Annotated in this window: 44 protein-coding genes (1 of these 44 running past the window's edge); 23 read left to right on the top strand and 21 right to left on the bottom strand. The window is 62.7% G+C overall.

What is annotated here, in order from left to right; genetic code table 11:
• Positions 1-226: 226 nt before the first annotated feature.
• From Pan216_RS26850 to Pan216_RS26840, 3 genes are all read left to right on the top strand, one after another.
• A complete protein-coding gene (locus Pan216_RS26850; RefSeq protein ID WP_145263121.1) occupies positions 227-1,549 on the top strand; it encodes a restriction endonuclease fold toxin-2 domain-containing protein in 1,323 nt (440 codons plus the stop codon).
• Between the two features lie 176 nt (positions 1,550-1,725).
• Complete coding sequence (locus tag Pan216_RS26845; protein ID WP_145263119.1) at positions 1,726-2,145, top strand: hypothetical protein; 420 nt, start codon at positions 1,726-1,728, stop codon at positions 2,143-2,145.
• A 59-nt stretch (positions 2,146-2,204) separates the two neighbouring features.
• Positions 2,205-2,543 (top strand): hypothetical protein, encoded by a 339-nt coding sequence (locus Pan216_RS26840; protein ID WP_145263117.1) that lies wholly within the window; start codon positions 2,205-2,207, stop codon positions 2,541-2,543.
• An 8-nt stretch (positions 2,544-2,551) separates the two neighbouring features.
• Here Pan216_RS26840 and Pan216_RS26835 read toward each other — a convergent pair whose 3' ends face one another.
• The 3 genes from Pan216_RS26835 to ilvE all read right to left on the bottom strand — a co-directional run bounded on the left by Pan216_RS26835 (position 2,552) and on the right by ilvE (position 5,791).
• Positions 2,552-4,147, bottom strand: coding sequence for a sulfatase family protein (locus tag Pan216_RS26835; protein WP_145263115.1), 1,596 nt, complete (start codon positions 4,145-4,147; stop codon positions 2,552-2,554).
• A gap of 193 nt (positions 4,148-4,340) precedes the next feature.
• On the bottom strand, positions 4,341-4,814 hold the full coding sequence (locus Pan216_RS26830) for a universal stress protein (protein WP_145263113.1): 474 nt from the start codon (positions 4,812-4,814) through the stop codon (positions 4,341-4,343).
• Between the two features lie 119 nt (positions 4,815-4,933).
• A complete protein-coding gene (gene ilvE / locus Pan216_RS26825; RefSeq protein ID WP_145263111.1) occupies positions 4,934-5,791 on the bottom strand; it encodes a branched-chain-amino-acid transaminase in 858 nt (285 codons plus the stop codon).
• A gap of 569 nt (positions 5,792-6,360) precedes the next feature.
• Between ilvE and Pan216_RS26820 the strand changes: the two genes are divergently transcribed.
• From Pan216_RS26820 to Pan216_RS26810, 3 genes are all read left to right on the top strand, one after another.
• The gene (locus Pan216_RS26820) at positions 6,361-7,794 is read left to right on the top strand and encodes a hypothetical protein (protein ID WP_145263109.1); all 1,434 of its coding nucleotides are present in this window, start codon (positions 6,361-6,363) and stop codon (positions 7,792-7,794) included.
• 82 nt (positions 7,795-7,876) lie between these two features.
• Complete coding sequence (locus Pan216_RS26815) at positions 7,877-9,220, top strand: hypothetical protein (RefSeq protein ID WP_145263107.1); 1,344 nt, start codon at positions 7,877-7,879, stop codon at positions 9,218-9,220.
• 497 nt (positions 9,221-9,717) lie between these two features.
• Positions 9,718-10,323, top strand: a complete 606-nt coding sequence (locus tag Pan216_RS26810; RefSeq protein WP_145263105.1) for a hypothetical protein — start codon at positions 9,718-9,720, stop codon at positions 10,321-10,323.
• Here the strand turns inward: Pan216_RS26810 and Pan216_RS26805 are convergent.
• Positions 10,268-11,947 (bottom strand): ArnT family glycosyltransferase, encoded by a 1,680-nt coding sequence (locus Pan216_RS26805; RefSeq protein WP_145263103.1) that lies wholly within the window; start codon positions 11,945-11,947, stop codon positions 10,268-10,270. The two genes, Pan216_RS26810 and Pan216_RS26805, sit on opposite strands and share 56 nt — an antisense overlap.
• Before the next feature lie 475 nt (positions 11,948-12,422).
• Between Pan216_RS26805 and Pan216_RS26800 the strand changes: the two genes are divergently transcribed.
• From Pan216_RS26800 to Pan216_RS26790, 3 genes are all read left to right on the top strand, one after another.
• A complete protein-coding gene (locus tag Pan216_RS26800) occupies positions 12,423-13,244 on the top strand; it encodes an SDR family oxidoreductase (RefSeq protein ID WP_145263101.1) in 822 nt (273 codons plus the stop codon).
• Positions 13,245-13,517: 273 nt separating this feature from the next.
• Positions 13,518-13,862, top strand: a complete 345-nt coding sequence (locus Pan216_RS26795; protein ID WP_145263099.1) for a hypothetical protein — start codon at positions 13,518-13,520, stop codon at positions 13,860-13,862.
• 177 nt (positions 13,863-14,039) lie between these two features.
• A complete protein-coding gene (locus Pan216_RS26790) occupies positions 14,040-15,923 on the top strand; it encodes a hypothetical protein (protein ID WP_145263097.1) in 1,884 nt (627 codons plus the stop codon).
• A 436-nt stretch (positions 15,924-16,359) separates the two neighbouring features.
• On the opposite strand, the gene Pan216_RS26785 is transcribed toward Pan216_RS26790, so the two are convergent.
• The 3 genes from Pan216_RS26785 to Pan216_RS26775 all read right to left on the bottom strand — a co-directional run bounded on the left by Pan216_RS26785 (position 16,360) and on the right by Pan216_RS26775 (position 18,462).
• Complete coding sequence (locus Pan216_RS26785; RefSeq protein ID WP_145263095.1) at positions 16,360-16,857, bottom strand: gamma-glutamylcyclotransferase family protein; 498 nt, start codon at positions 16,855-16,857, stop codon at positions 16,360-16,362.
• Positions 16,858-17,204: 347 nt separating this feature from the next.
• Complete coding sequence (locus Pan216_RS26780) at positions 17,205-17,627, bottom strand: DUF1634 domain-containing protein (RefSeq protein ID WP_419193043.1); 423 nt, start codon at positions 17,625-17,627, stop codon at positions 17,205-17,207.
• Positions 17,620-18,462: a sulfite exporter TauE/SafE family protein gene (locus tag Pan216_RS26775; protein ID WP_145263093.1), complete on the bottom strand. Its 843-nt coding sequence runs from the start codon at positions 18,460-18,462 to the stop codon at positions 17,620-17,622. Before Pan216_RS26775 ends, Pan216_RS26780 begins: the two co-directional genes overlap by 8 nt.
• 217 nt (positions 18,463-18,679) lie before the next feature.
• On the opposite strand from Pan216_RS26775, the gene Pan216_RS26770 reads away from it, so the two are divergent.
• Genes Pan216_RS26770 through Pan216_RS26760 form a run of 3 tightly spaced genes read left to right on the top strand, consistent with a single transcriptional unit; the run spans position 18,680 to position 22,033 of the window.
• Complete coding sequence (locus Pan216_RS26770; RefSeq protein WP_145263091.1) at positions 18,680-19,306, top strand: superoxide dismutase family protein; 627 nt, start codon at positions 18,680-18,682, stop codon at positions 19,304-19,306.
• Positions 19,307-19,321: 15 nt separating this feature from the next.
• The gene (locus tag Pan216_RS26765; protein ID WP_145263089.1) at positions 19,322-21,562 is read left to right on the top strand and encodes an ATP-binding protein; all 2,241 of its coding nucleotides are present in this window, start codon (positions 19,322-19,324) and stop codon (positions 21,560-21,562) included.
• 9 nt (positions 21,563-21,571) lie between these two features.
• The gene (locus Pan216_RS26760; protein ID WP_145263087.1) at positions 21,572-22,033 is read left to right on the top strand and encodes a response regulator; all 462 of its coding nucleotides are present in this window, start codon (positions 21,572-21,574) and stop codon (positions 22,031-22,033) included.
• A 126-nt stretch (positions 22,034-22,159) separates the two neighbouring features.
• Here Pan216_RS26760 and Pan216_RS26755 read toward each other — a convergent pair whose 3' ends face one another.
• On the bottom strand, positions 22,160-23,290 hold the full coding sequence (locus Pan216_RS26755; protein ID WP_419193042.1) for a glycosyltransferase: 1,131 nt from the start codon (positions 23,288-23,290) through the stop codon (positions 22,160-22,162).
• 119 nt (positions 23,291-23,409) lie between these two features.
• On the opposite strand from Pan216_RS26755, the gene Pan216_RS26750 reads away from it, so the two are divergent.
• Positions 23,410-23,703: a Dabb family protein gene (locus Pan216_RS26750; protein ID WP_145263082.1), complete on the top strand. Its 294-nt coding sequence runs from the start codon at positions 23,410-23,412 to the stop codon at positions 23,701-23,703.
• 28 nt (positions 23,704-23,731) lie between these two features.
• Here Pan216_RS26750 and Pan216_RS26745 read toward each other — a convergent pair whose 3' ends face one another.
• Complete coding sequence (locus Pan216_RS26745) at positions 23,732-24,331, bottom strand: discoidin domain-containing protein (RefSeq protein ID WP_145263080.1); 600 nt, start codon at positions 24,329-24,331, stop codon at positions 23,732-23,734.
• A gap of 1,414 nt (positions 24,332-25,745) precedes the next feature.
• On the opposite strand from Pan216_RS26745, the gene Pan216_RS26740 reads away from it, so the two are divergent.
• Entirely contained in the window at positions 25,746-29,072 is a 3,327-nt protein-coding gene (locus Pan216_RS26740) for an LPS-assembly protein LptD (RefSeq protein WP_145263078.1), read from the top strand.
• A gap of 161 nt (positions 29,073-29,233) precedes the next feature.
• On the opposite strand, the gene Pan216_RS26735 is transcribed toward Pan216_RS26740, so the two are convergent.
• From Pan216_RS26735 to Pan216_RS26720, 4 genes are all read right to left on the bottom strand, one after another.
• Positions 29,234-29,533, bottom strand: a complete 300-nt coding sequence (locus Pan216_RS26735; RefSeq protein WP_145263076.1) for a hypothetical protein — start codon at positions 29,531-29,533, stop codon at positions 29,234-29,236.
• Positions 29,534-29,551: 18 nt separating this feature from the next.
• Positions 29,552-30,304 carry a TlpA disulfide reductase family protein gene (locus tag Pan216_RS26730; protein ID WP_145263075.1) on the bottom strand — a complete coding sequence of 251 codons (753 nt, stop codon included), beginning with the start codon at positions 30,302-30,304 and terminating at the stop codon, positions 29,552-29,554.
• A 53-nt stretch (positions 30,305-30,357) separates the two neighbouring features.
• Positions 30,358-31,383 carry a class 1 fructose-bisphosphatase gene (fbp, locus tag Pan216_RS26725; protein ID WP_145263073.1) on the bottom strand — a complete coding sequence of 342 codons (1,026 nt, stop codon included), beginning with the start codon at positions 31,381-31,383 and terminating at the stop codon, positions 30,358-30,360.
• Between the two features lie 142 nt (positions 31,384-31,525).
• Complete coding sequence (locus Pan216_RS26720; protein ID WP_145263071.1) at positions 31,526-35,233, bottom strand: WD40 repeat domain-containing serine/threonine protein kinase; 3,708 nt, start codon at positions 35,231-35,233, stop codon at positions 31,526-31,528.
• Between the two features lie 357 nt (positions 35,234-35,590).
• Here Pan216_RS26720 and Pan216_RS26715 point away from each other — a divergent pair, with 357 nt between their 5' ends.
• Positions 35,591-36,610, top strand: a complete 1,020-nt coding sequence (locus Pan216_RS26715) for a hypothetical protein (protein WP_145263069.1) — start codon at positions 35,591-35,593, stop codon at positions 36,608-36,610.
• 83 nt (positions 36,611-36,693) lie between these two features.
• Here the strand turns inward: Pan216_RS26715 and ppdK are convergent, their stop codons facing one another.
• The 4 genes from ppdK to Pan216_RS26695 all read right to left on the bottom strand — a co-directional run bounded on the left by ppdK (position 36,694) and on the right by Pan216_RS26695 (position 42,990).
• Positions 36,694-39,414 carry a pyruvate, phosphate dikinase gene (gene ppdK, locus Pan216_RS26710; RefSeq protein WP_145263067.1) on the bottom strand — a complete coding sequence of 907 codons (2,721 nt, stop codon included), beginning with the start codon at positions 39,412-39,414 and terminating at the stop codon, positions 36,694-36,696.
• Between the two features lie 341 nt (positions 39,415-39,755).
• Positions 39,756-40,328, bottom strand: a complete 573-nt coding sequence (gene thpR, locus Pan216_RS26705) for an RNA 2',3'-cyclic phosphodiesterase (protein WP_419193041.1) — start codon at positions 40,326-40,328, stop codon at positions 39,756-39,758.
• Positions 40,329-40,366: 38 nt separating this feature from the next.
• A complete protein-coding gene (locus Pan216_RS26700; RefSeq protein ID WP_145263063.1) occupies positions 40,367-41,983 on the bottom strand; it encodes an ABC transporter permease in 1,617 nt (538 codons plus the stop codon).
• On the bottom strand, positions 41,980-42,990 hold the full coding sequence (locus Pan216_RS26695) for an ABC transporter substrate-binding protein (RefSeq protein WP_145263061.1): 1,011 nt from the start codon (positions 42,988-42,990) through the stop codon (positions 41,980-41,982). The genes Pan216_RS26700 and Pan216_RS26695 overlap by 4 nt, the downstream gene beginning before the upstream one ends.
• Before the next feature lie 203 nt (positions 42,991-43,193).
• Here Pan216_RS26695 and Pan216_RS26690 point away from each other — a divergent pair, with 203 nt between their 5' ends.
• On the top strand, positions 43,194-43,448 hold the full coding sequence (locus Pan216_RS26690; RefSeq protein WP_145263059.1) for a hypothetical protein: 255 nt from the start codon (positions 43,194-43,196) through the stop codon (positions 43,446-43,448).
• 402 nt (positions 43,449-43,850) lie between these two features.
• Here Pan216_RS26690 and Pan216_RS26685 read toward each other — a convergent pair whose 3' ends face one another.
• Both Pan216_RS26685 and Pan216_RS26680 read right to left on the bottom strand, forming a co-directional pair.
• Positions 43,851-45,221 carry a permuted SH3 domain-containing protein gene (locus Pan216_RS26685; protein WP_145263057.1) on the bottom strand — a complete coding sequence of 457 codons (1,371 nt, stop codon included), beginning with the start codon at positions 45,219-45,221 and terminating at the stop codon, positions 43,851-43,853.
• A gap of 129 nt (positions 45,222-45,350) precedes the next feature.
• A complete protein-coding gene (locus Pan216_RS26680) occupies positions 45,351-46,571 on the bottom strand; it encodes a glycosyltransferase family protein (protein ID WP_145263055.1) in 1,221 nt (406 codons plus the stop codon).
• Between the two features lie 313 nt (positions 46,572-46,884).
• Here Pan216_RS26680 and Pan216_RS26675 point away from each other — a divergent pair, with 313 nt between their 5' ends.
• The 7 genes from Pan216_RS26675 to iscX all read left to right on the top strand — a co-directional run bounded on the left by Pan216_RS26675 (position 46,885) and on the right by iscX (position 56,197).
• Complete coding sequence (locus Pan216_RS26675; protein WP_145263053.1) at positions 46,885-48,447, top strand: glycosyltransferase; 1,563 nt, start codon at positions 46,885-46,887, stop codon at positions 48,445-48,447.
• A gap of 16 nt (positions 48,448-48,463) precedes the next feature.
• Positions 48,464-49,363 carry an HAD family hydrolase gene (locus Pan216_RS26670; RefSeq protein WP_145263051.1) on the top strand — a complete coding sequence of 300 codons (900 nt, stop codon included), beginning with the start codon at positions 48,464-48,466 and terminating at the stop codon, positions 49,361-49,363.
• 16 nt (positions 49,364-49,379) lie between these two features.
• Positions 49,380-50,645 carry a glycosyltransferase family 4 protein gene (locus Pan216_RS26665; protein ID WP_145263049.1) on the top strand — a complete coding sequence of 422 codons (1,266 nt, stop codon included), beginning with the start codon at positions 49,380-49,382 and terminating at the stop codon, positions 50,643-50,645.
• Positions 50,646-50,669: 24 nt separating this feature from the next.
• The gene (locus Pan216_RS26660; RefSeq protein WP_145263047.1) at positions 50,670-52,391 is read left to right on the top strand and encodes an alpha-amylase family glycosyl hydrolase; all 1,722 of its coding nucleotides are present in this window, start codon (positions 50,670-50,672) and stop codon (positions 52,389-52,391) included.
• A 178-nt stretch (positions 52,392-52,569) separates the two neighbouring features.
• Positions 52,570-53,844, top strand: coding sequence for a phenylacetate--CoA ligase family protein (locus Pan216_RS26655; RefSeq protein ID WP_419193040.1), 1,275 nt, complete (start codon positions 52,570-52,572; stop codon positions 53,842-53,844).
• A gap of 223 nt (positions 53,845-54,067) precedes the next feature.
• Positions 54,068-55,786, top strand: coding sequence for a hypothetical protein (locus Pan216_RS26650; protein ID WP_145263043.1), 1,719 nt, complete (start codon positions 54,068-54,070; stop codon positions 55,784-55,786).
• 198 nt (positions 55,787-55,984) lie between these two features.
• A complete protein-coding gene (gene iscX / locus Pan216_RS26645; protein WP_145263041.1) occupies positions 55,985-56,197 on the top strand; it encodes a Fe-S cluster assembly protein IscX in 213 nt (70 codons plus the stop codon).
• Between the two features lie 51 nt (positions 56,198-56,248).
• Here the strand turns inward: iscX and Pan216_RS26640 are convergent, their stop codons facing one another.
• Positions 56,249-56,725: an HD domain-containing protein gene (locus Pan216_RS26640; protein ID WP_145263039.1), complete on the bottom strand. Its 477-nt coding sequence runs from the start codon at positions 56,723-56,725 to the stop codon at positions 56,249-56,251.
• A 36-nt stretch (positions 56,726-56,761) separates the two neighbouring features.
• On the bottom strand, positions 56,762-57,671 hold the 3' portion of the coding sequence (gene epmA, locus Pan216_RS26635; RefSeq protein ID WP_419193039.1) for an EF-P lysine aminoacylase EpmA. 134 nt of this gene lie beyond the right edge of the window; only the last 910 of its 1,044 coding nucleotides appear in the window; the start codon falls outside the window, past its right edge; it ends in the stop codon at positions 56,762-56,764.

The following is a 57,671-nucleotide window of genomic DNA, read 5'->3' as shown; positions in this document are numbered from 1 at the left end:
AGACTCTCTGGTCGAATCGGATCGATCTTCCGTCGACATGCCGGATCGGTCCGAAGCATCGGCACGCGTTGTCGTTGAGCGTGTCGATCCCGGCAAGCTTGAACACATCGATCTTCAGAAGATTCCAAACAAGCAGATCACGAAGCTGCTCTCGCTCGGGCACGTGCTCTATGTGTCTCGCCGAGGTGAGCCCGACGTCTATGTCTGGCCGCTCGGGAACCAGTCGTTGGTTGTCGCTCCTTACAGAGTGCGCGAAGGCCCTGGCGCGATCACAGAACCCTATCGGACTTACGCCTCTCCCTATATCGAGCGCGGTGTCACCTACACGACATACTGCCGTGTCGTTGGATCAGGTCCGTCCACGATCACTCCGCGAGTTCTCGCAGAGAGCCACTACTTCGTTCCGCGACTGCAAGGCTACCTGAACGACCGAGTCGACACGATCCGTTTCGGGGTGTCTCTCGTTCCCTTCGGTGCCGCGGCGATTGCCTTCGAGGAGGAAGGAATCACTTCGGTCGAAGGGTGGATCTCCGTTGGCGCGGATGTCGCCGGCTCGCTGACCTTCGGGGCGAGCAAGGCGCTCGTCCGCCTAAGCAGACTTCGAGCCATCAGCGCTCGGATGCGAGCCGCGGGACGATCCGAGAAAGCCATCGAGTCCGTGCTGAAAGGAGAACACTTAGTTCCAGCCGCTGGGCTAGGGCGAGCTCTCCACGCCCTCAAGACGGCCGGGTCGAGCAACATCCTCAATCTGGTCTTCTCCAGCAACATCGCTCTCAAGCAGGTCCAGATCACCGGCTTGGCTCTCCACGGCACCGAACTCGTCTTCGTGGGTAAGCAGTTTGCTGACGATATTGCCGAAGGTGATCGACAAAGCGCGATCGTCAATAGCGGCCAGCTCATCTTTCGCATCGTCGCGGGCGCGGGACTTCTCCGGCATGCCGCAAGCGCGAATCCTGACGTCGCGAAGGCGGGACAGAGAGTTGCCAACGAGGCGAAGGAGCTCACGAGAGACCTCATCAGGGATGAGGCGGGCTCGGTGCCGAACCCAAAGGGTAGAAGGGGCAGAGGCAACAAGAAGGTCGAGGCCAAGGGAAAGGCTTCGACAGGCAATGTTGGCAGAACCTGGACCCAGCAAAAGTATGATGAGTGGTATGAGGGACTGGAAACAAGGGATGCGATGGGACAGAAACAACCAGTGTCGAGAGCCTATCAGATCCGGAAGGCCGGGCCGAAGGAGCGACTCGTGAGGGGAGGTGGCACAAAGGTTTGGGTCGACGGCTTGGATGGAACGACGATCATCGAGGCGAAACACGTGAACAAGCCGAAAATCAGTCCATACATTCCGTATTCAGAGGCGTTTGAAATGGTGCGCGGCAAAGTGCTGGGGGGCACCGAGTCGGAACTGGTCCGCATGAAAGCCGCGATTCTCGACGAGTCGACGCCGCTCGTGAGGGTTGTCCTTAAAACCAACATCAACGAGGCGAAACCTGTGTTCGATCGTCTTTTTTCCGAGTTGGCAATCCCTGGGGAAGTCGTGGTAGAGCCTTAGCAGTCCGTCGATTTAAGCGGGCCAAGGCGCGAACGAGCCACATGGGTCAAGATCAAGGAGGAGAATCGCAGGCGAATCCGTAGATTCGTCGAGGTTTTCCAACGCCGAGTTTGGTCAAGAGAGCCGTTCGCAGCCGGCAGCGAATAGATCAACGGGCTGTTAGAAAGGATGAAGCGATGGGTAACAGTCTACTCGTCATGGCTAGTAACGGAGCTACATTTGATAGGCAGATTGTCTGGGATGTGCTTGCTCAGGATGCTTCGACGATTGCGATAGATCGGTCGGGGGAATTCGGAAGTATCACATGGACAACGAATGTAAGGGGGTGGAGTGAGTTCGGGCATCTCGACAAGAGCGAAGACTGCATCGGATTCGATACTCTTTTTGAGGAAAACATTGAACTAGCGGCGAAGATCCAGAAGGCCCATGGTGGCCTGCAACTCGAAGTGTTTGATCAAGCGATGTCGTTCTATGTGAAGTTCGAAGGGGAACTCACCGTCGCGGAGTGGGTGAAACAAATCCATCAGCAATGGGAGGAACTAGAGAAGGGTGTTCCAGAGGAAGACTCAAAGCGAGACCTGTCAGAAGAAGAGTGAGTTTGCGAGAGGCAGCCACGTCGTTCAACAAGTTCACCCCATTTGCAGGAATCCCAGCCATGCCTGATGCCGTCTTGGAAGTTCATTTCATCGATGAGGTCGAGTCACAACAGAGCGATGGGAACGTTCTCGAAGATCCCAGCCAAGCGTTGCTCGGGCAGGCCGTGAGCCTTGAGGAACTGGTTGGTTCTCTCGAGGGGAGAATGACGTCGCTCGAACAACTCGTGGAGTCCAACGAACGCCGCGCGGCCGCCTTCGAAGGTAGGGTCGCGGCCACGCTCAAGGACATCTACGCGAACCTGCAACATTTGAATACCAACGTTCAGTTGCTACGCGATGCGGTCTTGCAGCCGGTCAATCAGCGGCAACGCCGCGTCCGGGCGAGCATGGGCCCGTGAGGAGTCATCTAACGATCGTTGCGCGGATCATGGAGAATCTGGTCGAGGCGTGATGCCATGCGCTTGGCAACGTCGGGATTGTCGCGAATGACGTTGGTCGATTGCCGGGGATCCTTGGCGAGGTTGTAGAGCTGCTCCGCGGGGGCATCGGGTTTGATGCGACCGTCGGCGATGTCGCTGTTGACTTGACCGGTGAATGTGGTCGCGGCGGGGCCGCCCAGCGAGTGCTCTCCCACCCTCTTGGCTCGGAAGCCTCCTCCGCCCTGGGCGCCGATGTACATCCAGTCGCCTTGGCGCAGCGAGAGGTGAGTTGGCTCGGCGGGAGCGATGAGCAATTCGTCGCGGACCTTCGTCGTCGGATCTCCCTCGAGGACCGGTAGCAAGATGACGCTGTCGGGACCGTCGTCCTCGCCGAGTTTCTGCCCCGTCACCGCCGCGACCGTCGCCAGGAGGTCGACATTGCTGATCAGGGCGTTGGACTTGCTGTCCGGCTCGATGTGCCCCGGCCAGCGAGCGATGAAGGGCACTCGGTGCCCACCCTCCCATGCATCGAATTTGAACCCGAACAGGTCGGCGTTTAGCCGGTGACCACGTCGATAGGCCTCTTGGCCGCCGCGGTTGAGCATGCCGCCGTTGTCGCTGGTGAAGATGACGAATGTATTGTTGGCGACTCCATTCTCCTTGAGCGACGTCATGACCTGTCCGACGATCCAGTCGAGTTCGTGGATGAAGTCGCCGTAGGGGCCGGCGGAACTCGTTCCCTGGAATCGTTTGGCCGGCGTGAAGGGGTGGTGAATGTTCGTCGTTGCCAAGTAGAGGAAGAAGGGGGACTTCTTCATCGACTGTTCGCTGATCCATTCGGTCGCCTTGTTGGCGAGGATCGTACCGATCTTCTCGTCGTCGTAGGCGGCATGAGCCTTTTGGGCTCCTCCGATGGCGTTGAGGTGGAACTTCTCGTCGAAGGTCCTTGTCTCCGCTTTCTTCCCGTAGACGAAGGGATCGTCCGGGTTCCAGCCGACGACGCGGTCGTTGTCGATCAGCACGAACGGAGGATGGCTGTTGACGACGGGGACGCCGAAGTAGGTGTCGAAGCCGAGTTCGCGGGGGCCGGGTTGTAGCGGCGCGTTCCAGTCGGTGGGTGTCTTGTTTCCCCAGCCGAGATGCCACTTGCCGATGCACGCGGTCGCATAGCCGGCGTGCTTCGCGACGTCGGCGATCGTTGTTCGGTCGGTGTCGACGATCAGAGGCGATTTGATGAAGATCGCATTGGTTAGATTGTGTCGTCGGATGGGGTAGCGTCCCGTGAGCAGCGCGTAGCGGGAGGGAGTGCAGACGGCGGATGCGGAATGGGCGTCGGTGAAGAGTCGTCCTTGGCGGGCGAGCCGGTCGATGTTCGGCGTCTCGACATGCGTCGCGCCGTAGCAGCCTACATCCCCGTAGCCCACATCGTCGGCAAAGATGATGACGATGTTTGGTGGAGCTTTCGCTGGGGAAGCCAAAGCGTCGCTTGGTAGGCCGACATGCCATACGAACAAAGCGAATAGCAGCGCGAACGTCGGCGAAGGGTGAACGGTGAAGGATGATTGGTGGACTGATCGTGGCATGGTGGCTCTCGGGGGGGGAGTCGAGAAGCGATGCGTGACCGGAGTATGATGCCAATCATAGTCGAAAGGCGGCTGCAAACAAAGCTCAACCCCGCCTCAGGGCTTCGAAAGGCATATGGGAGACGGGATCGCCGAGAAACGATCCCGTCTCGTCGAGCGGTTGGCGTCGCCGAGGAGTGGGACCCGCGACGGGCTAGTCGGGGAGGATGAACTCGTGCTCGGGGTTGCGCACCGTCAGAACAGGACACGGGGCGGCGCGGACGACTCGCTCGGCGACCGAGCCCATCAGGAAATGCGCCAGCCCGCTGCGTCCGTGGGTGCCCAGGATGATCAAGTCGACCTCTTCCTGTTTGGCGTAGCGACAGATTTCGTGGAACGGCAATCCCTGGCGAACGACGTGCAGCAGATCGACGCTGTGTTCCCAGTCCTCGGGAATCGCCTTCTCCAGCCCCTCCTTCGCTCCCGCTTCGAGATTGCGAATCAGCTCGTCGGAGGGGAGGATCGCCATCCCCGGCTCGGCGACGGTCGGCATGATGTCCTGGACGACGTGAAGCAAGTGAAGCTGGGCGCCGAACTGCTGCGCCAACGTCAGTCCGTAGCGAAGCGAGTGCGTGGCGGCGTCACTGAAGTCGATGGGACAACAGATTCGCTTGAGTTCGATATGCATCGATCGGCCCCCCAATGTGGACGACTGGACGTTTCCGGAAAACACCTGGCGGGGTCTCCCCCCAATGTCGTCATAGGGAGCTGATCGAGTTCGGCGACCGCCGCGCGGGCGGGGGGATGTTATTTTCCCGTGATCGAGTGGAAACGCTCCAGCAGGTCGCGGAAGACGGGGCCCGGCTTGCCGTTGCCGATCGTGCGCCCATCGAGGCGGACGACCGGGATGACTTCCGCGGCGGTTCCGGTCAGGAAGCACTCGTCGGCGGTCAGCAAGTCGTGACGGGTCATCGCGCGGACGTCGACCGGGTAGCCGGCCTCGACCGCCAAGTCGAGCACCGCGTTGCGGGTGATGCCTTCGAGTATCCCCGCGTCGAGCGGCGGGGTGAGAATTGTTCGGTCGTGTACCGCGAAGATGTTGTCCCCGGTACACTCGGCGACCTCGCCCTTGTGGTTGAGCATCAGCGCCTCGACGCAGCCGGCCCGCGCTCCCTCGATCTTCGCGAGGATGTTGTTGAGGTAGTTGAGCGACTTGATGCGTGGGTCGATCGCGTTGGGATGGTTGCGGATCGTCGCGGCGGTGACGATGTCGAGGCCCGAGTCGTACAGCTCCTTCGGATAGAGCTGAATGTGATCGGTGATGATGATCACTTGCGGGTGGGAGGTCCGGTTGATGTCGAGTCCGAGCGACCCGGCTCCGCGGGTGATGATGACGCGGATGTACGCGTCGCTGAGCTTGTTCGCGGCAAGCGTTTCGTGGATGGCGTCGGCCATCTCGGCCTGATTGATCGGGATCTCAAGGTGGATCGCCCGGGCCGACTGGTAGAGACGCTCGATGTGCTGTTGTAGTTGGAAAACCTTGCCCGCGTAGCTCCGGATACCCTCGAAAACGCCGTCACCATAGAGCAACCCATGGTCGAAAACGCTGATCTTGGCGTCTTCCTTGGCACATAGTTTTCCGGAGATGTAAACGAACTCGGACATGGAGGCTTCTCACTTCGCGTCGGGTCGTCCATCCCATTGACGGAACCTACCCATGGAAAATATCTTGCGGGGCGAGCGCACGGGAGTCAAGGTGCGCCTCGGCAGTGGGTCATATGCGGTGCGTTCGGATCTCTGTCGGTCACCGCCTCAGGAGGCTCCTTCTCGTCCAAGACTCGAGCGGTCGCCGGGGCTCGTTCACGATAGAGGGCATCAAGTCGCGAGGGGCGAAGTCCCGATCCTCTTAGGGGACAATTGTCCAACGCGGTGGGTTCGTTTTCTTCCGGTGTTAGCGGATGAAGGCCCGCGACGCGTATCAGTTTTATGGGTCGCCGCTGTCGCAGGGGCTATCCGCCCCCCCGAGGCGAATCGCAATGGGGGCGATCTTCTGGCGTCCCGCCATAAGTGCGGTAAGATAGAATACTTGCAGTCTCCGGGGGATCACCCCGCAACACCTCGCGAGTGGAGGCGAAGTCGCCCCGCGCGGGCTTGGGCACATCGCGGAACAAGGAACGCGTCGCCTCTCGAGGCCGACTCGAGCTCGACGGGTTCCGATCAACAAGGGTAGGGATATGCCGAGAAAACGGGGCAGAGGAAGTAGTCAGAGCCCATGGCCACTGATCACCTTTAGCGTCCTGACCTGTCTAACGGCGATTTTCGCGGTCTTCGCGTACACCAGCTACGAAGCCGTCGACCGTTACACGCAAACCGCGGAAGCGGCCAACAAACGCAAGAGCCAACTCGACAACGAGAAGCGTCAGTTCGAGCAGAGCTACCGCGAATTGGCCGAGCGATCCTTCGGCAGTTCCGCCGCGGATGACCACTCGAAGCTGATCACACAAGTCGACGCCTCTTTGCGGTCGAAGCTGGCCGAGCCGCGACTTTCCCGGATGAAGAACTACGCGAACTTCTCCAGCGGGCATGAGTTCCTGCACGACGAGCTCCGCGACGCCGACCGACGGTCGATGACGCTCGAGTCCCAAGTCGCGAGCCTCAACAGCGAGCTCGACACCGCGCGGCGTCAGTACGAGAACGATCTCACCACAGTCACTGACGCGGTCAACGAGAAGCAGCAGGAGCTCGAACAGCAAGTCGCCGGCCTCGACGAGATCATCAAACGCAAAGAGCAGAAGATCGGCGAGGTCACCCAAGAGTACGGACGTCGCGACGACGAGAACCGTCAGGAGAAGCGCGACCGGGCCAGCTATCGGCGCAACCAGGAAAACGAGATCAAGGAAACGATCAGCCAGATCGACTCGCTGCAACGCGACGCGGTGCGCTTGGCGGCGAAGAAGTTCGAGATCGAAGATGGCGAGATTGTCGAACTCGTCGACGGCGGCGAAGGCGCCCTGATCAACATCGGCCGCCAGGACGGGTTGCGGGAAGGGGTGACCTTCAGCATCTACGACTCTTTGACGGGGGCCGACTACGACAAACTGCCCAAGGGCTACTTCGAGGTCGTTCGCATCGACGGCGCTCGCAAGGCCTACGGCCGGCTCTCCAAGACGTCGATCGGCGATCCGGTTGTGCCGGGCGATCTGCTCTTCAACCCGATTTGGTCGCCGGGCGGTTCCCAGAGCGTCGCATATGTCGGCGAGATTCTCTTGGACAAGGACAGCCAGCACGACAACGAGGCCTTCGAGCGACTCATCAAACTCAATGGCGGCGAGATCGCCTCGAAAGTCGACATGCTCTCGGGCGCCGTCGAGGGAGAGATCGGTCCGACCACCGGTTGGTTGGTGCTCGGCTCAATCCCCGAGGCCAACACCTCCGAACACGTCTCCGACAAGGATCAGAAGCGGGCGGTGCTGATTTCGGCCAAGAGCAAGATGCAAGCGGAGGCCCGGGCGGCGGGCGTTCGCGAGATCGACTATCGCAACTTCCTCACGTACATGGGCTTCGACTCCCCGCCGCTGCGGGTGAAGTCGGGCGACGAGAACCTGCAGTTCTTCGGCAAGCCCCGCGAGCGGCTGGCTCCCAAGGGGGCGAGCACGACCGACTACTAACGGTCTGTCGGTGCAAGCGGGCGGCGAGAGAAACACAACGTCGAGAGGCGACGGGAAGAGTCTTCCCCGGAAGGAGAGTTTCATGGCGGGACGGAACGAAACGGTGCCGACGTGGATCAACGTGGTCATGGCGTTGTTCATGATCGCCTTGGGCGCCGTCGGATACTCCTATTTCGCCGAGGTCAAGCCGAAGTATCAACAGGCCGAGGATGCCAAATCGAAGGCCGACCAGGCCGACGAGGAAATGGCTCAAGCCAAGCAGCGCTACCTCGAACTCCGTGGCAAGGTCGTCGGCGTCGACAGCGCCGCCACCCACGACGTGGTCCGCGACATGGTCGACGCCCGACTCGACGCCAGTGGTGGCTTGCTCAACGCTCGGGCCAGTGGCAATCCCTCCGCGACCAGCCCTCCGGCCGACAAGACCTTCAAGCGGTTTATCGACTACCTCCACTCGGAACTTGCCGCCGCCGACGCCAAGATCAAGCAACTCGAAGAGGATAAACTCAAGCTCGAGAACGATCTCAAGGGGATCAAGGGGCAGTATCAACAGAAGATCACCGCCGCCCGGTCCAAGCAGTCGCAACTCGATCAACAGCTCGCCGCGAAGACCAAGGAACTGCAAGACGCCCTTCGCAACAAGGACGGCGAACTGGTCGACATCACGCAGCGGCTCACCGACATCCGCCGCGAGCTGACCAAGAGTAAGCGTATGCGGAGCGACGAGAAGTACGAACTCGACAGTCGGCTTCAGTCACTCGTCGAGAACCACGACAACATCAAGGCCCTCAAGGAACAAGCCGGCGAGATCGAATTCGTCAACAAGCTTGGCGAGGTCGTCTCCGTCAGCGACGGTGGTCGGATCGCCTTTATCGACTTGGGAAGCGACGACAGCGTTCGCACCGGCGACGTCTTCGGTGTCTACGGCATCGAGAACGGCAATCGCCAGCACCTGCCCAAGACGCTCCTGGAGGTCGTTCGCCTCGAGGGCTCCCACCTCGCCCGCGCGATCATCTCGGAGAATCCCGTCGGATCGCCCGTCCTGCCCGGCGACGCTCTCTATCGTCCGGCTTGGAAGCCGGGACAGAAGGAGGGGATCGCGCTGGTCGGCATCGTCTCGCTCGATGGCGACGCGAAGCCCGACAACGACGCGTTCCGTCAACTGGTCGAAAGCCACAACGGACGCATCGACGCCGAGTTCGACTTGGTCAAGGGACGGACGATTGGTCGACTCACGACCGGCACCAAGTGGCTCGTGATCGGCGACGAACCGACCGAGGCTCAAGCCAAGGCCGCCGGGCTGCGTCCCGAAGTGGTCGACGCGATGAACAAGGCATTCACCACGCTTCGCGACGACGCTCGCGACCACGGCGTTCGGCTCATCAACGCCCGCAACTACGTCGCGTACCTCAAGAGCGACGATCGCTAATGTAGTCCCTTCTCTCGGTTCGGGTGCCACTGGCTGCTTGTCAGCCAGTGGTGATGGTTGAGAGCATCGCCAGCGCTCGGATCAAGCCGAGTCCAGACGCCAATGGACAACTCGACGCGACGTATCGGGCATCAACACTCCCCTCTCCCCGTAGGGGAGTTAGCCTCTTGTTCCCCTCTCCCCGTGGGAGAGTTAGCCTCTTGTTCCCCTCTCCCCGTGGGAGAGCGAGCCTCTTGTTCCCCTCTCCCCTTGGGAGAGGAAGCCTCTTGTTCCCCTCTCCCCGTGGGAGAGGAAGCCTCTTGTTCCCCTCTCCCCGTGGGAGAGGGGTTAGGGGTGAGGGGGTTCTTCCGAGTGAGGTGGTTCTCCCTCACCGAATCGCTCGAACCGTCGATGTCGCGCTTCCCCTCGCCCGGCTCACTCCGCTCGCCGACTTCTCCCCGAGGAGAGGTTGCAACAACGTGACGTCTCGCCGTGTTATGAGCACGAAGCCCTGCCCCGTGGCCGATCCGCTTCACCTCGTCAACGTCGGAGGGAGTCTCTTTAAGACTCCCTCGTTCCCCAGACTCATCATCGAATGGCTAAGCCGACGGCGCGACGAGCGATTGCTCCTCGTGCCCGGCGGTGGTGAACTCGCCAATCACCTTCGTAACCTTTCCCAGTCCTGGTCGACGAAACAGTCCTCGGCCCATTGGGCCGCGATCGATGTCATGAGCGCCCACACTCGCATGCTCGCCGATCTACTCGACCGTCATCGAGACACGATCGGTCGCGCGCATCGTGTGTTGGATCCCGGCCCCCTCCTCCGCATCGATGCGGGCCGGACCCTTCCGATGAACTGGGAGGTCACCAGCGACAGCATCGCGGCTTGGCTCGCCCTCCAGATGAACGCCGTCGAACTGCTGCTGCTCAAATCGGTCGGTGGGAGCGAACCGCTGAAGATCGCGGACGCGGTGTCGCGCGGCTGGGTCGATCCGGTCTTCCCGGCGGTGGCCTCTCGGCTGACGGTGAGCTGGGTCAATCTCCTCGAGGGGCGGACCGCGCCGCTCCTCATGGAGCACGCCGCCCCGGAAGGGGCTCCGGAGGCAAACGGTAGAGTCGACTGAGCCAAACGCCGTCGAGGGACGACTCCGCCTCAAGCGTCCCGTGTTCCATGACCCAATGCGGGATCGGATCGATGAGATAGCCGTCGCGACGAAAGAGGATCGCCCAGCCGCAGCCGTTGGCGGCGCCGAGATGAGCGGGGACGACGTTCTGCTTGCTTTGCCGCATCGCATGGTTGGGCAGCGCCACGGCATGGCCATCGTGCAGCGTCGGCACGAGGATCGCGCATGCCTCCTCGGGCATCGTCGCGGCCACCTTGTTCAAAAACGCGGGCGTCAACGAGTCGCCCCAATAGGTCGTCTCGAGACCGAGCCGTTCCGCTCCCCGAAGTCCGCCCACCGCCAAGTTGTAGTAGCTCAGCCAATAGGGGCGGTCGTGAACGATCCCGTAGGCCTGGGAAAGCGCGAGCAGCACCATCAGACTCGCGGCCCACTTGAGGCCCAAGCGCGGCCGCAGCCAAGCGACGAGATCGGCCGCTCCCAAACCGATGATGATTCCCCACAGCGGGAAGATGAAGAGAAAGAGTCGCTCCCCGTCATAGCGTTCGATCGGCAGCGTGAAGACGAGCAAGGGGAGTAGCCAAGCACTAAGGACGAGGGCGGCGCCGAGTCGTTCCCCATTCGCGCTTGCTGCCGGAGTTCGCCCCATCATGCGGATCGCTCGCGGTAGACCCAGCCCAAGACCGAGCAGTTGCAGGCCGATGGGGACCGTCACCAGGAAGTAGGTCCAGACGAAGTGCCACGGCACCGCGGACTTCGGGTGCGGAAACTGACGCCCGCCATACCAAACGTACACCGTCGCTCGATCGAACGCGACCCGCAGAAACTCGACCACGCGGGCCAGCGAGCCTGCCAGGCCGGAGGGATACCCCGGGAAGTTGAAGGGCCACAACCAGGGCCAAGCGACGAAGACGACCAGCAGGCCGGTCGCTCCCCAGATCACGAGCGGCAAGAGTGCTCGCCAGCGAAGGACCGCCAGAGCCGCGATGCCGACCGACGCGGGGAGAAGAATGCACGTCAGTTTGGTCAGTAGCGCGAGGCCGAGCACGCCGCCCGCCAAGACGCAACGCCACCAACAGCGCTTGGTCCCTGCCTGTTCCTCGACCGCCAAGGGGCCGATCGCCCAGCCGATCGAGACGAGAGCCGCCAAGTAGAACGCGGCGCTGATCACTTCCGGGCTGGCGAAATGGGCTTGCCCGAAGAGACGCGGCATCAAGAGCGTCGCGATTCCCGCCGACCAGCCCGCGGCCGGACCACGCAGCGACCAGGCGAACCGAGTGACCAGGAATAGGAGCAGGCCATACATCAGCGCCGAGGCCCAACGCGACTGAAACGGGTCGACGAAGCGCGTGTCTCGGGGCGAGGGATCGGTCAGCCCGTTGGCCAGGCCCAGGGCGAGTCGAGTCAGCGGCGGGTGATCGTGGGCCGATTTCCAAATGAACCAAACCCGCTCCGCGAGCGTGCCGCCGGGAGCGGTGAGGGTGCTGACGATGAGTTTGCCGTGATGGGCGTTGATCGGTTCGTCGATCGTCAGCCCCGGCTCGCCGAGTGTCGCGATCACCAGCAGGAAGCCGACAAATCCCACGAGCCCGGCCGCGGCGAACGATTGGTGACGCAGAATCGACAAGAGATCACTTTCCCCAGCGGACACAGGTCATGTCGAGCCTTCCATCATCGTATCCGACTTCGCGCCCGAGGGCAGAACGCGACGACGAACAACCAGTGTCTTGATTGGTTGGTTCATTGCCCAAGAAACTCTCGGGTGCCATGCCCACGCTTGCCGTGGGCATGCGGGAGACGCTTGCCGTGGGCATGCGGGAGACGCTTGTCGTGGGCATGCGGGAGACGCCCGTGATTGGGCAATCTTCCGCACGGTATGAGGGCCGAGACTTCATGAAACGAACCTGCCAGTCAGGCCACTGGGCCAACGTCTCGGGTCGTGCCGGATGTGTTGGCTGTAGAAGCGCGTCGTCGGAATACCCGCCGAAAGAGAAAGATGCCCATGTTGCCTATTCGCCCTGTTTTGTGGGATGATGAGAACTCAAGTCAAGGGATGGCGACGAACCGCGCCGCAACCAAAATCCATGCTCGGATGAGACACGATGCGAAGAGAACTATCAGGAAAGCGAGTCTTGATCACGGGGGCGTCGAGCGGCATCGGACGCGGATTGACGCTTGAAGCCGCCGCCCGCGGGGCCCAAGTCCTGGCGACGGCCCGCAATGAGGAACGTCTCCACGAAGTCGTCGAGGAAGCCCGCGCCGCCGGCGGAACGATCGAATCGGTGCTCGGCGATGTGACCGAAGCGATCGACCGGGATCGAATCGTACAATTCGCCGAACAAAACTTCGGTGGCCTGGATCTGCTGGTCAACAATGCGGGGATCGGCGCGACCGGGCACTTCCAATACGCGGGCCCGGAGCGGCTTCGCAAAATCATGGAAGTCAACTTCTTCGGTCCGTGCGAACTGACCCGCTTGGCGATTCCGCTACTCAAGGAAGGCAACGACCCGGCGATCGTCATGATCAACTCGGTGGCCGGCCGTCGGGCGATTCCGTCTCGATCGGAATACTCGGCGAGCAAGTTCGCCCTGATGGGCTTCACCGAGGCCCTGCGTGCGGAAATGGCGAAGGACGATGTCGAGGTGCTGGCGGTGTCGCCGGGCCTGACCGAGAGCAACTTCGAGCAAAACATGCTGGAAAACTCGGCCCGTCACTCGCTGCACGCCCAGCGGTCGATGAGTTCCGGCGAGGCCGCCAAGCTGATCTGGAACGCGATCGAGAACCGTCGCAAGGAATCGACGTTGACGCTTCGCGGCAAGATGCTGGTGACCGTTAGCCGCTTCCTTCCACGCTTCGTCGATCGGAAAATGGCGCAGTTTGTTCGAAAACTGTATCAGAACGAAGGCGTTGCGAAGCAATCGTGACGAGAAACGGTCCATTTTGGATCGAAATCGAGACAAATTCGGCGGACTTCGGCGCCTCCTCGCCCAGCGGGGAGGCGTTGAGTCTTTTCTTGACCCCGAAGCGAGCGGCCTCAGTTCTCCCTACTAACCATGGAAAGCGTCGACGGGCCCGACTACCATGGGAACGGGTCGAGATTCATCCCCGCGAGTCGGTTCTCGCCCGCGATGGCCGCCCGGCCGTCGACTCCCCGATGCAAGGCCGAGCACAACCCACAGCCCAGGGAGACGCTTCGTATGTTGAACGTCGAGGACCCGATGAAGACGCCCCACGAGGCGGCGAGCCGCTTCATGAGAGCCGTCTTGATCGGATCGGTCGGGTTGGGGGCGATCGCCGTCTGGGCCATCAACTTCGAACCGGTCGTCAACGGGGACATCGTGCGGGCGCCCTTTCTGACGATCTTCCGCATCGTCATTTGCGACGCAATTCCGCTCGCGGCCCTCGTCTACATCTACCGGTCGATCGGCAAGAACGAGGGCATTGAGGACACGCTTCGCGGCATGCTCGCCTCAATGATGCGCCCCATCATGGGACAAGCGGCCAATCGCCTGATCCGCGAGGAACCGACCGAGCTGATCTAGCAGTCCGTTGACTTAAGCGGGCAGCGAATAGACCAACGGGCTGACCTAGGCTCCTGCTTCCTCTAGGCCGACTTTGGCGCCGCGAGACCCAATCTCCCGCGAGGATCGGCGAATAAGCTCCTTGAGCACGCCCCACGGGCGGCGACCGGAACCGACGGGGATCAGGGGGCCCGAGCCATGCAGCACGACATCGAGCAACTTCGCAACACCTCCACACCCGAGGAAGACGCCTCCGCGCGAGCCAAACGTCGTCGGCGCCGGCAACGTCGGGTGGTCGGCATCATCCTGGGCGGGACGTTTCTCGGATTCCTGGCGATCTGGTTCGGGTCCAAACCCGCCGTCCCCACGGGGCCAATTCGGCTCGAACGCGGCGCCGACGGCGAACTCGTCGCCAACGAGGGGATGCCCAAAGCCTCCGGGCTCGCGGTCCACGCCGGCAAGCTCCAAGCGAACAACACCTTCTCGTCGACCTCGTCGGAGTCACGAAGTAGCCCCAGTTTCTTCACCAGTCGCCGGCTCATGTTCTTGAATCTGTCCGGACATCCTCTTTCCGAACGAGTCGGCGCGGAACTCCTCGAGCAGATCCAGTCCTGGAAGGACGTCGATCAAGTCGACTATCTCCCCAAGGGCTTCGCCCCCGATTCAGGAATGCTTGCTCCCGACTACATCATCGCACTCGACCTGCGGAGTGTCGACGAGTCGGGTACTCCCCTGGCCCGCTCGCTCGAGGCAACCATCCGCATCGAGGCCGGCAACACCCTCTCGCGGTCACGCTCGACGATGATCGACCACCTGACACCGCCAATTGTCCAATCGCGTTTCGAAGGGGAGATTCGCCACCGATCGACTCTCCAGGGGATCGAGTCCCCCGCCTCGCGCTACAAGCTGGCTAGCGAGAACATCGCCGAGCAGATCGCCGAGCGCCTGCGAAAGAAGATCGACGACTTGCGCGAGAAGAACGGACCGCTGCCGGAGTTGCCCGACGACTTTCGCCCACCCTATGGAAAGGTGCCGGAGTTCGCGTTTCTCGATCGGCTCGGGGCGAGGGAAGTCGTTTCGTTCCACGGATTCATGAACCACAACGAGACGCTCTGGAGCTTCAAGACCGACCTGCCGCCGGACGAAATCCTGCCGCCGATCGCCGAGGAACTCCAGGCGTTGGGCTGGCGAAAACCGAACATGTCGACGAAACCCGAGAACATCATTCAACTGCGGACGACCAAGGGGCCGACGGTGATTCAGGTCTACCGTCACGATGATCGTCATTTCGGCAACGTTGAGCGTTCCGGCAAATCCAGGCCCGACGACAAGCCGACCCCATCGCTCTACCACGTTCACTACGTCGATCGCATGAGTGGCGAGGAGATCAAGGCGGCCGTCGCCAATCTTCTCGAGGAAGGGGGAAGTCTCGAGAGCATCCTCGCGTTCCACCGGCACCTTGAGAAAGAGACCGCCCGCAAGGTTCGTGACATGCTGATGGCGGCGGAAGGGAAGTCGGCGGCGCGGTGGCTACAGCTCGCGAAACTCGAGGACCGCTTCGGGACCAAGGAGGCTTCACTCGAGGCCCTGCGTACCGCGAACCTCTTGCGGCAGGTCGATCCCGACGCCAGCGACCTCAAGTCCTCGATCAAGAGTCTCGCGAAGAGGCTGGGCCACGAAAAGCTCATCGACGAACGTCCTACCTCCGAGGAGGTGGCCAAACTAGGACTGATCGAACTCGACCCCGAGCGGACGTACGGCCCCATCCCCTTCCCCGAGGGAGAAACGCTTCGCTTCTTTGGCGTCGACACGAACGGGGAACTCACGATTGTCAGTTGGGACATCGCCCCCGACGGCCGCATTCGTGTTGTCGAAAGTCGAGACGGCGGCCGGAGCCGCTCCTGGGCAACCGGGGTTGGATCGCACATGACCCGGCTCAAGGGTCGTGCCCGCGTTACCTTCAACGTTGAGGACCGTGACAAGGATCGTCCCGCGAATCTCCGTGTCGAGCTCAAACCGACGGTCGCGCAGAAGAAAGTGCCGAAGAGCGTAGAGGCCGCGTCGACCGCGGAAGTCCCGTAGGCTGGGCCTCCACCCACCATGGAGTGATCAACGGCAACGCGATGACCAATTGCCTTCAACGGCAACGCCGCAATTCGATCGACTTCAACATCGAGGCCGTAGTCCGACCGCATTCAACGGCACCACCGTCGTCCCACGCTCTTCAACGGCAACGCCGTTGTACAGCACAGCCCAGCGTCGCGCAGCGCACGCTGGGTAGGGGAATCCGCGCTCCCACAAACCCCGAAGCGGGTTTGACAAATGGTGGTGTTGCCGGTCGACCTTTCGCCGACGGTGCCGCCACCGGAAGACACGTCGACCGTTGTCGAACGCTTTCAGCGTTCCGAACAACATCGTTCGCTAACCCAGCGTGCGCTGCGCGACGCTGGGCTTTGCTGTCCGATGCCTTCAGCATCGCCGGAAGGACGGAATCCGGACTCTGACTGCTGACTCGGTGCTACTCGCCCAAGATCGCGAGCGCCTTCGAACGCCTTTCGTGGTGCGGATCCTTGCGCGTGGGGATGGCGGAGAGCGCCTTGCGGTAGCCGGGGGGAAGGTCGTGCTCGTGGGCGCCGGCGAGGACGAAATCGCGATACCAGCCGAAGGGGATCAGCTCGTCGTCGATGACGTCGGGTTCGGCGAAGTAGCAGGTGGCACGCTCCTCGACTCCCGACGCGTGGTGCTCGATGACGACATGGCGGCGCTCGTAGCCGCGTTCGATCTCGTCGAGATCGTGGATCGTCTCGGGGTCGCCGATCAGGTAGAGGACGCCGTGGACGTGGTCGTCGGGATGGGCCGAGGGAACGACGTTGCACTTTCCCGACCCGTCGCGGCCACGTTTGTGAAACGTGAGCCGGTGCCGTCGCAGGATGGCGGTTCCGATGACGATAACCGAGTCGAGTCGCTTGCGGAGACGGCGCGAGAACATGTTCGAGCCGTAGGCGAAATACTTCATGTCTTCATGATAGCGATGAGGTCGTGCGGGTGAAACCGGACCGGCGACGCCTCGCACTGGCTGGCAAGCGGCCAGCGGCACCCGGCCCTGAATGAGAAGGCGGATCGTTGAAGAATAGCCCCCTCACCCCTAACCCCTCTCCCACGGGGAGAGGGGAACAAGAGGCTCGCTCTCCCACGGGGAGAGGGGAACAAGAGGCTCGCTCTCCCACGGGGAGAGGGGAACAAGAGGCTTGCTCTCCCACGGGGAGAGGGGAACAAGAGGCTTGCTCTCCCACGGGGAGAGGGGGACAAGAGGCTTGCTCTCCCACGGGGAGAGGGGAACAAGAGGCTCGCTCTCACGACGTGTCAGGCACTCTTGGTGAGGGAGCTCAAGTAGTCGGCGCCGAAGAGACTGAAGGCGAGGCCGGCGAGGACGATCGACGTGACGACGACATAGGTCCAGTCGCGCTCGATCAGGAAGAGCACGAGCGAGAAGAGGACGCGGGCGACTGGGGTCGCGAGCAGGATGAGGATGCCGAATTGCATGATGATGAGGCTGTCGCCGGTGCGGAGGCCCTCGACGACGCCGCTGACGCTTCGCAGGGTGCCGGGCTCGACGCGGAACTTGCTGTAGTCGACGGTGGTGTCGCCGTGTTGGGAGAAGTAGAAGCACCCGCCGACGATGAGGACGATGGCCGAGGCGACAACGCCGATGCGTAGGAGGGCGCCCATGAGTCTTTGGGCGCGAACGGTCCGTTCGCTGTCGGTGGTGATGACCGGTTCAGACACTGTCAAAACCTCCGCTGAAGCCGTGGTAGAGCATTTGGACGCCGAGTAGGACGATGACGACCGCGAAGATGTAGCGCAGCGCCTTGGGTTTGGCGCCTTTGAGGACGCGGGCGCCGAGGGTCGCGCCGACGAGGATGCCGAGGATGACCGGCATCGCGATGATCGGGTCGATGTAGCCGCGATGCAGGTAGATCCCGGCGCTGGCGGCGGCGGTGACGCCGGTCATGAAGTTGCTGGTGGTGGTGGAGACCTTGAAGGGGAGCTTCATCGCGTGGTCCATCGCGAGGACCTTGAGGGCTCCCGAGCCGATGCCGAGCAGTCCGGAGAGGGCTCCGGCGATCGCCATGACGATGAACCCTCCCGGCACGCCGGTGACGTGGTAGGACTTGGGGCCCTCGGGGGTCGGGTAGCTCGAGTGGAGCCGGAGGCGGTTCGCGAGGCGGCTCGGCTGGGGATCGGCTTGTTCATCCTTCTTGCGCACGGAGAGATAAGCCGAGAGAATCAGGACGATCCCCATCACGATCGAGAGGGTGGCGATCGGGAGGAAGACGGCGAGGAAGGCGCCGCCGATGGCCCCGGCGGTGGTGGCGACCTCGAGGAACATGCCGACGCGGATGTTGGAGTAGCCGTCGCGGACGTAGGTGGCGCCGGTCGCCGAGGAGGTTCCAATGACCGAGACGAGCGAGGCGCCGATCGCGTAGCGGATGTCGACCCCCATGAAGAGAGTGAGCATGGGGACGATGACGACGCCGCCGCCGAGGCCGGTGAGGGCTCCGAGAAAGCCGGCGCCGAAGGAGCCGATGGCGATCAATAGCGAGATCAGTCCGACCGACATCGGGCGGTAGTTCCTTGCTGAGGGAGAACCGGCAACGTTTCGCGGGCAGTATACGGCCCAGGGGCCGAAGGACGAGTCCTCGCTCGCCCGTCCTGGGGGCGCGGAGGGTGATTCCACGTCGTCGGGAGGAGGAAAGCTCTGACATCGGGGTGGCTGCTCGCTATTATCCCCGGAGTCGGTGAAAGACGATTCAAGAACGCCGGAACGAGGAGTTCAGATGATGCTCAACATGGGACGACGCCACGCGTTGATGGGTTTGGTGATGATGTCGTTGGTGGCTTGCGGAGGTCCGCCGGCCCCGGGGAAAGCGGCTAAGGATAAGGCCCCTCCGAAGAAGCACGCGAAGGGCGAGCACGGGCATCCGATGCCGAAGGTGACCGAGGCGGTTTGCTACCTCAAGCCGACCGAAGGAAGCAAGGTGAGCGGTGTTGTGCGCTTTACGCAGGAAGGGCACGACGTTAAGGTGATGGCGCATGTGGAAGGTTTGAAACCCGACTCGAAGCACGGTTTTCACATCCACGAGTTCGGGGATTGCTCGGCTCCCGACGGCACCAGCGCCGGGGGGCACTACAATCCCGAGGGGCATCCTCACGGCTTGCCTCCCAGTCCGATGCGTCACGCGGGCAGCTTCGGCAACCTCGTGGCCAACGCGAAGGGAGTCGCCGACTTCGAGATGGTCGATACCACCATCTCGATCGCCGGGATGAAGAACCCGATTCTCGGACGGAGCGTGATCGTGCATCGCGATGCCGATGACGGGGGCCAACCGACGGGCAACGCCGGTCCTCGCGTCGCGTGTGGTCTGATCGGGGCCGCGAAGTCCGTGGCCAAACCCAAGGAATGATTGGATAGGTCGTCGATGAGCATGGAGGAGGGACGTCGGCTCGAAGGGGAGATGGATCTCTCGCCGTGCGACCGCGAGCCGGTTCGCTACCTGGAGACGATCCAGCCCCAAGGCTATCTATTGGCACTCGAGCCAAAGACCTATCGCGTGGTCCGGGCGAGTGCCAACTGCGAGTCCCTTCTCCCTGGGCCGGCGACCAGTCTCTTCGGGCGCCCGATCGCCGAATGTGTCGGCGCGGGAACGTTCGCACATCTGACCGAACAACTCGCGGAGAGTTCGCCTGGGTTGGTCGTGCCCTTGCCGGTCGCTTGGTGCGTCGAGGGGCACGAAGAGCAGTTCGACGGCCACGCCCAGTCTGTCGAGGGAGCGATCCTTCTGGAACTGGAGAAGCTCGACGGCGGCCCGGAGCTCTCGGCGAACCAGATGCGGGATCTCGTCGGGCAAGGGGTCGCGCGTCTCGGAGCGACCAAGGGAATCGACGAACTTCTGCAAGCCGCGGTGGCCGAGATTCGCAAGCTCACCGGCTTCGATCGGGCAATGCTCTACCGTTTCGACGCCGATTGGAGCGGTACCGTCGTGGCGGAGGAGGCGGCCGAGTCGCTCGAGCCGTACTTGGACCTTCGTTTTCCGGCCAGCGACATCCCTCAGCCGGCGCGCGAGCTCTTCGCGTTGGGGCGGCCCCGCGTGATTGTCGATTCCCAAGCCGAACAGGTGCCGATCCTCGCCGACGCTTCGGCCGAATCGCACCAACCGCTCGATCTCGCGCATGTCCGGCTCCGGGGGCTCTCCCCGATCCACGCGGAATACCTGCGGAACATGGGCGTCGGGGCTTCGAGTTCCTTTCCCCTCGTCGTCGAGGGGGAACTGTGGGGGCTCCTGTCGTGCCATCATGGGACGCCGCGCCGGCTCTCGATGAATCATCAGTTCGCGTGCGAGATGATCATCGAGAACTTGGTGTCAAAGCTGACGGCGCGGCACGCCTTCGCGATGTTGGAGATGCAGCGGCAAAGCGCGTCGACCGCTCAGCAGATCCTCGCGAGCATCGCGGAAGCGAAGAGTCTTTCCGAAGGGCTGACGTTGGCGCGCCCGGCGCTGTTTAAGCTGGTCGAGGCCGATGGGGTGGCGTACTACTCGCACGATGGCTTCCAAACCATGGGACGCACGCCGCCGCGCGAGATTCTCACGCTGTTGGTGCAGTGGCTTCGGGTGACGTCGAAACCACTCGTCTTCGAGTCGCGTTGTCTTTCCGAGCTACTAGGTGTCCATCCCAATGATGTCCGCGATGCGTGTGGGGTGCTCGCGGTCGCGTTGGGGTCGAGTTTCGACAACTGCCTGTTGTGGTTTCGTCCGGAGGTGGTTGAAACCGTTCGCTGGGGAGGAGATCCGAGCGAGAAGTTGGTGAGCGAGGCTGGCCGATTGCATCCGCGGGAGTCCTTCGCCGAATGGACCGAGACGGTACGAGGGCACAGCGCGGCGTGGAGTAAGGTGCATCTCGACGCGGCGTCGGAGTTTCGTGGGAATGTCGTCGATATCGTCGCGAGTCAGACCGCCGAGATGGCGCGTCTCTTCGGCGAGCTGAAAGACATCAACTACATGATTTCCCACGACCTGAAGGCCCCGCTTCGGGCGATCAGTTCATTGGCGACGTGGCTCCTGGAGGACCACGCCGACGCGCTCGAGGAGAGTGGGAAGGAACTGGTCGAACTGATCATCAAACGGGCGCTGCGCATGGCGGGGATGCTCGAGGGGATGCTCCGCTACGCTCGACTGGGGCGTTCGGCACCCAATATCGAGGCGGTCGACACGCGGGAAGTGGTCGACTTCGTTCTTGAGACGCTCGCGCTGGGGCCGGACATCCAGGTAAGTCTCCCGGGGCAATTACCGGAAGTTCCCTATGACAGAACCCAGCTTGAACAGGTATTCCAGAATCTCCTCGAAAACGCTGGAAAGCACCTTGGCAAGCCCGAGGGATCGGTAAGAATTAGGTGCATCGACCGTCAAGGCCATTGGGAATTCATCGTTGAAGACAATGGTGTCGGTATTGAAGAGCGACACTTGACTCGGATATTTCTTCCTCTTCAGACCATCAAGCCCCGCGACAGAGTCGAGTCGACGGGAATTGGACTGAGTCTCGTGGCCCGCATTGTCGACATGCACGGCGGGCGTGTCTGGGCGACCTCGGACGTCGGCCAGGGGAGTCAATTCCACTTCACCGTCAGCAAGGATCCCGCGAACCAGAGCGTGGACCTGACATAGGATCGTGGGATGAGCACACGGAGCATCACCGTGGACAGTCGCGTGCCGATTCTGCTTGTCGAAGACGATGACGTCGATGTGGCATCCGTCCGCCGAGCCTTTCGTAAGAACGACTTCAAGAACCCGATCTTCGTGGTTCACGACGGGAGCGAGGCGCTCGACTACTTGCGCAATGCCGGCGACTATGTCGATCCCTCCTCCTACCCCGCGCCCGGTCTGATTCTGCTCGATCTTCGCATGCCGGGGATGAACGGTCTCGAGTTCCTGCAAGCCGTCAAGAGGGATGAGGAACTGCGGATGTGTCCGGTTGTCGTCCTCTCGACCTCGCGCGAGGAAAGTGATGTCAGCGAGTCCTACCGACTCGGCGTTGCCGGCTACATCACCAAACCGGTCGACTTCGGCGAGTTCGTCGAAGCGATGGGGCGTGTCGTTTCCTATTGGAAGGTTTGCGAGCTACCGATCGCGTTCTAGCAGGTGAGTCGGCAAGCGTCGTCGCATGAGTCTCGATCCCGCGACGGTAGACGATTGTCGAATAAGGCGCGTTGTGATCATGCCCACGCAAGCGTGGGCATGGCGCCCGACATTCTAGGCTCCGTGTCATTCTCGCTCCCCCGCTCTTCTCTTGATGAAGCTCTCGACGTGCCGGGCCGCGGTTCGTTCGATGCCGAACGCGCGCGTGACCGCGTCGCGGTTCTCGGCGAGTCGCTCGCGATCGACGTGGGCGAGGCTCACGGTCATCGCTTCCGCGAGGCCTCGTGGATGATGCGTCGCCACCAGCGGGAGGGGAAGACTCGCGGCGAGCTCTCGGTTGCCGTCGATGTCGCTGGCGATCGCGGGCATTCCCAACGCGAGGGCTTCCAACAGCGATCCACTCAATCCCTCGTGATAGCTGGGAAGGACGAACAGGTTGCTCGCCCGCAAGTAGTCGGTAACGTCGTCGACCCTTCCGACGAACTCGACGCGTGACTCCAATCGCAGATCCTGGCTCTGCCGACGCAACCGGGTCTCTTCAGGCCCCTCGCCCACCAGCAGCAGTCGCGTCCGCCGATCGGACAGCAGCGCCATCGCTTCCATCAAGTCGGCCAGCCCCTTGGCTTCGTGCAAACGCCCGGTGTAGCAGATGGTCGGTGCGTCGGGGAGTCGCAGCTTCTTCCTCACGGCGGAGGTCTCCGCGGCGTTCCACGCGGCGGTGGGGATGGGGACGCCATTGGGAACGACGTCGATCCGATCGGGTTCGTAGCCGTGCGCGATCATTTCTCCCGCAATCGCGGCGCTGGGCGCGATGATCCCGTTGGCACGGCGACAGGTCCGCGTGATCCAGGAGCCGAAGCGGGCCGATCGCTGCCACGCGACATCGCCGCCGGCGCCGCCCCCCTCGGCTCGGAGAAAGACGGGGAGCCCCTTGGGAGCCGCGAGCAGGGTGGCGAAGGCGAGGTGTTTAAGCATCGAGACCAAGACGACGTCGAACTCGGGGGCGTGGCGCCGAAGCCAACCGGCGAGCGATGCCACCCGCCAACCCGTTCCGAGAAAGCGGCGGTCGCGGTGGGCGAGGTAGACGACGCGGCGCCCGCGTGGGGAAGCCTCGGGCGGGAGTCGTTCTCGCCAGGGAAAGGTCAGCAAGGTGACGTCGTGGCCGGCGCGGGCCCACTCGCGGGTGAGCCGATCGAGAAGGACCTCGGCCCCGCCAAGTTCGGGGAGAAAGTGTTCGGTAACGGTGAGGATCTTCAAGCGGGCCTCGTCGCCGAGGGAAAAGGAGTCGTGCCCAACGGTCGTCGCCGACTGTATCATGGAATACGAGGAGGGGCCACGTCGTCGAAAGGGCTCCGTTGCGGACAAGGGAGGCGGGGATGGTCGAGCACATCGTTCTCTTCGAGATCAAGGAAGACGCATCGAACGAGAGCGTCATGTCGATGCTGGAGGGCCTGCGGCGGCTGAAGGGGGAGATCCCCGAGATCGTCGAACTGGCGGTCGGCCGCAATTTCAGCGATCGGGGCAAGAGCTTCGAGTATGGGCTGCTCGTTCGCTTTGAATCGCCTGAGGCTCTGGAGGCCTACCGAAAGCACCCCGCTCACCAAGACGTACTGGACCGCCTGATCAAGCCCGTCGTCTCGGATGTCCTCGCCGTCGATTTCGAGTGGTAGTGGCCTGTCTTTCGTCCGCGGCAGTTTGTCAGCGGATGGTAAGTTCGCGGATCGTCCAGGCTTCGCGCGTCGGTTCGAGCAGGGTGATGCGGACGAAGCGACACTCCTCGACATGGTCGAAGTGGGCCTGGGAGGCGGTCGACTCACCTTCCCCGACATGGACGAGCCGGTAGGGGAAGTTGTGGTCGCCGGCGATATCGATGCGGTAACGGCCGGGCGCTCCCTTGGGGCCGTGTAGCTGCACCACTTCCCGCACCCTTCGCATTTCCCCCAGATCGATGAGAAGAAACTGAATCTTGGCCTCGGACCTTGGGGCGATGGCGGCGGTGACGTTCTGGCCATCGAAGGCGTTGCTCGGCTCATCGAGCGAGCTGTACGCGAGCCAGTCCCGTGAAAGCTCCTGCTTGTCGACGGAATCAGATTCCGAGAACTTCGCCGAGACGTAACGCAGCGGCCCGCTGGGGTCGCCTTTCTCCGTCGCGTGATCGCGCGGCTGCTTGGCGGCGATGGCCGTGGAGGATGATCGTTTGGGATTCACGGCGACCGACAAGAGGTCGGGCGCGTGCGTCCGCGCCAGGTCGGCGCATCCGGCAACCACCACGATCCAGATTGGGATCGACCATTTCATGGCCGCGCGTACTCCTGGAGAAGATGAGGGTCGCTTCCATACGCGGCGAACCCGATTTCGTCAATGGGGACCGTCGGGCCAGCGTGCGGGGGATGCTTCTTCCATTTCGAAACCCGCACGATGGTCGAGCGTGAGCCTCTTGATCCCCTCTCCCTATGGGAGAGTGAGTTACTTGTTCCCCACTCCCTGTTCTTGTTCCCCTCTCCCCGTGGGAGAGGGGCTAGGGGTGAGGGGGCTTTCCTCGCGCATCATCGCCATTTCGCCAAATCGAGAACTCCCTCACCCGGCTCACTGCGTTCGCCGACCTCTCCCCAAGGAGAGGTGAGGAGAGCTCCACCTCGCGCGTTCCCTCTTCTCCCTATGGGAGAGTGAGTTACTTGTTCCCCACTCCCTGTTCTTGTTCCCCTCTCCCCGTGGGAGAGGGGCTAGGGGTGAGGGGGCTTTCCTCGCGCATCATCGCCATTTCGCCAAATCGAGAACTCCCTCACCCGGCTCACTGCGTTCGCCGACCTCTCCCCAAGGAGAGGTGAGGAGAGCTCCACCTCGCGCGTTCCCTCTTCTCCCTATGGGAGAGTGAGTTACTTGTTCCCCACTCCCTGTTCTTGTTCCCCTCTCCCTGTGGGAGAGGGGCTAGGGGTGAGGGGGCTTTCCTCGCGCATCATCGCCATTTCGCCAAATCGAGAACTCCCTCACCCGGCTCACTGCGTTCGCCGACCTCTCCCCAAGGAGAGGTGAGGAGAGCTCCACCTCGCGCGTTCCCTCTTCTCCCTATGGGAGAGTGAGTTACTTGTTCCCCACTCCCTGTTCTTGTTCCCCTCTCCCCGTGGGAGAGGGGCTAGGGGTGAGGGGGCTTTCCTCGCGCATCATCGCCATTTCGCCAAATCGAGAACTCCCTCACCCGGCTCACTGCGTTCGCCGACCTCTCCCCAAGGAGAGGTGAGGAGAGCTCCACCTCGCGCGTTCCCTCTTCTCCCTATGGGAGCGTGAGTTACTTGTTCCCCTCTCCCTGTTCTTGTTCCCCCCTCCCTGTGGGAGAGCGACTAGGGGTGAGGGGGCTTTCCTCGCGCATCAGCCTACTTCCGCCAACTCAACAAGGACAACTCTCTGCGAATCCCCGGCCGCACACCACGTGATTCAGACTCGATCGGTTCTCTCTTGACAGGCCTTGGGCCCAAGCTATAGTCCGCCGCACTTGTAACTGCATCGCGGAAACATTCACGACGGAACCGTCCCAGGGGGGACGTGTCGAGTGGTTGAGGGTTCGGAGCGGCTCTCGTCAGAGAGTGGCCTCCCTCCCGAGGTGACCAGTCCGCCCGTCGAGGATTCTTGAACCGCGAGTGACGACACCCTGGCCACCCTCTTGGCGTTCCTTCTCGGGAGGAATGCCCGACGGTCGGCACGGAGACGGGTTTTGGTGATCCGCGAGTCTGTCAACAGGCGTTGTCTCGCCGTGCTAGCCACGGTCCTTGGGCTGCTTCTAGGCGGTGGTCCGTGGGCGTCGCGTGCGATGGCGCAGCGCTTCGCCCTGCTTCGTCTAGACATCACCCTTGTCGGCGACAAGCTCACCACGTGGAACGAGGGCCGCATCCGCTACTTCCTGATGGAGGGGAACTGTCACCTCGAACAGGGAATCACGCGGATCAAATGCGATCGCTACATCGCGTGGCTCGACGAGGGCGCCGATCCGAAGCAGCCGACGACCATCGAGGCGCTCGCGGTGGGCAACGGCGTCGAAGAGGGACGCCAAGGCAGTCAACGCTTCGACAAGAAGACGTTCGAGCTGCGAACCAAAGCCAGGCTCCGAATTCAGTCGACCACAAGGAGCGAGGTCGCGGCGACCAGCGATCCGCTCTACCTCGAGGCGCGCCAGGAGTTCGCCTCGACCAACCCGCCCGAGGAGAAGCCGACCTTCGCGACCGAGCCGTCGCTGTTCGACCTGAAGCCGGCCGGGGAGATTCCCGACGACTCGAAGGTCAGTGTCCGGACCTCGGCGCTCGCGAAACCGACCTCGGTCAGTTTGTCGCCCGTGAAGCCGGCGACGGCGATCGGCGTCGACAACGGCGCCGGTGCGATCCATCAGACCCAAGCCCAAGAGCCCTTCAATCCCAACGACTTGATCGATGCGCCGCGACCGCGGTCGTCGATGGAACAGCGCAATCCCGTCGAGACGGGGGGCATCAACAACGAGATGCGGCCCCCGCTTCCCGGTGGCGGCTTGATGCCTCAAATCGGCCTCGGCGCCGGGACACGCCGCATCCGGGCGTTTCCCCGGAGCAGTCAGCCCTTTCACTCCGATAGCTTTCGCGATGCCAACGGCCAGCAGACGATCGTCTTCACTGGCGGCATCAACCTGATCATCGACGAACTCGACACCGGTAAGATCATCGACGTCGTCGCCGATCGCGCGGTCGTCTGGACGCAGGGCGACCTCGCCGGTCAAGTCTCGGGAACCGGGGCCCAGGCCGATCGTCGTCAGCCGATGGAGGTCTATCTCGAAGGCAACGTCTACGTTCGGCAGGGGTCGCTCGAGGGACAGACCAAGTCGACGACGACCGTGCTGCAGGGCAAGCAGGTCTACCTCAACGTGAACACCAACCAGTCGCTGCTTCTCGAGGGCGACATCGAGTCGTTCGACGAACTCTACCAGATTCCCGTCTTCATGAAGTCGAGCAAGATCTTTCAACTGACCGAGGACAAGTTCTACGCTGAGGAGGCGTCCTTCACGACCAGCCCCTACCGCGGAACGCCGGGCTATGCCATCACCTCCAGCGGGTTGGTCTTCGAGCAGATCAAGGAACGGATCAAGAACCCCTTCACGCGCGCCGAGGTCCTCGACCCCGACACGGGCCAGCCGCTGACCCGGACGCGCAACTTCGCCACCGGCTACAACAACTTCATCCGCGTCGGCAACATCCCGATCTTCTACGTTCCCTACATCCGGGCCGATGTCGAGGACCCGCTCGGGCCGATCGAGAACATCCAGTGGGGTCAGACCAGAAACCTCGGCTGGTACGGGACGCTCAACCTCGACGCCTGGCAGCTCTTCGGACTCGACTACCTGCCGATCACCGACCAGACCGACTGGATCCTCGATGTCGGCTACTACGGGGAGCGTGGGGTCGCCGGTGGTACGCGATTCAATTACTTCGGCGACGAGCTCTTCAACTTTGACGGCAACTACTACGGCAACATCTTGACGTGGTGGATCAACGACCACGGCGAGGACTATCTCGGTCCTGGCCAGAACGGGATCGCGCCGCCGTTTGAGAACCGCGGTCGTTTTCGGTGGCAGCAGCGTTTCGACTTTAAGAATCGATTCACGCTCATCACCGAGGCGTCGTATCTTTCCGACGCGAACTTCCTGAACTCCTTCTACCAGGCCGAATACGACACGGGCAAGAATCAGGACACGCTCGTCTACATGAAGCACCAATTCAGCGATTCCTCGGCGTGGACCGCTCTGGTGCGACCTCGGATCAACGACTTTCTGCCGCAGAACGCCTGGTTGCCGGGCGTCGATCTCTACAACCTGGGCATTCCGCTCCTCGGCGATCGCTTGACCTACTTCGGTCACTCGTCGATCGCGTATGCCGAGCTTCTGCCGCCGACGGTCAACGCGCTGCCCACCGATGTCACGGTTCGTACCGGACGGCTCGACACCCGTCACGAGATCGACATGCCGTTGACGTTTCATCCGCTGCAGATCACGCCCTACGTGGTCGGCGAGTTCACCGGCTATACCGAAACGATCAACAGCAATGGTTTGGGGCGAGCCTATGGGGCGACGGGGGTTCGCGCGAGCGTTCCCTTCTGGCGGGTCTATCCGGGGGCCCAGAGTCACCTGCTCAACATCGATGGCCTGGCTCATAAGGTCTCGTTCGAGGTCGACTACTTCCTGGCCGGGTCGAATCGCGACTCCCAAGAGCTACCGCAGCTCAACCAGGTCTTCGACAACACGTCGCAACTGGTCTACAACCAGAACGTCCTGCGCGAGTTCGGGGGCTTTCCGTCGCTCGACTTCGATCCGAACTATTACGCGCTGCAGCACAACGTCCTTGGTTTTCCCGATCTGCTCGACGACATGCAGAACGTCAAGGTCTCGCTCAATCAGACGTTGCAGACCAAGCGGGGGCCGATCGGCAAGCAGCGCATTTCCGAGTGGATGGTCGCGAACGTCTCGACGACGATGTTTCCCGCCGCCAATCGCGACAACTTCGGCGAACTGGTCGGTTTCGTCGATGCCGACTATCGCTGGAACCTCGGCGACCGGACGGCGTTCGGGTCGTCGTTCGAGTATCGTCCGCACAACGACACGTTCATCGGGTCCGGGTCGATCACCTGGATGCGGCCGCCGCGAAGCCTGTTGAGTCTCTTCTTCAGTCACTTCGATTCGGGACCGTTCGTCTCGGACTACATCGGTGCCGCGACCTCGTATCGGTTTAGCCGCAAGTACGCCGGCTCGTTCGTCACGGGCTACGACTTTCAGTCGAGCGAGAACGTCAACTTCAACGTGGGGATCACGCGGATCGGGCTCGATTTCGTGACGAGTGTCTCGATTGTGCTGAACTCGGCTCGCGACGACATCGGCTTTCAGGTCGAGATCCTTCCCCGCGTTCAAGCCCGTACGCGTGTCGGCCAAGTCGGACCGCAGACCCTTCCCTACGGCCTGAACCCGACCGAGAACGTCGCTCCCCTCGCCGAAGACCGTTTGCGGATCCTCAACACGACAGCGACCAACTGACCTCCCTCAACGAGGGCGTTCATCTGAGACTTACTGCCGATGTGAGATCGCTCGCCCTTGGCGGGCCACAGGCCCACCCGTCGGAACCTTCCATGTCCAACGGTCAACCGGGTGCCACTGGCTGCCGGCCAGCCAGTGTCGAGGGTGGTGTCGACAGGCGACTACGAGGACTCGTTCGACGATTCGTCCGAAGAGGAAGGCTTGTCGATCTCGGAGCGGAGCTTGTCGCGAAGGTGGCCTTTGATGAGCTTGAACTCTTCGTCGGAGAGTCCCCCTTGCTCCTTCATGTCGCGAAAGCCGGTCATCATGTCGCTCGCGGAGACGCCGTCATCGTCGAGGCCGTGATACCAACGCCGGATGAGGAGGATGACGACGACCAGTACGAGGATCACCCCCGCGGCGATGAGAAAGGTCAGGATTGCTGGCCAGAGTTCATCCAGGGTGACCGCTTGCGCGAACATGCTCGATCGCTCCGGTGACTAGGACGGGTCGTCCGTGGGACTCTCTTCATCCGACTTGCCCTGCTCGTCGAGGCTGCTGGTCGCCGCCTCGTTCTGCTCGTCAGGACTTTTTGTTGCTGTCTCGCTCTGCTCGTCAGCGAGCCCCCCGATCAGTTCGATCACTTCGGGATGATCCCACCAAGGGACCGAGCCGATCTGTCGCGAGCGAAGCATCAGCCCCTTCCCAAGAATATACGTTGCCGGGATGCCTGAACTGGTCAGCAGTGGTGGCGGCAAATCGAGCGGAGCGTACACCGGCAGAGTGTATTCGTTCTCGGCGATGAAGTAGGTCGCTTGCGACGGATCCTGGTCCTGGGTGACGAAGAGGAAGATGACGCGGTCGTCGTCCCGGAAGTGATTGTAGAGTCGCTGCAAAGCGGGCATCTCCGCCACGCAGGGGCCACACCACGTCGCCCACATGTTGATGAAGACGACCTTGTCGCTGAGCGAGTCCAAGTCGACGATCGACTCGTCCTCGAGAGAGTGCAGTCGCCAATTCTCCCGGAGAGGAATCCCCTCCCCCGTCGCGGGTAATCGGCCACCGCCGCCAGTGACATTGATGATCAGAAAGAGCGCGCACGCCGCGACGATCAGTAGGCTCGGCCAAGGGTTTCGCGCTCGGCCCTCGCCTGGAGACATCCAGAGATAGACCGCGGCGATGCCGGCGACCACGACGATCAGCACCGTGGTCGTCAGAGGTACCAGCGCGGCGAACAGGGGGAGATTCAACATGACGAGAACAATTCCTCTCGGTGAATCGGGTGGCTCTGGTCCAATGGCGGTGGTTAGCCCTTGGTGTTGGCGAATGCCTCGGCCTCGACCTTGCTGCCCACGACCAACGGCGTTCGTTGGTGGAAACTGGTCGGCTGCACGTCGAGGATGCGCTCCTTTCCGTCGGTGGCGACGCCGCCAGCCTGTTCAACGAGGAACGCGATCGGAATCGCCTCGTAGAGCAAGCGTAGCTTTCCTTCGGGATGGCTCTCGGTGGGCGGGTAGAGAAAGATACCACCCTTGAGCAGCGTTCGGTGAAAGTCCGCCACCAACGAGCCGATGTAGCGCGACGAGTAGCTCGTTCCCAGGTCGCCGTCGCGAAGACGGTTGATGAACTGTTGGTAGTTGGGCGGGAAGGATGCGAAGTTGGCCTCGTTGGCCGAGTAGTACTTGCCTTGGTCGGGCAACCGCATGTTCTCGTGACTGAGGACGTAGGCACCGATGGCCGGTTCGAGCGTGAAGCCGTGAACGCCCTGTCCGGTCGAGTAGACCAGGACCGTCGAGGATCCGTAGACGACATAGCCCGCCGCGACGATGTTGCGCCCGGGCTGAAGCACGTCGCTGTCCTGATTGGTGTTCCAGGACTCGTCGGGCAAGCGGAAGATCGCGAAGATCGTCCCGACCGAGACGTTGACGTCGATGTTGGAAGAACCGTCGAGCGGATCGAAGACGATCGCGTACTTGGCGTGCGGATCGTCGCCGCGCAGGACGATCGGCTCGGCGTTCTCCTCCGAGACCAGGACCCCGACACTTCGGCGAATGCCCAGGCAGTGGATGAGGACTTTGTTCGCGAAGACGTCGAGTTTTTGCTGCTGCTCGCCCTGAACGTTGGTCTCTCCGACCGATCCCAGGACATCGGAGAGTCCGGCGCGACGCACTTTCGCGGCGATCATCTTCGTGGCGAGCGTGATGCCCGAGAGCAGCCAGGAGAATTCGCCCGAGGCATTCGGGTAGTGAAGTCGTTGTTGGCGGAGAATGTGTTGCTGTACCGTGACGACGGAATGTTCGCCGGCCACCTCGGTCAGCGCTTGACGATCCATGTTCTGTTCCCTCGAAATTGTCGACATCGCCTCCTGCGGCCCGGGCGCGAGTTCCCGTGAGCGTTTGATGGCGCCGGGGCTGGAGAGGAGTAGCTTAGCGAATAGCGGGACGGGACAGAAGACCCGAGATGTTCATCCCGGCTCAACGCGTTGGGTTCGACGGGTCCTCCGGCGGCAAGAGGGGGGAATTGCCATCTGGGGGCGAAGCGACTTCGTGGGACGCCTGGTCGAGCACTTGGGACGCGATTTCCGCGAGTTTCAGGACATAGATCGTTCCCTCGCCGCACGCCGTCAGCAGATGCCTGCCGGAGGGGCTGAATCCGACCGAGACGACAAGACTGTCCGGCGCCCCGACTTGAATCGACCGGGTCAGGGTGCCGTCCGCGTTCCAGGTCCTCACCGCGCCGTCGGTTCCCGCCGCCGCCAGCAGGGAGGAGTCGGGGCTGAACGCCAAACAAAGGGTGTGGTAGTTGCCTTCCGAAGCGACCTCGAGCGTTTGCAGGCGTCGGCCGGTCTCGATGTCCCAAAGATGAAGGTGATTGGCCCAGTCGGCGGAGGCGACCATCTTCCCGTTGGGACTCACCGCGAGATCGGCGAACCCGAGGTCGGCTTGCTCGGTGCTGTACCAAAGGCGGCCGCTGAGGGCCTCCCAGACGGAGAGCACGCCGGAAACCTTCTCGTCGGGATCCCCGATGATCGACGCGAAGAGGACCTGGCTGTTGGGACTGAAGCCGAGCCCGCTGACCGGGGTGGATCCCTTGTGGAGCGTGTAGCGGGGCGATCGGGTCTCCGCGGTCCAAAGGAGGACCTTGCCGTCGCGTCGGCCGGCCGAAATCATCGCGTTGTCGGGCGCGATCGCCACCCGAGTGATCGGCACATCTTCTCCCTCGGAGCTTCGGGGCGTGTCGAGGATCTGCCGCAGCTTCCCATCCTTCGAGTTCCAACGACGGATGCTCCCATCGCGTGATCCGGTGATCAGCGAATCGCTATCGGGCGTGAACGTGAGGGCCATCGGATCGAACGCCTCGTTCCCGAGGCGGAACCGCTCGCGAGCTTGAATCGCGTCCCAAACGAGGACCTTGCCGTCGGTGTAGTTGGCCGCGAGATGGGTTCGCGGTGAATCCCACGCGGCCCCCATGATCGAAGCGCTCGTCGCGACCATCTCGATGTGATTGGCGTCGGCCCGCCACAGGGAGATCGTTCCCGGGAGGTAGCCGGCGAACGGATCATCGAAGCACGCGAGCTGCGTTCCCTTGGCGTCGGCGAGAAGTAGTTCGGGTCGACGCCGATGGTGGCGGACCTCGACTTGGAGTTCTCCCGTCTCGACATTCCAGATGTCCAAGCTTCGATCGGTTCCCACCAACAGTTGGCCGGCGGTTGGCCCGAACGCGAGTGTGCGCACTCGGCCACTCACGGCGATCAGCGGGTGATCCTCGCCGGTGGTGGCATCCCAGAAACGCACCGCTCGGTCAGTCGTCGCCGCCGCGATGAGCTGGCCGTCGGGACTCCACGCGACCGCTTCCCGGGAGGAGAGGGGGGAGTCCCACGACCAGCCGATCGGCTCACTCGTCGCGCCATCCCAGATGCCCGCCCCCCGCTTGCCCGCGACAAGAAGACGACTGCCCGCCGGCGCGAAGCGCAACGCCTCGATCGTTCCAAGATCGGGGCTCGCGGAACGAATGAGACGGGGCTCGCCCTTCTCGATCCGCGCGATCTTGAGATCGCCTTGCTCCGTCCCGATCGCGACGAGCTTGCCGCTGGTATCGAACGCGATCGCCGTGATCTCGGCGCCGGCACGGATCTCCTCGGGATCGTCGCCCTCGCGCTCGAGGAGCCGAACCGTCTTGTCCTCGCAGGCGGCGGCGACAAAGCGGCCGTGCGGCTCGATCGCGACCAGACTCACGGGACTCGGCAAGGGCCCGAGTTCCTCGATCGGTCGACCGGTCGCTCCATCCCGCACGCGCACCATCGGTCCCGACCCGGTGATGAGCAAGTCACCCGTCGGCGTGTAGGCGGCATGGACGATCGGCCCCCAGACCGCGAAGGGATTCTCTTCGCGTTGATAGAGTCGCGTGACGGCGACGTCCTCGTCGAGCGTGGGAACTTCCGCGCTGTCGACCGAAAGCGTTCCCTCGTCGAAGGGGCTCGGGAGGTTCGCGAGCAAGGCGCTCGCTTCGAGAGCGAACAGCGTCCCGGCCTCGCGTTTGACGAAGTCGAGGCAACGAGCGCGGATCGCTTCCATCTGCTCGCGATCGCCTTGAACGATCGCGTCGTGTGCTTCCTTGGTGAGGCTCTCAAGTTCCAACTCCCGGAGTCGCTTCGGGGTCGCCCTCCATTCCAGGGGAATCGCTCGCGACTCGCCGCGAGCGAGGTTCACGTCGATCGATTGTGGATGATAGCCCGGTCGCATCAAGTGAAGGTGTCGCTTTCCCCAAGGGCCCGCCAACTGGATGGGGCCCGATGTGGCGAGCGGGACGAGGACGCCATCGACGCGCAGCGAGGCGCCCGCTCGTTGATCGGGGGGCCACTGTAACGTCATCCGCGTCTGGCCCAGCCGATGCCACGTCGAGTAGGACACCGCGCCGATCACAAGCAACAGGCCGACCGCCAAGATGACCGACGCGAGCATGCGCGGCGACCAGCCCCCTTCCTGTTCCAAACGCTTCAGACGGCGCTGTCCCGACGCGGCCGATCGATCGAGCCAATCGGGGATATCCCGATCGTCGGGGAAGACCGAAAGGCTCTCGTGGCCACTCTCGCCCGAGAGCGCCTTGCCGACCGGTTCGAAGACTTCCCGATCCTCAATCGTCTCCGCGGGACCGTCGACGGTGTCCTCGTCGGAGACGACGAGTTGCCAACGCCTCAACTCCGCCGAGAGCGCCGCCATGCTCTGGTAACGGTCGTCGGGTGACTTCGCCATCATCCGATCGTGAATCGCCCGCAGGGTGGCGTCGATTCCGGGGACCTCGGGAATCGGATCCCTGACATGGCGCACGAGGGTCGCGGTCGAGTTCTCGATCCCGTAGGGAGCCTGGCCGGTGAGCAGATGATGGAACGTGCAGCCGAGGCTGTAGATGTCGCTGCGGTCGTCGGCGGCGTGCGTGTCCTCCGCCTGTTCGGGCGCCATGTAGCCAACGGTGCCGACCAGGGCTCCGATGAGGGTGACGTCGGAGGGTTGCTCGTCTCCCTCGACGTTGATCAGCGCCAAGCCCATGTCGAGGATCTTCAGTCGTCCATCGCGCGTCGCCATCAGGTTGGAGGGCTTCAGGTCGCGGTGAATGATCCCTTGTTCGTGAGCGTACTGAAGCGCTTTGGCGGCCTGAAGGATGTAGTTGACCGCGATGTCGGGTGGCAATCCTCCGGCTCGGCGGGCCAGCGACGCGAGATCCTCGCCGTCAACGTACTCCATCACGATGTAGTGCAGGTCGCCATCGGAACCGACATCGATGGCGCGGACGATGTTCGGGTGCTCCAGTCGGCCGTTGGCGACGATCTCTCGTTGAAAGCGAGCGAAGTAGCGTTTCTTTCGCAGGATCTTTGGACGGGGGATCTTGATCGCGACCTGCCGTTGCAGGCGCGTGTCGCGGGCGCGGAAGACGGCGCCCATTCCCCCTTCGCCGAGCTTGCTGAGCAGGCGGTAGCGTTGGTCGACGATGAGAAGCTTGGCGCGATTGGCCGCGATCTGCTTGGCTTGCCAAAGGGTCAGCAGGCCCCGACGGACCATCGCCATCGCGAGACCTTCGGCCGTCCGGCGATTCTCGGGGAGCTTCTGGATGATCGCGCGGACTTGATCGCGATCGACGAGTTCGCTTTGCCACGCGCGCCGAGCGAACTCCGAGATCGAGATCATCTGTCGTCCCTGCCGTCACGTGGTCGCGAAGACGTGCTCACGGCACCTGGATCACTCCATTCCGCGAAGGGAATCGCTCGTGAGTGCCCGATTCGATCCGCCCGCCGTCGGCATCCGGGCGATCATCACCGGGGCGGCGTTTCCCTCCCTCGGTTGCGAATACGACCCCTCGTGACATTCTCGCCGATCGACGAGGGTCATTGTAGCCTTTCCGGGCTGAGATATCGGATCGGGTCGCGCGGCCCCTTCGCCTTTTGCACCACGGTGGCCGATTTCCTTCGCAATGAGTCCTTTTCCGTGAGGTTGACGGTGTAGAATTCGATCGTCACGACACGGACAAGGGAGAGACGACGTCCCATGAAGACATTCGCGATGATCGTGGGAGGGGCGTTGGCCTCGTCACTTCTTGTGATGCTGCTGCTTTTGTCGAGCGACGATGAGGGCCCGGAGCCGCCGCCCAAGGTTGCCTCGTCGAAGGTTCCATTCGACGATCGAGGCGCGAAGGTTCCATTCGACGATCGAGGCGCGAAGGTCGAACCCACCCCCGACCTCGACCTGCCTCGGCCCAAGCCGAGGCCCCCGCGCGAAACTCCTCGCCCGGCGCCGGACCGCTCGTCAATGCCACCGCGTGTGGCCTCTCCCCTGAAACCTTTTCCGATCGACCCGGCGAAGCTCTACGAACTGCCCATTGACCGCAAGGCGATCGTGGTCGCGGCCTACCAACTTGCCGGCACGGCGAACTCCTTGCGGCGACTGGTCGAGCGAGATCTTGGGGGGCCCTCCTCGGGAAGTCGTCTGCTGGGGGATCTCGAGCGACTCGATCGCGAGGCAGCCACGTACTACGAGCAACTTCAACGGGAGATCACGTATCGGCGCGCCGTCGCGGGGTTGGTGGCGCTTCGGTCGACGTGGGGGATGGCGAGCGAAGAGTTGGCCCGCGCGAACTTGGCCGATCGACGGGTGTCACGCGATCGCGACCAGATCGAATCGCTCGTCGAGACGCTGCGGACACTGCTGAAGATTCCGATGAGCGAGCGCGAGTATCTCGACAACCTCGCCGAGCAGTTGGTCGAAGATTCGTCGTGGTTCGTGCGTCATCTGAGGGGCCAGGCTCCGCTGCCGGCACGAATTCTACCCACGATCAAGCAAGCGGAAGATGTCGTCGAGGTGGCCCGCGAACTCAAGCGAGGGATCGCTGCGGGGGATTCGCCCGCCGCGATCGACAACGACATGACGGTTCTCGAGCAGACCTGGGGACGGTTTGTCTCGTCGCTGAACACGGCGGAGGCCCCGAGGGACAGCGCGTTGGTCGAGCGTCGCGACCGCACGGTTTCGCTGATCACCCACCTGCGCCAGCGGCTTCAGGCGACCCGGTGAGGGGCAAGAAATGAACGATCGGGAGCCGCCCCATTGGAACGACTCCCGACGCCGCTGTTTTCAAGTTCACCGAAGCGAAGCGACTACTTCTTCTCTTCGAGCACCGCCTGGGCGGCGGCGAGACGAGCCACCGGCACGCGGAAGGGGGAGCAGCTCACGTAATTCAGTCCCGCACCGTGGCAGAACTTGACGCTGGCGGGATCGCCGCCGTGCTCGCCGCAGATGCCGATCTTCAGTCCCGAACGCTCCTTGCGACCCAACTCGACGCCCATCTTCACCAGCTTGCCGACGCCGTTTTGATCGATCGTTTGGAAGGGATCGTTCGGAACGATGTCGTGCTCGCGGTAGTAGTTGATGAACGGACCGTAGTCGTCACGGCTCATGCCGAGCGTGGTTTGCGTCAGATCGTTGGTGCCGAAGCTGAAGAACTCAGCGTGCTTGGCGATCTCGTCCGCGACCAGCGCCGCGCGAGGAATTTCGATCATCGTGCCGACCATGTATTCGACCGACATCCCCTTCTCCTCGAAGACCGCCTGAGCGACGTCGCGGATGAGCTTCGTTTGGTTGGCGAGTTCGGTCTCGAAGCCGACCAGCGGAACCATGATCTCGGGATGAACTTCGATGCCCGCGGCCTTGACCGCACACGCCGCCTCGAAGATCGCCCGCGCTTGCATCGCGGTGATCTCGGGGTAGACGATGCCGAGACGGCAACCGCGATGACCGAGCATCGGGTTGAACTCGTGCAGCTCATTGACGCGCTTGACGATGACGTCGAGCTCGACGTCCATCTTCTTGGCGATCTCTTTCTGGCCTTCCTCGTCGTGCGGGAGGAACTCGTGCAGCGGCGGATCGAGCAAGCGGACGGTGACCGGCTTGCCGTTCATGGCCTTGAAGAGTCCTTCGAAGTCGCCACGCTGGAACGGGAGCAGCTTCGCCAGCGCCGCCTCGCGAGCCATCTTCGCGTTCGAGAGAATCATCTCGCGAATCTCGTCGATGTGATCGAAGAACATGTGCTCGGTACGGCAGAGTCCGATGCCCTCGGCGCCGAAGGCGACGGCTTGAGACGCCTGGCCCGGCTGGTCGGCGTTGGTGCGAACGCCGAGCTTGCGGAACTCGTCGGCCCACTCCATGACCTGGGCGAAACGTTGGTAAACCTCGGACTTCTCCGGAGCGAGGTTCTTCTCGACGAGCACCTGGAGCACTTCGCTCGGACGGGTCTCGACCTCGCCGGCGAAGACCTCCCCGGTGAAGCCGTCAATGCTGATGTCATCCCCTTGCTTGAGGACGGTGTCGCCAACGGTGAGGGTGCCGGCCTTGTAGTCGATCTCGAGATTGGAGGCACCGCAGACGCAGACCTTACCCATTTGACGGCTAACGAGAGCCGCGTGGGAACTGGTTCCGCCGAGCGCGGTCAGGATGCCCTGGGCCGCCGCCATGCCGCGGATGTCTTCCGGACTCGTCTCGCGACGAACCAGGATGAGCTTGGTGCCGGGGGTCTTCTGAACGATCGCCTCAGCGTCGACGGCGTGGAAACAGATCTTGCCGCTGGCCGCACCCGGACCGGCGTTGATCGCCGTCGTTAAGAGCCGGCCGTCGCTGACCGCTTTCTTCTTCGACTCGGGATCGAAGAGCGGCTGAAGCAGTTGGTTGAGGTCGTCCGGCGGGATCCGCTTGACGGTGATTGCCTCTTCCTTGGTGATGATCCCTTCCTGAACCAGATCGCACGCGATGCGAACGGCGGCGAAGCCGGTCCGCTTGGCGTTACGCGTCTGCAGGAGCCAGAGCTTCTCACGCTGGATGGTGAACTCGATGTCCTGGACGTCGCGGTAGTGCTTTTCGAGGTTCTGGCAGGTCTCGACCAGTTCCTTGTGGGCCGCGGGCATGTCCTTCTCGAGCTCGACCTCGATCCGCTTGGGAGCGCGGATACCGGCGACGACATCTTCGCCCTGGGCGTTGATGAGGTAGTCGCCGTTGACGCCGGGGGTGCCGAGCGAGCCGTCACGCGTCAGGGCGACACCCGTGGCACAATCGTCGCCGAGGTTGCCGAAGACCATCGCCATGACGTTGACGGCGGTGCCCCACGAGTGGGGGATGCCGTACTGGCGGCGGTAAACGAAGGCCCGGTCGTTGTTCCAACTGGAGAAGACGGCCCGGATGGCGCCCCAAACCTGCTCATTGGGATCGTCGGGGAAGTCGTTGCCGGTCTTGGTCTTGATGGCGTTCTTGAAGTCGCTGACCAACTTTTTGAGGTCGTCGGTGGTCAAGTCGTTGTCGAACTTGACACCCTTTTCCTTCTTCGTGTGATCGAGGATTTCCTCGAAGGGATCCTCTTCTTCCTTCGAGGTCGGCTTCAGTCCGAGGACGACGTCGCCGTACATCTGGACGAAGCGACGGTAGGAGTCCCACGCGAAACGCTCGTTGCCAGACGACTTGGCCAGCGCCTCGACGGTGGTGTCGTTCAGGCCGATGTTCAGGACCGTGTCCATCATGCCCGGCATGCTTTCGCGGGCACCACTGCGGCAGGAAAGAAGCAGCGGGTTGTCCTTGTCGCCGAATTTGCAGCCCATTTTCTCTTCGATGAAGGCCATGGCGGCGTCGACTTCCGCCTTCAGCTCCGGCGGGTACTCGCCGTTGTGCTCGTTGAAGTAGGTGCAAACGTCGGTGGTGATCGTGAACCCGGCGGGAACGGGGAGACCGATCTTGCACATTTCCGCCAGGTTGGCGCCTTTGCCACCGAGCAGCTCACGCAGTTTCGCGTCGCCGTCCGCCGTGCCGTCGCCAAAGAGATAGACGTTCTTGGCCATGCTCTATTTCTCCGTCTCGATTCCGTGATATCGGCTCGCCCGCTTTGCCTTGCCCGCGCAATGACATGAACAGCGCCGGGCCCGTGAGCGACAAAACCGGTCCCCGGGGGGCCGACATGCTGACTCAGAACCGTTTGGCAGGGGCTTGTTCCATCTCGCGAAAGTCCTGTCGTCGTTGGCGACATTCCTTCCTGAGGACCAGTAAATCACAGCCCGTTGTACCGAAACCCGCTCGGTTGCCAAGGGATCGGCCGCCGGTTCCAGGCGTGAACGTTCCGAGCGTGGCGGAGGGTGTGGGGCTCTCAGGCCCTTCCCAATAAATGAGGAATCGAGGATGCGGCTTAGTCGTCCTGTCCAAGCGGACAGCGGGCCAGGACCGAGTAGGTCGGCCCGTGGCGACCGAGTTGACTGCCCATGGTGCAGATTTCCGTGATCTCCGTCGGGCCGCCGTGCCAGCTTGCCCATTTTCGCACCCCGTGGTCGAAGGCAAGGGGGTGTCGTCCCTTGGCTCGGCCGATCGTGACGTGGGGGCGGTAGGGTCGATTCTCCCGGCGATAACCAAAGGGCTCGAGCTGGGTGGCGATCAGATCTTGCAGGGTGGTCGTCTCGTCACTCCCCTCGTCACATCCGACCCAGACGATCCGCGCTCGCGCCGGTTTGGGGAAACAGCCGATCGCCCGAAGCGACAGCCAGTACGGATCGAACTCGCGACCGACTTCGGCCAGCGCCTCGGTGATGCCGTTCAGGTCGTTGACGTGGACGTCGCCAAGGAAGACGAGGGTGAGATGGAGGTTCTCGGCCGGGGCCCATTTCACGTCGGGGTAGGAGCGGCGAAGTTCGCCGATGAAACGCTCGAGTTCGGCGTTCGTTTGCTCGTCGAAGCGAAGGGCCACGAACGTGCGGATCGTCTCCACGTTGATCTTCCTTGAAGACTCGGTCTGTCTTCAAGTTATCACGCGTCGTGGGATGTTGTCGAGCGGAAGCGGTCGCCCAGGAGCACGACGGCCGTCGCGAAGAGGGTCGCGCATCCGATCAGGAGCAGGGCGAGCGCCGCTTGCTCGCTGCCGGTGCCGACGTGTAGGAGCGAGAAGACACGCAGGGAAAGGATGTCCAACCCGGGAGGAGCCACGATTTTCGTCGCCGAAAGCTCCGCGAGCGAGGTCGCCCAACTGACGAGCACCGCCAGCCCGACCGCGTGCCGCGCGGGCCAAAGGGCCACCTTCGTCAGCAGGTTCCAAGCATCGGCTCCCTCGACGATCGCCGCGTCGAAGAGGTGCCGGTCCATCCGATCGAAGACGCTGCTCGTGATCAGGAACGCCAACGGCAACGCACGCAGCAGTTGGGCCAGGAAGACGATGGCGGGACTGTCGTAGATCAGCCCCGGGATGCCGAGATAGCCCGGACGATTGAAGAGCGCGATCAGGCCGACGCCGAGCACAGGTCCAGGAAGAACGAAGAGCCAGCACGCCAAGCCAAGAAGAGCGGCCCGCGTCACCTCGCCGCTCCAGCGATGATGCCACGCGAGCAAGATCGCGACGATGGTCACGCCGAGGGCCGTCACCAAGCTCCCGGCGAGGTTGGCCAGGATCGTCGACCACCCACTGGCCAGTTCGCGGGCTAGGTAGTGCCAAGCGGTTGGACTCGACCAACGAACTTCCCCACTCGGCGACGAGGTCAAGCCAAGTTGCCGGCCGAGCGCGCCGAGCGGCAGCAGATAGCCGGCCGCGAGGCTCACGAGCAAGAGCGTCGGAATGAGGCGTCCTTGGGTTAGCTCGCGCCGAGGCGAAGCCCGCAAGCCGCGCGCTCGGCGGCCCAGCGTTTCGACCACCACCGCCAAGAGGACTGTCAACACGACCGTGATAGGAAGGGCGAGCAGGACCGTGGCGGCCTCGGCGGCCCCCGACTGAAACTGGGTATAGACCTCCTCCGCGTAGGTCCGCAATCCGAAGAGATCGGTGATCGCCATCTCAGTGAGGACCGGGACGACGGCGAGCAGCGCCGACGCCGCGAGCATCGGCCAAAGGCTTGGCAGGGTGATCCTTCGCAAGACGCCAAGCGGTCCGGTGTCAAGCAGCGCCGCTTCCTCGAGATCGGCACGACTCGTCGACAGGCCGATCCCAAGAAGAATGGACACCCACGGAACCACCGCCATGACATGGATTGCGACCGCCGACCACCACGCCGCCCAACCGCCTCTCGGAACGAGTCCACTCAGCACGGCGTACCACGCGTCGGCATAGACAACCAGCGGCGTAAATAGGGCCGCGACGAGTCCGACATGCCAAAGCGAGCGGAAGACGACGCGGAATCGCAAAAGCAGTGTGGCCGCGAGGAACCCGATCGGGACGGCGATCGCCGCGATGGCGAATGCCAGGCCAATCGTCGAAGAGAGCAACGAGCGCAGCCGAGGCCAGTCGTCGCGGACCATCGCCCAGGCATCGGCGTCTCCCACGCCCAACCCGATAGGCCAAAGGACGCCGGGCGCGACGATGACCAAAAGCAGACCCCAGACGACGAAACGAAAGCCGTGGTCGGCGAAGAGTCGGCGTCCGGAGGTGGTCGGCTTCATGGGGCGGTGAACGTGTCCTTGATGAAGGTCATTGCGTCGGACCAGTGCTCCACCGCCTTCTCGTAGTTGACCGCCATCCACTTCGGATGTTCGGGAAGGTCGAGCTTCGGCGACGCCTTGGCACGCGGATGGAGAGGGATCTGGCCACTCGGGCCGAGAGCGAGGATTTCCTCGGTCTCGGGGGAGAGTAAATAGTCGATCAGCCGGCGAGCTGGCTCCGCGTTCGGGGCGCCGCGGATCAAGGAGACGGTGTTGGGGATCAGCAGGATTCCGAGTCCGTCCGACCCATTGCCCAGGTAGGTGATCTTCACGGGGTGGTTGGCACGGAGTTCTCCGAGCGAGTCGTCGGTGTCGGTCATGCCGAGTGCCAACTGGCCGGCACCGACGTCGACCGCGACTTGCTTGTTGCCGGAGAGGACGTGAACGCCGTTGCTCCGAAGGCCCAGCAGCCATTGTTTGGTCCACTCGGGCCCCGCGACGGCGAAGAGGCACGCGACCTCCGTCGCGGTCGTGCCGAAGAGGGGTTTCGCCATCCCGAGGCGACCGCGCCAGCGCGGGTCGGTCAACTCCTCGCGTTTCGTGGGGAGCGTTTCTCCTTCGGTCTCGCCGGTGTTCAACAACAGGACGCGAGCGCGGGCGGCGAAACCATACCAGAGATTCTCCGGCGAACGAAACCGTTCCGGATACTCCCGCCCGACGGTCGACTCGAATGGCTCGAGCACGCCGTCGTTGGCGAGCCGGACGGTGTTGAGGATCTCGTTGTTCCAAAAAACGTCGCAACGCGGCCGGCTCCTCTCGCGAAGGAGCTGCTCGGTGAGACCGACCGACTTGGTCGATTCGGTGTCGTACTTCGCCAGGACATGATAGCCGGTTTCGGCCTCGAAACGCTTGAGAATCGGTTCGGAGAACTCGCGATCAAGCGCGCAATAAACGACCACGGTCGGCCGCTGGCCGCAGCCAACGCCGACGAGGCTAGTGAGAAGTACGACAAACACGAAACGATTCATGACTCACCCCAGTCGGTCTTTCTAGAATCTACCACGTCTCGCGAAAGCGGCGTCGTCGCGATTGGCTCCCAGAGTAGCCGATCGTTCCAACCCCCGTGGAGGTGGTGGCGACGTTTCATTCGCGAGCGTCAGTCGTGGGCCGAGTGTCGGGTGCTCCTGCGAACCCGAAGGGTGACTGTCGCGAGAAATTGGAGAGCCAGCGAATGGACAACATCATTCATCTCATCTCCCGCCACTTTGTGACTCCCGCGGAGGGAGCCGACTCGGAGGCGGCATTCTACGAAGGCGAGTTGCCGAGTTGGGATCGCTACGTTCGCAACCATCGTCCCAAGCTCGACGATGTGCCCAACGCCTGGGATCAAGGCCACGTCCCCGAGTCGAAAGAGGCCGCGAATCACCGCGGGCAGTCCTTCTCCGGATTGACGAAGCATCCGCAGCTCCAGCGAGGCTTCGATTGAAACGGGCTCCGCTTAGCGCTTGCCCCGTAGGTCAGCCTGACGCGAGACTCGAACATTGAGGTAGATTCACGAAGGCGAACCCCCTCACCCCTAACCCCTCTCCCACAGGGAGAGGGGAACAAGCGGCTGACACTTAGAGCTAGACGGAACCGTAGGTCAGGCTATTGCCTGACGCATGCGCTGAATCACGAGCGTATCCAGCATGCCCACGGCGAGCGTATCCAGCATGCCCACGGCGAGCGTATCCAGCATGCCCACGGCGAGCGTGGGCATGGCACCCAATCGTCTCGTAGCAGTCGATCGGTTTAAAGCAATCGATCGTTCCGTAGCACCCGAGAGTCACTTGCAACCAAGAGCCGCTGGGCAACGAACTCGTCCATCAGGACCCGAGGCTTGTCACCGCTACTCTTGATTGAGCGTCTCGAGCTCGTGGGGATCGACGGCGATGCCATCGCTGAGGTCCGACTCGGGGGCGAGGATCACCTGTTCCTCGGGGGCGATGCCGTCGAGGATCTCCGCCTCTTCATCGTTGGAAAGGCCGACCGAAACATCGGCGAGCACCGCCTTGCCGTCGCGGACGACATAGACGCGCCATCCGCCGTCGCGGCCCCGAAAGAGGGCCGAACGAGGGACGACCAGCGCATCCTCCTTGCCGGCGGTATAGATGCGCGCCTTGACCCGATAGTCGACGCCGAGCTTCCTCCCCTGCTCCTCCAGACGCTCGAACTCTCCCTCGGCGAACTCAACGATGACGAGCACGCGTTGTTGTTCGACGCCGAGCGAGGAGACCTTCATGAAGCCTTGGGGGTAGATGCGTGCGACGCGGCCCGCGATGGCGCCTTCGCCGAGGGCCGGTCCGAAGAGGTCGACTTGGTCGCCGGGGCTGATGGTGACCGCTTCTTGAGAGAGGACTTCCGCCTCCACTTCGAGGTCCTCGATCCGGCCGAGTTCTAGCAACAGTTCGCCGGCCGGCAGCACGCGTTCGTTCTCGACGTGGCGTTTGAGGACGATGCCGTCGACAGGGCTTTTCAGATCGCAACGGGCCAAGTCGCGCAGCGCCTGTTCGAGCTGGGCCTCGGCTTCGTCCTTCTCTTTTTCGTGGACGGCGCGTTTGAGGGACTTTTTCTCGATGTACTGTTCGATCGCCCGTCGGCCGATGCGGAAACCGTCGCGGCCCGCCTCGAGGGCTCGTAGCAGGAGGACATCCTTGCGGTGATCGACGGTCGCTTCCACCGCGTCGAGCTGGGCTTGGTTGAACTCGAACTCCGACGCCGCCTTCTGCTTCCGAAGCTTTCGCTGCCGTTCGAGTTCCCGATCGTTGAACTCCGCGCGCGCCAGGCTCGACTTGGTCGTCTCCTCCGCCGACTCGACCGTCCTGTCCGTTGATTCGAGGAAGCGATCGACTTGGTCGAGGGCGGACCGCTCCAGGCGTTCGTCGTCGTTCTCCTCGATCCTGGCAGTAAGGGCCTCGACCCGCGCGCGGGCTTCGGCGACTTGGGTCCGAAGGTCGACCTTCTCGATTTGGGCGACGACTTGGCCTTGAAGGACGGGAGACCCCTCGAGGTACTCGATCTCCTCGATCCGGCCCTCGAAGGGCATGGTGATTGAGTAAATGCGCGGAAGTCGCGTCTTGCCCCGCTCCTCGACGAAGGTGCGGATCGGTCGTCGGGTCGCCGTGGCGACATCGACGGGGCGTCCCGAGGGCGAGAGGAGCAGGGAGAGGCCGAAGAGGACAGCCAACCCGATTGCTCCGAACAGGATCCAGCGTTTCATGACGATCGTTGCGCCTCCATCCTGAAAGTCGCATGCGACGGGTGCCGAGTATCCCAAGTCGGGCACCACGGTCCGGCTTTCGCGGGGGCACCCGACTGTCTCCTTTTAAGGGATCAGACCAGCGGGCCGCTAGGCGAACTCGTTCGCGTCTTCCTCCGTGGCGGTGCGGAGTTTCTGCGGAAAGTCGGGATCGAACGAGAGGATGCGCGTCCAGTTCGGGATCGCTTTGGAGCCGGCCGGATCACGCATGAAGCTTTCGCCGGCGATCATGACTTGCTGCGCGAAGGTCTCGACCGCGGTCTCCTCGGAGTGACGATCGTAGTTCAGTCCGTTCATCACGGCGTCGGCTTGATACTGCCGAATCGCGTCCTGAGCCGCTCGGAGATAGGAGGAACGAAGCGACACGAAGGTCGACGGCTGGAAGACGACCCCCATGCTGCCGAGCGTTCGGATCAGCGAGATGAGAATATCGGTGCCCATCCGCGTGAGCCCCTTGCTCGGGTCGCCCTCGGAGAGAATCTGATGCTTGTGATCGTAGCGGGGGCAAAGATCGACTTGGCATACCCGCTTGAGCGAGGTGTTGCGGTAGACCTCCGAGAGCGTGCCGACCTCGAGTCCCCAATCGCTGGGGATTCGGTTGTAGCGAGCCAACATTGGCGTGACGGCGAACTCGCCCGAGAGCGGGTAGCGATAGCTATCGAGATAGAGCAGGAACTGGTGATGGCCGATGATGTTCATCATCGCGCGCAGGATGGGCGTGACCAACAGACGCACCACTCGTCCGAAGAGCCGATCGCCGTAGCGAGCGTAGTAGGCCTTGCAGAACTCGAAGTCGAAACTGGGATGGACCAGCGGCAGACAGAGCCGAGCGAGCATGTCGCGATCGTAGTTGGCGATGTCGCAGTCGTGCAGGACGTAGGCCTGGAGTTCCGAGTAGGAGAGGAAGTAGCCGAAGGCGGTCCAGACCGATTTGCCCTTGCCGGGCGAGCCGAGATCGAGCCCGGCGTCGTCTAGGTGCTGGTAGAGGCGCTGAACGCGTTCGCCGTCAGTCCAGAGTATGCGGGCGCGGTCGCCGAGCCGAGCGATCTTGGCTGCCGCTTCCTTGTAGTCGGCGACATCGGGGGCTTGGCCAAGGACCACGGAGATCTGCTGGACATAGTCGGCGCCGGTCAGTTCTTCGCAGATGCGCTCGAAGGGCGCCGCGCGCATGTCCGAAGCGGTGACGGGCAGCAGCAAGCCGATCGGGCTGTTGACGGTCGCCTCGCGGAGGAGTTCCTCGTGGGCTTCGCGGCCCGCGCCCGCGAAGTCGTGGAGCGTCGTGATGAGTCCATTTTGCAGAAAGTCGGCCATGGTAGTTCTGTTCTCTCAGGGTGGATACCGCATCGTCAGGGAAAGTGAACGGTGGCGATACCGGGACCGGCCCGGACCGCGCGCTCAAGCTGCTGGCATCGCGCCTCTCCTCTCGGTTTGCCGTCGCGTTGGTGACTGTTACCACCTCGTCCACGAAGGTCGACCGATTCCCGTACCGGCGTCGTCGGTCTTCCTTCCTGGAAATGCTAGGCTTCGTCTGCACCGAAGCCGCTATCTATTTATGATGTCGACGTAGCGACGGCGGGATATTCGTGACTGGCCCGGCTCGCCCTCCTTTCAGACGAGATCCCCGATGAGTTTGCCCAACCTCGCGATCGCCCACTACCATCTCGGCCATGGCGGCGTCACGCGAGTCATCGCCAACCACCTCAAGGCGCTCGATGCCGTCCTGAAAGCCGATGAGCAACTCGACGTGGCATTGCTGCATGGCGGACGCGACGACGGATGGCCCGGCGATCTCGCCGCATCGTTTGGACAACTTCGTGTCCGGCTTCATGCACTCCCCGAGCTCGCCTACGACGAGGGAGTGGACGCTTCTCCGGACTCGTTGACCGCGTCGATCAAGCGTCTCTTGCAAACGATCGGTTTCTCCAAGGACGAGACGGTCCTCCATATTCACAACCATTCGCTGGGCAAGAACATCTCCCTTCCCGGCGCGGTGCGAAGACTCGCGAGCGATGGGTGGCGTCTCCTGCTGCAACCCCACGATTTCGCCGAGGATTTCCGCTCGGCGAACTACGTTCGTTTGGCGACGGCGCTTGCCGATGGTTCCCCCGAGAAGTTGGGCGCCGAACTCTATCCGCTGGCGGATCACGTTCACTACGCCGTGCTCAATTCGCGCGATCGCGCGTGGTTCGCCGAGACGGGGATCGTCGACGATCACTTGCATCTGCTTCCCAACCCGGTGCCGGATTTGGGGGAGATTCCGCCCTCCGGTCCCGCCAAAGCGGTGCTCGAGCGAGAGTTGGGCATTCCCGCCAGTCGGCCGCTCTTGCTCTACCCGGTACGGGCGATTCGTCGCAAGAACGTCGGCGAGGCAATCTTGTGGTCGGCGTTGCTCGCGGGGCGGGCGACGGTCGGCGTGTCGCTGCCGACGCTCAATCCCGCGGAGGTCGAGTCCTATCGCCACTGGCGGCAACTCGTTGACGTGCTTGCGCTTCCGTTTGTCTTCGAGACGGGCGCGAGGAGTTCGCTTCGCTACACGGACTGTCTCGCGGCGTCGGACGCGATCTTGACGACGAGCCTTGCCGAGGGATTCGGGATGGTCTTTCTCGAGTCGTGGTTGGCGGGCCGCCGGCTCTTGGGGCGAGACTTGCCGGAGATCACGGGCGACTTCGTCAACGCCGGCGTCGATCTTGCCGCCCTACAGCCGTCGCTGAAGATTCCGGTGTCGCTGGTCGCGCTCGATGACTTGCGCGAACGGATGGTGGCGATTTTTCGACGCCTGATTCGGAACTACCGCTTGCCAGTCCCTTCCGAGGAAGAGCTCGAGCGAGCCTTTTGCCAGCGCGTCGGCGCGACGGTTGACTTCGGCGATCTCGACGAGTCGCTCCAGCGAGCGGTGATCGTTCGGGTGGTTCAGGAACGGTCGAGTCGCCAGGCGATTGCGGCGGCGAACCCGTGGATCGTCGATCAGTGGGACCAGCCCGCCGCGTCCTTTGAAGGAAGGATCGCGGCCAATCAGGACGCGATTCGCTCGCATTTTGGCCTCGAGGCCCTGGGCCAACGTCTCTTGAATCACTATCGAAGCATCGCGAAGCAACCGGTTGGGGCATCGGTCGAATCGGTGCCTAATTCGGCGGCGTTGCTGAGGCAGTTTCTCGCATTCTCGCGATTCCGCTTGTTGCGGACTTGAGAGGACTGACAGCTCCATGTCCGCGTCCATCATCGACCATCTTCGTCAATCAGCGACTTCCCTGGAGCCGGTGCCCACGGCTGAGACGCCCGTCCTGGAAGAGCTTCCGGACGTCCGCGCGGTCCTGTTCGACATCTACGGAACGCTTCTGGTGAGCGGGTCGGGCGACGTCGGGACGCTCCGTCAGGCGGCGCGCGAGGACGTCTTCGCGGAAGCCCTCGCCTCGGTCGGGTTGAAGTGTCGAGTCGCGGGTCACGTCGGTTTTTCGGCCTTTCTTGCGACCATTGAGCGAGATCACGCCGAGGGACGCCAGCGGGGGACGCCTTTCCCCGAGGTCGAGATACGCTCGGTTTGGCGGCGAACCATCGCCGCGCTGCGTGGTCGTGGCGATGTGGAGGGGCCCGAACTCGACGACGACGCGATCGAGCAACTGGCGATCGCCTACGAATCCCGAGTCAACCCGACGTGGCCGATGCCCCACGCGGCCAAGGTCATCCGATCGCTGGCGGAACGCGGCTATCCTCTGGGCATTGTCAGCAACGCGCAGTTCTTCACCCCGATGCTCTTCGAGGCCTATTTCCGTTGTTCGCTCATTGAGTTAGAAATGGAACCCGATTTGCTCGTTTTCTCGTTCGAGCATCTGGCCGCGAAACCGGGGCCGGAGTTATTCGCGCGAGCGCTCAACGCTCTTCGTGGCCGTGGGATCGAGGACTCGCAAACGCTCTATGTCGGCAACGACATGCTCAACGACGTCATGGCGGCATCGAAGGCCGGTCTGAAGACCGCGCTCTTCGCCGGCGACAAGCGGAGCTTGCGACTTCGGCGCGAGGATTCCCGCTGTGACGGAATTCGGCCTAACCTGGTCTTGACGGAACTCGACCAACTTACAGACTGTCTGACTCGCCCGCCTATATGAGGACGCAAGATCAGCGATGGGACAGAACATCGGCTTCATCTCGACTCGATTCAGTGGCACTGACGGGGTCTCCCTCGAAAGCGCCAAATGGGCCGAGGTTCTTTGGCATCACGAACACATCAGCTACTGGTACGCGGGCATCCTCGATCGCGCCGACGATATCAGCATGCTCGTTCCCGAGGCTTCTTTCGATCATCCCGACATCGCGAAGATGAACGAAGAGGCGTTCGGCACCACGACTCGTTCCCGCGAATTGACTCGCTCCATCTACGACATGGCCGAGTACCTCAAAGGGACGATCTACCAGTTCGTCGAACGCTACAACATCGACATCCTGATTGTGCAAAACGCCCTGTGTATCCCGATGAATATTCCGCTCGGGGTCGCGCTGACGCACTTCGTGGTCGAGACCGGATTCCCGACGATCGCCCATCACCACGACTTCTACTGGGAGCGGACTCGCTTCACGCCCAACTCCGTCGGCGACTTGCTGACGATGGCGTTTCCGCCCGCGCTGTCGACGATTCAGCATGCGACGATCAACTCGGCGGGGCAGCAAGCCCTCTCCCACCGCCGCGGCATCTCCTCGATCCTCGTGCCCAACGTGCTCAATTTCGAGGTGCCACCGCCGCCAATCGACGACTACTGCGCCGACTTTCGCCAGGCGATCGGCGTCAGCGACGAGGATATCCTCGTCGTGCAACCGACTCGGGTCGTTCCCCGCAAAGGCATCGAACACGCCATTAGTTTAATCTCCGAGCTTCGGGATGATCGCGTCAAGCTCATCATCACGCACAAGGCCGGCGACGAGGGCTACGACTACAAGGAAGCGATCGGCGAGATGGCTGCCCGGCAGAACGTCCAGCTTCTGTTCGTCGACAATCGCATCGGCGAGAAACGCGGTCTCGACGAGCATGGCAAGAAGCTCTACTCCCTCTGGGACGCGTACCAGCACGCCGACTTGATCACCTACCCCAGCATCTACGAGGGATTCGGCAATGCCCTCCTGGAGGCCTTCTATTTCCGCAAGCCGGTGGTCGTCAATCGCTACTCCATCTACATCGACGACATCGAGCCCAAAGGATTCGAAGTCATTGCCATGAATGGCTTTATCACCAAACAGGTTGTTGACAGTGTCCGACGTCTCTTGACAAATCCCGAGTATCGCGCGGAAATGGTCGAGCACAACTACGCGGTCGCGTCCCGCTTTTTCAGCTACAGCGTCTTGCGACGGAAGCTGAGGGCGCTCGTGACCAACTTCACCGGTGCGGACAACCTTTGATCCCCAGAGCAGAAGGGATTCCTTTTGCTGGACACGCTTGCGTCTCGACTCCGGCCGCGACTGACGCGACTGTACGGGACCGATGTGGAATCGGTCCTCGAGCGCCTCGTCGCGCTCGCGGAAAAGCATCTTCCCGACATCAAGGAAACGCGCAGCCAGCGCTGGGACCAGCGCGATGTCTTCCTCATCACCTACGGGGATCAGATCCAGCGGGATCAAGAGGCTCCGCTGGCGACGCTGCATCACTTCCTGCGCGATCGCGGGCTCGGAGATTGCCTCAGCACGGTCCACGTCTTGCCGTTCTTCCCATATTCCTCCGATGACGGCTTCTCGATCATTGACTTCGTGCAAGTCGATCCGGCGCTCGGCACCTGGGACGATCTCGCCGATCTTCAGCAGGACGCCGACCTCATGGCCGATCTGGTCCTCAACCACCTCTCGAGCAAGAGCGAGTGGTTCCAGGCCTACCTCGCTGGCGATGCGACCTACGAGCGGTACTTCATTGAGGAAGACCCCGCCGCCGATGTCTCCAGCGTCCGGCGTCCACGAAGCTTGCCGTTGTTGACTCGCTTTGAGACGAGTCGGGGAACTCGCTACATCTGGACGACCTTCAGCGACGATCAGATCGATCTGAACTACAAGGAGCCCGACGTCCTCATCGCGATGATGGATGTCTTCCTCACCTATCTCTCCCACGGGGCGCGGATCATCCGGCTCGACGCGGTCGGCTATGTGTGGAAGGAACTCGGGACCTCGTGCATTCACCTTCCCGAAGCCCACGAACTGGTCAAACTGATGCGCGACGTGCTCGATGTCATCGCGCCGCATCGGATCCTGATCACCGAAACCAACGTTCCCCACGCCGAGAACATCAGCTATTTCGGCGACGGAGACGAGGCCCACATGGTCTACCAGTTCAGTCTGCCGCCTCTTCTGCTCGACGCGCTGCTGACCGGCGACAGCGCGCCGCTGGCCGCCTGGGCGAAGACTGTCTGTGAGTCCGCTCCGGGGACGACGTTCTTCAACTTCACCGCCTCGCACGACGGGATCGGAGTCACGCCGTTGGCGGGATTGGTCTCCGACGAGCGCTTTGGCGCGTTGGTCGAAGCGGCGAGAAGCCGCGGGGCCCATGTCAGTACCAAGACCGATTCCGACGGTGGCCAAAGTCCCTACGAACTCAACGTCACCTACTACTCCGCCCTCGCCGAGCCGGGGGATGAAGGATCGGAGCTTCACCAACGCCGCTTCCTCGCATCGCAGACGATCATGATGTCGCTGCGGGGAATTCCAGCGATCTACTTCCATAGCTTGGTCGGCACGCCCAACGACGTCGACGGCGCGGCGCGGACCGGGCGAGCGCGGAGCATCAATCGCCGCAAGTTTCAGCTCGAGGAACTCGACGCGATCCTCGACGACGCCTCCTCTCCGCAGCGAAAGATCTTCGATGGCCTCAAGCAGCTTCTCGAGATTCGCACGCAGCAGGCGGCGTTCCATCCCGAAGCCCCGCAGATGGTTCTCGAGTCCAAGGATCCCGCACTCTTCGGATTCCGCCGGACGAGCATGGATGGCACGAGTCGAATCATCGTCTTGGCCAATGTCTCCGGCGCGGCCGTCGAGGCCGACATGAAGACGCTCGACATGGTCGGCGGCTGGGAGGCGTCGCGCGATCTGATCTCGGGACGCACGACGCCGGAGGACCGACTCGTTCTCGAGCCATACCAGGTGATGTGGCTCACCAACGTTTGACGATCGCTTCGGGGGCGTCGCGTCCATGCCTCCACCGCCGCGCTTGCGGGGGCAAGCGTCTGACTTTGGGGAGCCGAGGTTCGCCAAGGCCCCAGTCGTTTTCGTCTGCCGCTCATGTCGAACTCCCGGTAAGGTGGACACTTCGCAAGCCGAATTGACGTTGTCGAGATTCCACGCCATGACTCGTGAGCAACTCCGTGCCCTCCAGTGGCAAAAACTCTCCACGGGACTCGATCGACTCTTCGCGTCGAACGCCTTCTATCGCGAGAAGTTCGCCCGGTCGGGAATCGCCCGCGAGGACATCAAGGGCTGGGACGACTTCCAGCGACTCCCCTTCACCACAAAGAAGGAGCTCGCCGCCGATCAGGAAGCGAATCCCATCTACGGGACGAACCTCACCGAGCCCCGCGATTCCTACGTCCGCTTGCACCAGACCTCGGGAACGACCGGGCGTCGGCTGCGCTGGCTCGACACTCCCGAGAGTTGGGGATGGATCCTGAAATGTTGGGAGCAGATCTATGACGCGGTCGGCATCGACGCGAATGATCGCTTCTTCTTCCCCTTCTCGTTCGGGCCGTTCATTGGATTCTGGGCGGCATTCGAAGGGGCGAGCCGAATCGGCCGGTTCGTTCTCCCCGGCGGCGGGTTGACCACCAACGCGCGGCTCCAGCTCATGCTCGACAATGGGATCACCATCGTCCTGGCGACGCCGACGTACGCCCTCCGGATGGCGGAAGTTGCCGAGGAGGAGGGCATCGACCTCGCCCATTCGAAGGTTCGTGGGCTGATCCTCGCGGGTGAGCCGGGAGCGAACATCCCCGCGACTCGGCAGCGACTCGAACAGGCTTGGGGAGCCCGGCTCTACGATCACAGCGGGATGACCGAAATCGGATCGATCGGGATCGAATACGACGAACTTCCCGGGCATTTGGTCCTCCTCGAGGACCAGGTGATCGCGGAGGTTCTCGACCCGCGTACCTTGCAGCCGGTGGAGGATGGCGAACTCGGCGAGTTGGTCCTGACAACGCTGGGACGCTGGGGGTCGCCCCTCATTCGCTACCGGACCGCGGACGCCGTTCGTCCTTCCTGGCAGTTTCGTCCCGGCGGCAAACCCTTCGTGGCGCTCGATGGGGGAATCCTCGGGCGGATCGACGACATGATCTGGGTGAAGGGAAACAACGTCTATCCCAGCGCGATCGAGGGGCTGGTCAGGGAGTTTGACGAGGTCGCCGAGTTCGCGATCGAGGCGCGGGAGCTCTCCAGCGGTACCCGGCTGGTCATCTGCATCGAGCCCAAACCGAGCGTCGCCAATGGTCCGGCGCTGCTCGCGTCGATTGCCCGGATGATTCAGGATCGGTTCTACTTCCGCCCCGATGTCGTGCTCGCGGAAGAGCCCTTGCCCCGGTTCGAACTCAAGGGACGGCGGTTTCGCCGGGTCCACGTCGACGGGTGAGGTTCCTCGCCCCAACTGCCTCGGCCGCGCCGATGAGTCTCTTTAGGCAACTTTCCCGCTTTCCTTGTTTTGAACGATCGCCGAGCGAAGAGAATCCGATTCTGAGGATTCTTATTTCTGCTCAAGGTTTGCCGGTCGTGCCGCCGATGAGAACCGACAGAACCAGTTTGTGAATTCGGTGCATTTGAGGGCAGACCACGCCCTCGATGAGGGAGATACGGGCATGCGCTTGCGCGGAAGCATCCTTCGGTTCCTCGGGACGACTGGCCTCGCACGGCGACTACGCCACATGGGGATGGCGGCGGTTCTCGGCGGGTTGGCGTCGACACTGGTCGCCGCTGGACCTGCCTATGCCGAGGATGATTTGGTCCACCTTCGCCAGCCGGTCTTCAAGATTCCGGTCCAGGTCGCGCCAAACAAGGCCCGCCTGATCAAGGAGCTGCGGCTCTTTGTCTCGACCGACCTTGGCCAGACCTGGCAGATGATCGAGACGGCTGATCCCAGTCGCAAATCGTTCACCTTCCGGTCACAAGAGGATGGCGAGTACTGGTTCAGCCTTGTCTACGTCGATCGCAAGGGCCGGGCCGAGCCGGAGAACGTCGAACGGGAAGCCCCGGGACTTCGCGTCGTCGTCGACACGCAAGCGCCGCGGGTGCGCCTCGATTCGCTCGCCGAACGGGACGGCAAGATCGGCGTCGCTTGGAAGGTCGATGACGAGAAGATCGACCTCGAGAGCCTCAAGCTCGAGATTCGTGGCGCCCACGAAACGAGTTGGCGCGAGCTGACCGTTCCGAAGATGATTGACGGCGAGCGCCACTGGATGGCCGACACGGGAGCCCCCTACCAGGTGCGGGCGACCATTCGTGACCGGGCCGGCAACGAGACCGTCGAGGAAGCGACCATCGCCGTTGCCGCGAACTACCCGGTCGAGAAACCGGCGGACCCCGGTCTTCGCCGCGTCGCCGCCAACCAACGCGAGTCGATGCCGACCAGCGATGCCTATCGGGTTCCGGCCGCTCCGCCGAGTGCTCGTCTTCGGACGGAACACTCCGCCACCACGTCGAACGCTCCGGTCTTCGATCGCACGCGCTACGATTTGCCCGCCGACGAGAAGCCGATGCGAGAGGTTCCGCGGATGAGTGACTACGTGACCGCCGCGGAGACGCCGCGTGATCAGTACGTTTCGCAAGCGAGCCATCTGGTCCCGGTCGCGAGCACCAAGCCGAAGGTTCAGCAGGCGTCCGCCGTCGAACCGCAACCGCAGCCCAAGCCGGTGGAGAAGCCCAAGCCCGCGCCCAAGCGGATCCCGCTGCTGAACACGCAGAGTTGTGCAATCGACTACGCCCTTCGCGGCGTCGGCCCCGCCGGCATCGGCAAGGTCGAACTCTACTACACGAAGGACAACGGTCAGAGCTGGAAGCTCTACGGCGAGGACAAGGATCGCACGCCTCCGTTCGAGGTCGTCCTGCCCGATGAGGGACGCTATGGCATCCGCGTCGTCGTCACCAGTCGCGCCGGATATGGCCAGGCTCCGCCGAAGCCCGGGGACGCTCCGCAGAGCATTCTCGAAGTCGACACGACGCCTCCCGAGGCCGAGTTGTTCCAGCCGACGCCCGATCCTCAGTCGCGGACCGATTCGCTCCTGATCTCCTGGGCGGCTCGCGACAAGCACCTGGGCGAGAAGCCGGTGAGCCTCTACTTCGCCGAGTACCCCGAAGGGCCCTGGTACGCGATCAAGACCGAGCTCAATCCGACCGGCCAGTACAGTTGGCGGGTGCCGGCCAACATCCCCTATCAGGTTTACCTTCGCCTGATGGTGACCGACATGTGCGAGAACGTCAGTGTCGCCGATACGCCCGACGCGGTCCTGGTCGACCTGTCGCGTCCCGAAGCGGATGTCATCGGCATCGCGACCCTGCCGAGTGCCGCCCCGACTCGCTAACGGTGGCCAAACAAATACCATCGTCGACGGCTCGGCCCCTCTGGTCGGGCCGTTGGCATTTCTTGTGGGCGACTGGCGCGGTGGAGTGACGACCGCGGGGCTTGGGAGATGGCCGATGCCCCCATAGGATCTCCCTGTGAGGATTGTCAGCTTGGAACGGTCCTCGAACGACGATGATTTGCGCGAAGGACGGACACCATGAGTCTTGACTGGAACGACTCCGAGGAGATCGGGATCCAGCTCTTTGAAAAGTACCCCGACCTCAAGCCGCTCGAGGTTCGCTTCACCGACTTGCACAAGTGGGTTTGCGAGCTAGAGGAGTTCGAGGGCGATCCCACCAAGAGCAGCGAAGGCATCCTCGAGGCGATCCAGATGGTCTGGTACGAGGAATGGAAGGAAGAGAACGAGTAGCGTCGGGAACCGCGACCGCCGGGTGGGGCGAACCGAATGCCGCCCAGGTCGCTATTTCTCGAACGACGGCATGAGTCGCCGGTAGGCGGCTTCGTCGATCTCCCCGGCAAGGAAGCGATAGGACAAAAGGTAGCGGTGCATGCGCCGAGAATCGCTGTCGAAGCGGTCGGCACGTAGGAGCAGCCGAGAGAGACTGCTGTTGTCACGCAGGTCCGAGAGTTTCACTTCTCGGGCGATCGGGTTGTCCTTGCACGCGATGACGTAGTCGGCATACGAGACGCCATCTTTGTGCGTGACCAGAGCCAGGGTGGCGAGCGTCTCCTCGCTGAAGCCAGCCTCGCGCAGGTCCTCGAAGGTCACGTCCGTATCTTCCACCACATCGTGGAGAATCGCGACGATCTGGGCCTGCTCGCTTTCGACCCCCATCATCACCCGAATCGGATGGAGGATATAGGGCTTGCCCTGTCTGTCCTTGGTTCCCGCATGGGCGCCGGCCGCGATTTCCAGGGCCAACTCGAGTGTCGCCATTTGAATTTCCTCCCGCTGCGTCGTCCAGGGGTTCGATCAGGCACGATCCGCCGGAAACGCGACCACCTCCTGAATCGACGTCGCGCCGAGGGCGAGCATTGCCAGGCGGTCAAAGCCGAGAGCGCAGCCCGAACAGCGCGGCAACCCAATCTCCATGGCGCGCAAGAGCCGCGAATCTGTCGGCAATGAGGCCTTTTTTTGCCCGATTCGTTTCTCATTCTGTTCGTTTTGGCGACGGGTGAGCTCGTTTGCGTCGCGAAGTTCCTGGTATCCGTTGCAGAGTTCGATGCCGCGGACGAATAGTTCGAACCGCAGCGCCGTCGTCACGTCGCCCTCGGTCGCCACTTCCGCGAGCGCCGCCTGCGAAGGTGGATAGCCGTGTAGCAAGATGGCGTCATGCTTGGCCAACTCCGGCTGAACGCGAGTGGCGAGCAGAAAGTCGAGGAGATCATCGCGTTCGGCTTCCCGATCGTGGAAGCCGGCGGACTGGGCGACTTCGGCGAGTTGAGCATTGCCGGCGGTGAACGGATCGAGGTCGAGTGTCCGCCGGAATGCTTCGCGGTAGCTCCAACGTTCCGCGGGAGCGGTGCCCAGCAGCGCTTGGGCAAGATCGCTGATCTCCTCCATCAGGAGGTTGGCGTCGGCATCGACGCGATACCACTCGACGATGGTGAACTCGGGGTTGTGCAGCGGGCCAAATTCGCGGTCGCGGAATGCTCGGGTGATTTGGTAGATCGACCCCGCGCCGGCGGCGAGAAGTCGCTTCATCGCGAATTCGGGCGAGGTTTGGAGGAAGTGTCGCTCCCCACTCGCCCCCTCGACGGCGATCGGATCGAGATAGACATCGACGCAGACGTCGCGAGAAAGGACGGGGGTTTCGACCTCGAAGTAGCGCCGCTCCTCGAAGAATCGGCGGGTTCGGGCGAGCAAGGCGGCACGCCGTTTG

Origin of the sequence: Kolteria novifilia, assembly GCA_007748055.1 — a bacterium.
In the GTDB taxonomy this organism is placed as follows: domain Bacteria; phylum Planctomycetota; class Planctomycetia; order Kolteriales; family Kolteriaceae; genus Kolteria; species Kolteria novifilia.
This window is presented reverse-complemented; position numbering and strand designations above follow the sequence as displayed.

What these genes read in the sequence shown, in the direction of transcription:
- Pan216_RS26845 (WP_145263119.1), top strand. Translation starts at nt 1,726, where the DNA reads ATGGGTAACAGTCTACTCGTCATGGCTAGTAACGGAGCTACATTTGAT.
- Pan216_RS26840 (WP_145263117.1), top strand. Translation starts at nt 2,205, where the DNA reads ATGCCTGATGCCGTCTTGGAAGTTCATTTCATCGATGAGGTCGAGTCA.
- Pan216_RS26835 (WP_145263115.1), bottom strand. Translation starts at nt 4,147, where the DNA reads ATGCCACGATCAGTCCACCAATCATCCTTCACCGTTCACCCTTCGCCG.
- Pan216_RS26830 (WP_145263113.1), bottom strand. Translation starts at nt 4,814, where the DNA reads ATGCATATCGAACTCAAGCGAATCTGTTGTCCCATCGACTTCAGTGAC.
- ilvE (WP_145263111.1), bottom strand. Translation starts at nt 5,791, where the DNA reads ATGTCCGAGTTCGTTTACATCTCCGGAAAACTATGTGCCAAGGAAGAC.
- Pan216_RS26820 (WP_145263109.1), top strand. Translation starts at nt 6,361, where the DNA reads ATGCCGAGAAAACGGGGCAGAGGAAGTAGTCAGAGCCCATGGCCACTG.
- Pan216_RS26815 (WP_145263107.1), top strand. Translation starts at nt 7,877, where the DNA reads ATGGCGGGACGGAACGAAACGGTGCCGACGTGGATCAACGTGGTCATG.
- Pan216_RS26800 (WP_145263101.1), top strand. Translation starts at nt 12,423, where the DNA reads ATGCGAAGAGAACTATCAGGAAAGCGAGTCTTGATCACGGGGGCGTCG.
- Pan216_RS26795 (WP_145263099.1), top strand. Translation starts at nt 13,518, where the DNA reads ATGTTGAACGTCGAGGACCCGATGAAGACGCCCCACGAGGCGGCGAGC.
- Pan216_RS26790 (WP_145263097.1), top strand. Translation starts at nt 14,040, where the DNA reads ATGCAGCACGACATCGAGCAACTTCGCAACACCTCCACACCCGAGGAA.
- Pan216_RS26785 (WP_145263095.1), bottom strand. Translation starts at nt 16,857, where the DNA reads ATGAAGTATTTCGCCTACGGCTCGAACATGTTCTCGCGCCGTCTCCGC.
- Pan216_RS26775 (WP_145263093.1), bottom strand. Translation starts at nt 18,462, where the DNA reads ATGTCGGTCGGACTGATCTCGCTATTGATCGCCATCGGCTCCTTCGGC.
- Pan216_RS26770 (WP_145263091.1), top strand. Translation starts at nt 18,680, where the DNA reads ATGATGCTCAACATGGGACGACGCCACGCGTTGATGGGTTTGGTGATG.
- Pan216_RS26765 (WP_145263089.1), top strand. Translation starts at nt 19,322, where the DNA reads ATGAGCATGGAGGAGGGACGTCGGCTCGAAGGGGAGATGGATCTCTCG.
- Pan216_RS26760 (WP_145263087.1), top strand. Translation starts at nt 21,572, where the DNA reads ATGAGCACACGGAGCATCACCGTGGACAGTCGCGTGCCGATTCTGCTT.
- Pan216_RS26750 (WP_145263082.1), top strand. Translation starts at nt 23,410, where the DNA reads ATGGTCGAGCACATCGTTCTCTTCGAGATCAAGGAAGACGCATCGAAC.
- Pan216_RS26745 (WP_145263080.1), bottom strand. Translation starts at nt 24,331, where the DNA reads ATGAAATGGTCGATCCCAATCTGGATCGTGGTGGTTGCCGGATGCGCC.
- Pan216_RS26735 (WP_145263076.1), bottom strand. Translation starts at nt 29,533, where the DNA reads ATGTTCGCGCAAGCGGTCACCCTGGATGAACTCTGGCCAGCAATCCTG.
- Pan216_RS26730 (WP_145263075.1), bottom strand. Translation starts at nt 30,304, where the DNA reads ATGTTGAATCTCCCCCTGTTCGCCGCGCTGGTACCTCTGACGACCACG.
- fbp (WP_145263073.1), bottom strand. Translation starts at nt 31,383, where the DNA reads ATGGATCGTCAAGCGCTGACCGAGGTGGCCGGCGAACATTCCGTCGTC.
- Pan216_RS26720 (WP_145263071.1), bottom strand. Translation starts at nt 35,233, where the DNA reads ATGATCTCGATCTCGGAGTTCGCTCGGCGCGCGTGGCAAAGCGAACTC.
- Pan216_RS26715 (WP_145263069.1), top strand. Translation starts at nt 35,591, where the DNA reads ATGAAGACATTCGCGATGATCGTGGGAGGGGCGTTGGCCTCGTCACTT.
- ppdK (WP_145263067.1), bottom strand. Translation starts at nt 39,414, where the DNA reads ATGGCCAAGAACGTCTATCTCTTTGGCGACGGCACGGCGGACGGCGAC.
- Pan216_RS26700 (WP_145263063.1), bottom strand. Translation starts at nt 41,983, where the DNA reads ATGAAGCCGACCACCTCCGGACGCCGACTCTTCGCCGACCACGGCTTT.
- Pan216_RS26695 (WP_145263061.1), bottom strand. Translation starts at nt 42,990, where the DNA reads ATGAATCGTTTCGTGTTTGTCGTACTTCTCACTAGCCTCGTCGGCGTT.
- Pan216_RS26690 (WP_145263059.1), top strand. Translation starts at nt 43,194, where the DNA reads ATGGACAACATCATTCATCTCATCTCCCGCCACTTTGTGACTCCCGCG.
- Pan216_RS26685 (WP_145263057.1), bottom strand. Translation starts at nt 45,221, where the DNA reads ATGAAACGCTGGATCCTGTTCGGAGCAATCGGGTTGGCTGTCCTCTTC.
- Pan216_RS26680 (WP_145263055.1), bottom strand. Translation starts at nt 46,571, where the DNA reads ATGGCCGACTTTCTGCAAAATGGACTCATCACGACGCTCCACGACTTC.
- Pan216_RS26675 (WP_145263053.1), top strand. Translation starts at nt 46,885, where the DNA reads ATGAGTTTGCCCAACCTCGCGATCGCCCACTACCATCTCGGCCATGGC.
- Pan216_RS26670 (WP_145263051.1), top strand. Translation starts at nt 48,464, where the DNA reads ATGTCCGCGTCCATCATCGACCATCTTCGTCAATCAGCGACTTCCCTG.
- Pan216_RS26665 (WP_145263049.1), top strand. Translation starts at nt 49,380, where the DNA reads ATGGGACAGAACATCGGCTTCATCTCGACTCGATTCAGTGGCACTGAC.
- Pan216_RS26655 (WP_419193040.1), top strand. Translation starts at nt 52,570, where the DNA reads ATGACTCGTGAGCAACTCCGTGCCCTCCAGTGGCAAAAACTCTCCACG.
- Pan216_RS26650 (WP_145263043.1), top strand. Translation starts at nt 54,068, where the DNA reads ATGCGCTTGCGCGGAAGCATCCTTCGGTTCCTCGGGACGACTGGCCTC.
- iscX (WP_145263041.1), top strand. Translation starts at nt 55,985, where the DNA reads ATGAGTCTTGACTGGAACGACTCCGAGGAGATCGGGATCCAGCTCTTT.
- Pan216_RS26640 (WP_145263039.1), bottom strand. Translation starts at nt 56,725, where the DNA reads ATGGCGACACTCGAGTTGGCCCTGGAAATCGCGGCCGGCGCCCATGCG.